The sequence below is a fragment of the Micromonospora acroterricola genome (assembly GCF_003172955.1).
GTDB lineage: Bacteria > Actinomycetota > Actinomycetes > Mycobacteriales > Micromonosporaceae > Micromonospora > Micromonospora acroterricola.
In genome coordinates this window covers 1-56,261 of record NZ_QGKR01000172.1, presented here as the reverse complement: position 1 = coordinate 56,261, position 56,261 = coordinate 1, and the positions used below count along the sequence as shown (strand labels likewise).

Genomic DNA, 56,261 nt, shown 5'->3' with positions numbered 1-56,261 from the left:
TCGTGCACGGCGAGTTCACCCGGGGCGGCGGGCGGGCGGCCACCGAGCAGATCCTCAACGAGCACCCGGAGACGACCGCGATCGTGGCGCTCAACGACGCGATGGCGACCGGGGTGCTGTCGACGCTGCGCTCGCGTCGCATCCCGGTGCCCGGGAGGATGTCGGTCGTCGGCTTCGACGACGTCTCCGTGGCAGCCGACCTGGCGCCCAGCCTCACCACCATCCGGCTGCCGATGACCGAGATGGGTCGGACGGCCCTCACCCTCGCCCTCAAACCGCGCTCGGCGCGGCCCCGGCGCCGCTCCACCGGGCATCTGCTCGTCGTCCGCGACTCGACCGGCCCCGCGCCGGTGGCCTGACCAGACGGCGCGGCCGGTCGGATTCGGCGGCGATCCCGCACGGCTTCTGGCACCGTCGAGGGGTCCGCCCACCCTGTGGCTGAGGAGACGGCATGGCCGAGACAGCTGTGCGCCACCGAACGGTCGACGTCGACGGCATCACGATCTTCTACCGGGAGGCCGGCGCCAGCGACGCGCCGGTGGTGCTGCTGCCGCACGGCTACCCGTCGTCGTCGTTCCAGTTCCGCCACCTGCTGCCCGCCCTGGCCGACCGTTGGCGGGCCGTCGCCCCCGACTATCCCGGCTTCGGCTACAGCGGCCTGCCCGGCCCCGACCGCTTCGCGTACACCTTCGACGCGCACGCCGAGCTGCTCCGGCGGTTCACCGAGGTGCTGGGGCTGACCCGCTACGTGATCTACCTCCAGGACTACGGCAGCCAGTTCGGGTTGCGCCTGGCGATGGCCGCGCCGGAGCGGGTCGCCGGTCTCGTCATCCAGAACGGCGACATCTACCCCGACCAGCACGGGCCGAAGTACGAGCCGCTGAAGCGGTTCTGGCGCGAGCCGACCGACGAGGGCCGGGACCAGTTGGCCGCCGCGATCACCGAGGAGGGCTTCCGGCGCGAGTTCCTCGGCGAGCTGCCGGACCGGCTGGCCGACCGGGTCAGCCCGGACCTGTGGCGGCTCTCCGGGGCGCTGGTCGCCGACCCCCGGCGGCGCGACGCCTGGCTCCGGCTCCTCGCCGACCAGGGCAGCACCGTCGCCTGGTTCCCCCGGCAGCAGGAGTACCTGCGGACCCACCGGCCACCCACGCTGATCGTGTGGGGGCCGCACGACGGCTACATGCCGGCCGGCGCGGCCCGCGCCTACCTGCGGGACCTGCCCGACGCCGACCTGCACCTGCTCGACGGCGGCCACTGGCTGCTGGAGACGCACCTCGACGAGGTGGTACGGCTGGTGCGCGACTTCCTGGCGCGCGTCCAGCCCTGAGCGGCGCCGGGCCGCCGACCCCGGTCAGCCGCGGGACCAGCGCTGGTTGGCCGCCCCGTGACACGTCCAGAGGACCACCCTGGTGGTGTTGCCGGTGGCCGCCCCGGCCACGTCGAGGCAGAGCCCGGACTGCTCGCCCACGATGGTGCCGTCGGCCCGCCACGTCCAGCGCTGGTTGCGCTGCCCGTTGCACGGCCAGATGATCACCTTGGTGCCCGGCGCGGTGCCCTGGTCGTACGCGTCGAGGCAGCGGTCGCCGTAGACCCGCAGCTCGCCGGTGGGGGTGCCGGTCCAGAGCTGGTTGGCCGCGCCCTGGCAGTCGTAGACGATCAGATCCGTGCCGTTGACCCGCGCCGCGCCGTTCACATCCAGGCAGCGGGTGGACCCGGCGCCGACCACCGTCGAGGTGGTCAGGGTGGCCGGCGTGCCGCCACGGACCCGGAAGGCGGCGACGCCGTGCGACGGCACGTCCGCCGAGACCGTCCCGGTGCTGGCGGACTCGCCGCCCGTCCAGAGGTCGCGGACGGTGAACGGGCCCGCGCCGAGCAGACCGACCTCGGCGGTCGTGGTGCTGATGCGGGCCGTGGCGCCGCCCCGGTTGAGCAGGGCGACCGCCACCGAGCCGTCGGCGAGCGCCTTGGCGATCACCTCGGTCGCTCCGTCGTCACGGACCCGCCGCCCGCCGTGCCCGGCCGGATCCTGGTTGACGGCGAGCAGGTCGGCGTTGCGCAGCACCGTGCTGACGTCGGCCGACATCGAGCGGATGTCGTTGCCGGCGATCAGCGGCGCGGCCATCAGCGCCCACAGGGCGAAGTGCGCCCGGTACTCGGTCGGGGTCAGGCCGCCGACGCCGACCTCCAGCATGTCCGGGTCGTTCCAGTGGCCGGGTCCCGCCTGGGCGGCCAGCGGCAGGGTCTCGTCGATGATGTTGACGACCCCCATCGGGTACGAGTTGACGTTGCCGGTGTCCCAGAACGGCTTGATGTCCTCGGTGGTGCGCCACAGGTCGGCGACCGTGCCCCAGTTGTAGGTGGCGCCGGTCGGCGCGTGGTAGCTGTTCGGGTTGATGCTGTAGACGATGTCGCGGCCGGTGCCGCGCAGCGCGTCGCGCATCCGGGTGAACGCGGCGACCTGCTCGTCCCGGCTGCCCTCGGGCGAGCACCAGTCGTACTTCAGGTAGTCGACGCCCCAGGCGGCGAACGTGGCGGCGTCCTGCTGCTCGTGGCCCTGGCTGCCGGTGGAGCCGGGGTAGGCGCCGCCGCGCTGCGCGCACGTCTGGGCGGTGGGCACCTGGTAGAGGCCGAACTTCAGGCCCCTGCCGTGCAGGTAGTCGCCGAGTGCCTTCATGCCGCTCGGGAACCGGTCGGGGTTGGCGCGCAGGTTGCCCTGCCCGTCGCGTTGCGGGTCGAACCAACAGTCGTCGACCACCACGTAGCGGTAGCCGGCGGTCCGCATCCCGGTGGAGACGATCGCGTCGGCCATGCCGCGGATCAGGCTCTCGTCAATCGCGCAGCCGAAGGTGTTCCAGGAGTTCCAGCCCAGCGGCGGGGTGAGCGCGGGGCTGCCGGGCGCGGCCGGCGCGGGTGCCGCCGGCAGGCCGACGGCCAGGGCGGCGGTGGTGGTCAGGACGGTCAGCGCCGACGCGAGCGCGCGTCGGCAACGGGATCGGGGCATGCGCCGTCTCCTCGACAGGCAGCACTCGGACGCCGACACCGGGAGCTGGCAGCAGATGAATGCCCTCGTTCTACCAGCGGCGGACATCGACGGTCAACCATGGGCACCAATGCTCATTCCCCGACCGGGCCACACGGGGGATGATCTCCGGATGACAACGACGAGGGGTACCCGCGCACTGCTCGGAGCTCTGTACCTCACGGTGGCCACGGTCGGGGTGTGGTTGCTCTGGCTGGGCTGGGACACCGAGTACACCGTCGACCCGGAGACCGGCTCGACCAGCGGCCCGTACGCGGCGTGGCAGGTGATCGGCTGCGTGCTCAGTCTCGTGCTGCTCGCCGCCCTCGCCGTCCGGCGGCTCAGCCCGTGGCTCGTGGCGCCGGTGATGACGGTGGCCTTCACCGCGGCCTGGGCGTGGCGGGCCGCGTCGAGCGACGACAGCGGCCTCTGGGCCGTCGGGGCGGTCCTGGTGCTCATCGGGATGGCCATCGGCACCACGGCGGTGAGCCTCGGCGCGCGCCAGGTCGGCCGCCGCCTGGCCAGGCGGCCCGGCTGAACCGAGGCGTCCCGACCGAGCGGCGGCCCGGTCAGCGGAGCGGGCTGATGCTGCTGCCGGTGCTGGTCACGCTGGTCGGGGCCTGACCCGTCGACCGCCCATCGTGGACGGACGGGATCTGTGATCTCATGTGGTCATGATCACTCCGACTCCCCTCATGCGCCTGGTGGCCGGCGTCTGGGGGTTCAAGACCCTCGCGGTCGGCGTCGAACTCGGCCTGTTCACCCGGCTCGCCGACGGCCGGACGATGACCGTCGAGCAGGCGGCCGCCGAGTTCGGGCTGGCCGACCGTCCGGCGGACCTGCTGCTGGCCGCGAGCGCCTCGCTCGGCCTGCTGGAGAAGGCCGGCGACGGCTACCGCAACACCGCGCTGGCCGAGCAGTTCCTGGTCGAGGGCCGGCCGTACTACTTCGGGGCGCAGGTCAGCTACTCCGACCTGCGCACCTATCTGCCCTGGCACCGCATCGGCGAGGCGCTGCGCACCGACCGGCCGCTCACCTGGGACCCGCAGGCGCAGCAGTCGATGTTCGACACGACGGACCCGGAGATGCTGGCGCAGTTCTGGGACGCCATGTACTCCACGTCGAGCTTCACCGCCGCCGCGCTGGCCGACGCGTACGACTTCTCCGCGCACCGCCGGCTGCTCGACGTGGGCGGCGGCGCCGGGGCGTTCCCGATCGAGTTCTGCCGCCGCCTGCCGGAGCTGCGGGCGACAGTCCTGGACCTACCGCACGTCTGCGCACGGGCCGAGGAGCGGATTGCGGCGGCCGGTCTGGCCGAGCGGATCGGCACCGTGGCCGGCGACTTCCTCGCCGACCCGGCGCTGCCGGGCGGGCACGACGTCATCCTGCTCAGCATGATCCTGCACGACTGGGACGAGCCGACCAACCGGGCGCTGCTGGCGCGGTGCCACGACGCGTTGCCACCCGGCGGGGCCGTCGTCGTCTGCGAGCTGCTGCTCAACGACGAGCGCACGGGGCCGCCGGAGGCGGCCCTGATGGGCATGAACATGCTGGTGGAGACCGAGGGGGGCCGGAACTACTCGGGCGCCGAGTACGCGGCCTGGCTCACCGACGCCGGCTTCGTGGACGTCCGCACGGTGCCGTTCGACGCACCCGGCGCCAACGGCGCGGTCGTGGCCCGCCGGGCCTGAGAGCCGACGACACCCGGCCCGTGGAGACCTGGGCCGGGTGTCGTGGGTGTCCTCGTGCCGGTGTCCGATCCGTGCCGCTGCGGGTCAGGCTCGAGCCTTGGCCGGCTGCTTCATGAAGTCCATGATGGCCTTGTTGATGTCGTCGGCGTGCGTCCACGGGATGCCGTGCGGCGCGCCCTTCAGCGTGATGAGCTGGCTGGTCGGCAGCATCGGTGCGAGCCGCTGACCGGTCACCGGGAACGGCAATACGTTGTCCTTATCGCCCTGCATGATGAGGACCGGCACGTCGATCTTCGGCAGGTCACCCCGGAAGTCCTCCAGCCAGGCGTCCACGGAGTCGTGGCTGGCCTTGCCGGAGGCCATCGCGCCGATCTGCCAGTGCGCCCGGTACGCCTCCTCGCCGACCAGCTTGCCCTTGTTCTCGCTGTAGTTGAAGAACGCGTCGCAGAACTGGGTGAGGTAGGCGAAGCGGTCCTTGATGATCGCCTGCTGGAAACCCTGGAAGAGGCTCCTGTCGACCCCCTCCGGGTTGTCGCTGGCCTTGCCCAGGTACGGCTCCAGCGGGCTGAGCAGCACCGCGCGGCTCACCCGTCGGGAGCCGTAGTTGGCCAGGTAGCGAACCACCTCGCCGGTGCCCATGGAGTGACCCACCAGGGTCACGTCGCTCAGATCCAGCTCGGTCATCAGCACGTCGAGGTCCGCGGCGAAGGTGTTGTAGTCGTACCCGAACGCCGGTTGGGCGGAGTTGCCGAAACCGCGCCGGTCGTAGGTGATCGTCCGGTATCCGGCGTTGAGCAGCGCGCTGGTCTCCTTCTCCCAGGTCGCGCCGTTGAACGGGAAGCCGTGGATCAGCACCACCGGCTGACCGGATCCGTGGTCCTCGTAGTAGAGGTCGATGGGCGCGGAGTTCTCCGTCCCCACGGTGATGAAAGGCATGTCGTTTCTCCTGCTCCGGTTCGGGCTGTCGGACGCCAGCGCTTTCCCGCCCGGTAGCCGGATATGCCGGTCGCCCGAGCGCCCCACCGCTCGCGGCGGCCTCGTGAGCCCCACCTGCCCATCGACATTTATCTACCCGCTTGCTAGGGTCGCCGGTAGAAAGTTTCGGGTTTACGGGAGGTGGGCATGCCTCGACCGATCCGCACGGGGGTCGCCGCGTTGGCCGTCGGGGTGGCAACGGCCGCCCTGGGCGCCGCGCCGGCCCACGCCGACCCGGTGGTGCCCCGGCACGCCATCGTGGTCTGCCAGAGCGCCAGCTTCTACGCCAACTACGACTCCGCCGGCGGTCCCACCGGCCTCAAGCGCACGCTCGCCTACGGCAATAGGATCGGCCACACGCCGGGCGCGCACCCGGTCTACAACGGGTGGGCGGCCTCGTTCGACTTCGGTCCCAACGACTGGGGTTACCTCCGGGCCGAGTGCATCGGCGGGTACGACTCATGGTGACCCGATCGGCGGCCCGGGCGACGGCCGGCCTGCTGGCCGGCATCATCGTCGCGACGCTCGCCCCGCCGGCCCCGGCGCAGGCCGCCAACGGCACGATCGGCGAGCGGGAGACGGTGTGCGCGAGCGACCTGTTCGTCCGCACCCAGCCCAACGGCGCCTGGATGGGCACCCTCTACCAGGGTCAGACCTTCCTCGTCGAGGGTCCCCGCAGCGGCGGCTACATCTACGGGTTCGCCTACGGGCACATCAACCGGCGCGGCTGGGTGCAGGACGGCTGGTTCTGCTGACTCGGTCGGCGCGGGCGACACCGACCGGACAGGGGTGCCCCGACCCGGCGTGGCGGCCTAGCCTCGGAGTGTGAGCCTTCCGCCCCGGCTGCGGGCCGTCAGCGACCTGCACATCGGCTATCCGGACAACCGCTCGTTCGTCCGGGAGCTACGCCCGGCCAACGACGCCGACTGGCTGCTCGTCGCCGGTGACGTGGCCGAGCGGTACGCCGACATCGAGTGGGCGCTCACGCTGCTCAGCAGCCGGTTCGCGAAGGTCGTCTGGGCGCCGGGCAACCACGAGCTCTGGACGCCACCCGACGACCCGGTCCAGCTGCGCGGTGAGGAGCGCTACCGCGAGCTCGTCCGACTGTGCCGGCGGTTGGGGGTCGCCACCCCGGAGGATCCGTACCCGGTGTGGGACGGGGACGGCGGTCCGGCCACGATCGCCCCGCTCTTCGTCCTGTACGACTACACGTTCCGGGTGCCCGAGGCGACCACCAAGCAGCAGTCACTGGACCTGGCGTACGAGACCGGGGTGGTCTGCACGGACGAGGCCCTGCTGCACCCCGATCCCCACCCGAGCCGCGAGGCGTGGTGCGCGGCCCGGGTCGCCGAGACCGAACGCCGGCTGGCGCAACGCGACCCGGCCCTGCCGACCGTGCTGGTCAACCACTACCCGCTGGTGCGGGAACCGACCGACATCCTGTGGTATCCGCAGTTCGCCCAGTGGTGCGGCACCGTCCGCACCCGGGACTGGCACCTGCGCTTCGGCGCGACCACCGTGGTCTACGGGCACCTGCACATACCCCGGACGACGTTTCACGACGGCGTCCGTTTCGAGGAGGTGTCCCTCGGCTACCCCCGGGAGTGGCGGCGGCGCGGGCCGGTGCCGGACCCGGTGCGCACCATTCACCCGGCGGACGACATACGCCGGCGCGCGTCCGTCAGCGGGTGAGCCCGACCAGTGTGGCCAGTCGCGCCACGCCGGCCGGCACCTCAACCTTGAGCTCCAGCCATGTCCCGGACGGCGGCTGCCGAACTAGCCCGTGGTGGCGCGGGCGGCGCTGTCGATGAAGTCTGCGACCGGGCCGGGTTGCGACACTGCCACGGCGTGAGACGCGTCGATCTCGATCGTGGTGGAGCCGGCCCGTTGGGCCATGAAGCGTTGCAGGTCCGGCGGAATGCCCAGGTCCCGGGTAGAGACCAGGGTCCATGACGGGATGGTCTTCCAGGCGACCTTGGTCACGGACCCGGTCTGGGCGCTCTCGGTGGGCGGCCGCTGCGTAACCGCCATCACCTCGGCGACGTCGGGGGCGACGTCGGCGGCGAACACTGCCGGAAATTTGTCTTGCTCGATGTACTGCTCCATGCCAGTACTACCGTCGGGCAGACGACAGGGAACCATCTTGATGGAAGTACCAAGCTGGCTCCCGGGATACTTCATGGTCAGGTCGAGCACGCTTTCGCCGACGTCCGGGCTGATGCTGGCGACGTACACCAAAGCCTTCACGTTCGCGGCGCCGTCCGCAGCCTCGGTCATCACTGATCCGCCGTACGAGTGAGCGGCCATCACGACCGGACCGTCCACCGTGTCCAAAACGGAACGGACGTAAGCGGCGTCTTCCTGCACACCGCGCAGCGGGTTGGCAATTGCCATGACCGGATAGCCTCGACGCTTGAGATGAGCGATCACGCCTTTCCAGCTCGACGAGTCGGCGAAAGCCCCGTGCACGAGCACAACAGTCGGCAGCCCTGCCTTCTGTCCAGACGCGTCAGGAGTAGCGTTCATTCAGCATCACCTTCCGGAAAGTCACACTGCCGCTGCACGGTGCGAGCACGACGGTAATCGGCGGAAACGTTCGACGGGGCGTCCGGATGGCTCCGCGTGGTGACCCGGATTCCGGCCTCCCGGTGCGGTACAGCACTAGTATTCAGCAGGGGACGTGACTTCCGTCAGCGATTCAAAAGACGGGCGGATCCTCACAACGGCGACCCGCTCGGTGCGCGAGTGGAGATCCGTCATCCGGAGCAAGCAACCTCTACCGGCCCTCCGGAATGGTGATCCCGTACTCCTTGATCTGAACGGTTTCGAACATCCTGCGCTTCGACGCCGCCACCGTGGTCTACGGGCACCTGCACGTCCCCCGCACCGCGTTCCACAACGGGGTGCGTTTCTAGGAGGTCTCCCTCGGCTAACCCGCGAGTGGCAACATCGGGGCCGGCGCCCTACCCGATCCGCACCATTCACCCCGCGGACGACAGACGCCGGCGCTCGTCCATCAGCGGGTGAGGCCGACGAGCGTCGCCAGTCGCGCCACGCCGGCCGGCGCCGGCCGCGCGCGGGCAACATCAGCGATCACGGTACGCGCCAACGACCGACACCGAACCTCTGCCGGCGCGACGCTGTCCGCGTCCACCAGCGCCCGTGCAGCCCCGCGCAGGTCACCCATCTGGAGGTACGCCCGCGCGAGATCCACCAAGTACGCGCCCCGGTACTCGGCCGGCAACCGCTGCCACCCCTCCCGCCGCACGACGGTCGAGTGCCTCTGTAGCACCTCAACGGCGTCACCCCGTTGCGCCGCCACCAGAACCCGCGCCAACTCCACGGCGATCGGCCCGAAGCTGGTGCGGTGCGGATCGTCGTACCTCCTCAGGCTGGCGGCGACGCCCGCGGCCCGCTCGGTCAGCTCATCGGCGCGGCGGCTTTCGCCGCCGCCGGCGGCGGCCAGGGCGGACTGAAGCAGCAGCGTCCCACCCACGGCCCACTCCCCCGCCGACCGCTGCGGCGCGACCCTGCTCCCGCCCCTGTGATCAAGAAGTTGACGGTCGCTCTGATCTTCGGAAGGCCCGTCAAACTCATGATCACGGGGGTGCGCTGGGGCGGGGGTGATGCGGTTCGCGGCGGTTAGGGCCGTTGTTAGGGCTAGGCGGTCGCGGTTTGACGCGCGGAGCGCCTGGGCTACCGAGATGGCCGCCGTTGCCGCCAGGACCGGATCATCGCCGGCGGCCGACATCGCCCGGTCGGCAGCCAGCCACCCGAGGTCGGCCTCGCCGAGCTTCACCAGCAGCGACGAGGTGATCCTGTACGCCTGCACCAGCAACTCCGCCGACCGCGCGCCCTGGACGGCATCCAGCAGACCCGGCAACACCCGCACCAACTGCCCGTAGTGCGCGTGCTGGTAGCTCAACCAGGCGTACCCGACCTGCCTTCTCACCTCTTCCGACGATGGGGCGGGGTTTCGGGGTGTCGTAACGGGCGAAAGCGGCCCGGATGTCGTCCACCCCCTCCAACGGGCCGGCAGGCGTTGGCCGCTGCTGGCCGAGCAGCACCTCCGGGTCGACCCGCAGCACGTGGGCCAGGTCCTGGATCACCGAGTACGGTCCAGGGCGCGCACACGCCGCTCCACCTTGTCCACCCAACTCTTCGACCTCCGCAACCGGTCCGCGAGCATCTGCTGCGTCATCGACCGCCGCACCCGCCAGCGGGCTGCGACCACTATCGGACCGTTGACCAGCGATGCGAGCCGAACCACGCCGCGTTGCCGATCTCTGGGGGTAAAGGGGTCGTCAGTTCGATTCCGCCCATCTCGCCCGAGTGCCAGGCGGCTATTTGGGATTCTGGCTGGCGATGACCTCAGGCGACGTACGGGAGCTCCATCCTGATCAGAGGTTCAGTTTGGCCTTAGGTAAGCGCCCCCGTATGGGCGGCCGCCGCTCCCCCGGCGGCCGCCCACGCCTCGGTCAGCTGGCGTAGACCTCCAGCGTCGACAGTTGCCCAGCCGGCCAGCCGGTGTTGCCGGTGACGGAGATCCGCACGTAGCGGGTCTGAGCGGCGGTGAAGCTCAACGTCACCTGGTTACCGCTGGCTGGGTCGAAGGTCCGCCCCGCCGATCCGACGAGCGTGCCGAAGCTCCCCCCGTCGGTGCTGCCCTGCACGGACAGTGTCTGCGTCCGAGCGCCCCACGCCGACGACGGCGGCAGCTTCAGCACCACCCGCCCGACCGTGCGCGAGGAACCCAGGTCGACCTGCACCCACTGCGGGAACGCGTTGTTGGCGCTCTCCCAGTAGCTGTTCGCGTCACCGTCCACCACGTTGCCCGACGCGTAGCTCTGGACCTGGCTGCTCGCCGTGGTGGTTCGACCTCGGGCGAGGTCCGCGTTGGCTGCGGCGTCCGTGGTGACGGTGACCGCGGCGGACGCGGCCGAGGTGTTGCCGGCGGCGTCGCGGGCGGTGACGGTGAAGGTGTACGCGGTGGACGGGCTGAGCCCGCTCACCGTCGCCGTGGTGCCCGTGACGGTGGCGACCACCGTGCCGCCCTGGCGTACCTGGTAGCCGGTCACCCCGGTGTCGTCGGTGGAGGCCGTCCACGCCAGGGACACGCTCGTCGAGGTTTTGCCGGTCACGGTGAGGCCGCTCGGCGTGGTCGGCGGGTTGTCCGGGACGGTGCTCCCGGCGTACACCTCGACCTGGGCGAGTTGGGCGGCCGGCCAGCCGGTGTTGCCACCGATGCTGATGCGGACGTAGCGGGCCGTGGTGGTCGTCAGCGTGCGGGTGACGGTGTTGCCGGTTGCCGGGTCGAAGGCGAACGCGGAGGCCCCGGCGATGGTGGCGAAGGAGCTGCCGTCGACGCTGCCCTGCACGGTGATGGTCTGGGTGCGCGCGCCCCAGCCGGCGGGCAGCCGCACCACGAGCTTGTTGACCTGGTGGCTGGCGCCGAGGTCGACCTGCCACCAGTGCGGGAAGGAGCCGCCGCCGCTCTCCCAGTAACTGCTGGCGTTCGAGTCCACCGCGTTCGATGCCGGGAACCCGCCGCCCTGGCTGCTCGCCGAGGTGGGTCGGCCGGCGGCCAGGTTCCCGGTGGCCGGTGGTGGGGTGCCGACCATCGGCGGGGTGGGGCGTACCGCGGTGAGCGCGAGTTGCCCCTTGAGCATCCGGCCGCCGTCGGCGGTGATCCGCAGGTAGTAGTCGGAGGAGCAGGCCACGCCGTCCTCGTCCAGCGCCCGGATGTTCGCTCCGGCCGGGGTGGTGGCCTGGGTCTCGGAGGTCTTGGCGATCTGGTTGCCCTCGTTGTACTCGTCGAACATGGACACGTAGAGGCCCTGCGAGCCGAGCCGGACCATGTTGTAGATGTGCCGCCAGTAGAAGTCGCCGTGCCGACGGTGGCCCCCAGCGAGGTCACCGGGCATCACGCAGGGCTGGTAGTCGATGCCGCGCGCCGCGCAGTCGGCCATGTCGCCGACGTTGACGTTGTTGTAGTACGAGTCGAGCTCCTCCACGGTCCTGGCCCGGTAGACCATCCACGGCGAGATCATGTTGAACGCGTGGTAGACGTCGAGGAAGCCGGGGCGGGAGTCCTCGATCCCCTGGCGCCACCAGGTGGGCACGCCACCGATGACGTAGCAGCCCTGCGCCTTGAACCAGTTGACGACCTCCAGGCAGGGCCCCGGGGTGAAGGGCCGGCTGGGCTCGCTGAAGCCGAAGCCCCAGATGCAGACGACCGGCTTGCCGTTCTGCCGGGCGTACGCGGAGGACGCGGTGTGCGCCGACATTCTCGTCGTCCAGTCGGTCTTGATGTCCGACTGCATCGTCAACCAGTCGGTGACGTCGTACATGATGTAGAACTTGCGGCCGTGACGCTCGGCGGCGGAGCGCACCTTCTGCGTCATCGCGTCGCGGGTCGGGCCCTCGTCGCCCATCGGGTTGAACCGCTGCAACGCGGCGGTGTCACAGCCATACTCCTGCATCCACCGGAAGTGGGTGTCCACCGTCTGCTGGTCGTAGGAGGAGAAGAGGGTGGCCGGTGAGCCGTTGCCGAGGTTGGGGTAGGCGGTGGGATAGCTGTGCGTGTACTCGCGCATGTCGGGCCAGGACACGATCGTGGTGTTGGCGGGCGAGGGCGGCTGGAACCGGTCGCGGCTCCAGTGCCACCAGCCGCCGATGGGCGCGGAGTCGCCGGGGCAGCTGAACCAACCCTGGTAGCCGACCGTCACCTTGCCGACCACGTCCCCGGGGGGACTGGCCGCGTGGGCGGGGCCGCTGAGTGTGGTGAGCAGTTCGGTGGTGGAGGCGGCGGCGAGGGCGGACCCCGCCATCACCGATGTGACGAACCTGCGGCGGGAGACCGCCATGACGACCACTCCTTCGGGACGGAAGGCATTGACGGTCATCGTGGCAGGAGCGATTGCCGCATCGCAAGAGTTCGACTTATCGATGAAATTATTGGTCAGCAGGTGGGAATTTGGCGAGCACCCCGCCCGCCGGCAGCCCGGAGGGCGGGGTGCGACGCCGGCTCAGGCGGAGAAGTTGCGGAACAGCAGGGACGCCAGGCCGAGCGCCAACGCCAGGTTGAACACGGTGGCGCTGGCGAACACCGCGACGGGCCGCCAGCCGGCCTCCCGGAGTGACGCGACCCGGACCTCCAGACCGATGCTGACGAAGGCCAGGATGAGGAACCAGACACGGAGGTCGTTGACGATCGCGATGGTGGCCTTGCCGTCCGCGCCCGCCGCGTCCAGGTACCACGTGGCGATCACCGAGGCGGCGATGAACCCCAGGACGAACTTGGGGAAACGCCTCCACAACTCCCCGAGGCCCGGTCGGGCCGCGCCGGGCAGCCGCTCCACCCGCAGGGTGAAGTACGCCGTGAGGGCGACCGCGACCACGCCCATGAGGGCGTTCTGGGTGACCTTCACGATGCTGGCGATCTGGAGGGCCTCCTCGCCGGCGAGCGCCCCCGCCGCCGTGACCGCGGCCGTGGTGTCGATGTTGCCGCCGATCCAGGCGCCGGCCACCGCGTCGGACAGCCCGAACACGTCGGCCAACCAGGGCAGCACGAAGATGGACGGCAGCGCGAAGACGATGACCAGACTCGCCGTGTAGGCGAGTTGTTCACGACGGGCCCGGACCGCCCCGGCGGCGGCGATCGCGGCGCTGACCCCGCAGATCGACACCGCCGAGGCGAGCAACGCGCGCAGTTTGTCGTCGAGCCCGAACCGGCCGGCCAACCACCAGGTGAAGAAGAACACCCCGCTGATCAGCAGGATCGCCTGGGCGATCGCCGGGCCCGCCGCGCTGGCGATGACGGCCAGGTTGATCGACGCCCCGAGCAGCACCAGACCGGTCTTGATGAAGAACTCGGTCCGGAACGCGGCGGCGATCCGGTCACGCCAGCCGAGCAGCGTCACGGCGACGTTGCCGAGCAGGCCGAGCAGGATCGCGTAGACCGGGTACTCGACGGCCGCCCCGATGTCCTCGACGGCGGTGCCCTCCGCCCACCCGGGGACGTTCTGCTCCAGGTAGCGGGTGAGGGCGGCGAGAACCACCACGACCACCAGGCCGAGTGCCGTCCAGGCCCAGAACGTGCCGCCGCGCGCCGCGCCGGCGGGGTCGACGGTCGACGGGGGTCCGCTGTCCGGTGCGGACTCGACGGAGCCGGCGGGCACGTCGCCCACGCGGGTCTCATGGCTCGTGTCGTCAACCGTGCCGGTCGCGTCGATCGTGCGGGGCTCGTCGCCCGTGCGCGTCACGTCGGTGGCCATCAGGGCACCAGCCCGGCGGGGATGGCACCGAGCAGGACCAGACCGAGCAGGACCAGACCGAGGATGGTCGCCACCCAGTCCTCGTTGAACGCGAGCCGGGAGGCGCCGGCTGTCGGCGGTGTGGATGGTGACGGGTCGGTGCTCATGACATACCTCCGAGGGGGGAAGGACCGATCCGGGCGTGGCGGGATCGGGTGGGGCGAGACGCGGACGCGCGAGGGGCCGCGACGAGCGGGTGGATGGCCCGCGGGCACCGGACGGGCCACGGGCCGGCCCGACGACTCGGCGGCGGCCGGGCAGTGTGCGGGCGGCGACGCGCTCAGGCGGTCGCTGGCGAGCCGGGACAGAGCCCGGAGGCGACCCGCATCAGGTCCACGACCCGACGGGAGGTGAGGAGCGGACCGACCGGCATTCGCCCATTTTCCTATCGGGCCGATAGGAATTCAAGACCGGGGACCATTTCTCCGTCCGGCCGGTCGTCCCAACCCCGAACCGGCGGAGGGCCGGAGCACACCGGCTCCGACCCTCCGTCAGTACGCCCGAGATCCCTACGGAGTCGGGTACTCCGTGACGTAGACCGGCGCGCCGACCTTGGTCATGTCGGCCGCGTTGCCAACGCCGTTGACCACGTGGTCGATCGTGCCGGCGCTGAGGTTGACGGTCATGATGTGGTGCAGTCGCACGCCCGGGGTCACCGGGACCTCGAAGCCGTTCTCGGTGTGGATCGACGGGTTGTTCTGGTTGAAGACGTAGACCCCGCCGCCGTACAGGGTGTGGTGACGCACGCGGTCACCGACCTTGTAGCCGGCCCAGCCCTCGACGCCGCCGTGCATCCAGTCGGCCTGCGTCGGCGGGTCGTACGGCAACTCGTTCTGGTAGAGGATCGTCGTGCCGTGCTCACCGTTCCAGACGGTGTTGTACCGCTGGAAGTGCTCGACGAACAAACCGGTGGCCGTCACGTGGTCGCCGTTGATGACGGCGCCGTAGCGACCCGTGTTGGTCCTCCAGCGGTCCGTGTCGCCGTTGACGCCCTCGGTGAAGCCCTCCACGCCGTGGTCGCCGCGCCACACCCAGGTGTGGTCGATGAGCACGTTGTCGCTGTTGACCTCCAGCGCCGTGTTGGTTCGCCCGATGTGCGGGCCGCCGACGCGGAAGTACACGTCGGACAGCGTGGTCGGGTTGGTCGGGCTGCTGCTGTCGTGCCCGTGCTGCCGGCCCACCCGCAGCAGAACCGGCGACTCGACGCGTCCCGCGTCGATCGTGACGCCGGCGACCACCACGCCGGGAACGCCGGCGACGTCCAGCGGGACGGCGCCGTTCACTGCGGTGAGCGTGGCGTGGCCGATGCCGAGCACCACCGTGTTGGGCCGCCGGACCTCGATGCTACGGGCGATGTCGTACGTGCCGGGGGTGAGCAGCAGGTGCTTGCCGCGCGCGAGCTGGCTGTTGATGACGTGCACCGGGTCGGACGGCCTGGCGATGAAGAAGTCCCGGATCGGGATCGTCCGCCCCGGCGTCATGCCGTCGGCCCAGGAGACGCCGCGGGTGTCGCGCCGCGCGGCGGGCACCCGCACGTTGTAGTTGCCCTTGCCGTCGACGAAGAGGTACGGCTTCTCCCGGCTCAGCGGGGTGGTCTCCAGCGTGGTGTAGGGCGGGTCCGGGAAGGACGCGTCGTCCGGTGCGCCCTCGACCCCGGCGAAGACCTGGTTCCACACGGCGTTGGACCAGCTGGCGACCTCGCTGTTGCGGGTCAGCCACTGCTGCTGGGAACCGTTGGTGGTGGCCGGCAGCCGCGAGTCGGCGATGAAGCCTCCGCTGGCGTACTGCGGACCCGCGGTGCAGTAGTCCATCAGCGACAGCCCGCCGCCACTGATGTTCAGGCGGCGCATGGACACCGCCTGGGACACCGCCCAGAAGTTCGCCGACGACCGGCAGCCGTCCTGGCCCGCGCCGTTGATGGTGAGCGAGAGGTTGGACAGGGTGCGCCAGAAGTTGACCAGCGCGAGGCAGTTGCCGGTGCCGCCGTCCGCCAGGCAGCGGTTGTACACCTCGATCTTGCCGTTGACGTTGACGTCGGTGGGCGAGGCGCCCAGGCCGGAGACCTCCGTGTAGTAGCCGACCTTGGCCTGCAACGGCTGCTCGGCCGTGCCGTACGTGCCCGGCTTGAACAGGTAGGCGTGCCGCGCGGTGCCCATCTCGTTGTCGACCTGGCGGGCGTGCGCGGCGTCCAGCGTCTGCTGGATCTCGCTGACCGGCATGCTCGGGTCGAAGATCGTGACGTTGGGCCCGAAGTCCGGAGCGCCGTACGCCGGGCGGCCGGCGGTGGCGGCGGTGCTGCTCGCCGTGACGGCGGCGGTCAGCACCAGGGCGACGAGGAGGGTGCGGCCGGTTCGCCGGCGTACCCGTCGGGGCTGGATTGTCATGTGGTTCGTCCTCTCCGCTGGCCGGAGACTGCACCGGCACAGCTGGGGCGGTGAGAGCGCTCTCTGATCCCTCCGGCCAGAGGTCAGGCCGGAACGAAGGGGTCGGCATGTTTCTACCCGGTAAATCGGCCGGACGCTATTCCTGGGCGTCCCGAACTTCGGTCCGGGCCCTCTGACGAGGCGTCCGGAGTCGCCGCTGCTGGCGAGCTGACCGTCGTTCCGCTACGCCTCGTCCAGGAACTCGTCGATCATCGGGGCCAGCCAGTCGGCGCGCTGCGGCACAGAGGTGTGGGTCGTGCCGGGCAGGACGGCCAGCCGGCACGCCGGCAGGCCGGTGAGGTCGCCGGGCACCGCGCCGCCGAGCAGCCGGAACATCCGCACCGCGTGCTCGGGCTGGACGATGTCCGCGTCGGCCAGCACGATCATGGTGGGCGCGGCGAGGGCCTGGATCTGCTCCGGGGTCCACCGCGGCAGGTTCGCGTCCAGCACCTTCATCTTGGTCACCAGGCTGGCCCAGCCGGCCGGGTCCGGCGCGGTCCGCAGGTACTCCTCGTGGAACTCCGAGCCGTGCAGGTGCTCCGGTCGCAGATCCTGGATCCCGTCGAGCAGCCCGGGGTGCAGGCCCGCGTCGTCGAAGCTCACCGAGGCGAGCACCAGCCGGCCGACCCGGTCGGCGTGGTCGGTGCCCAGGCGCAACGCCACCGCCGCGCCCATGCTCCAGCCGTACACGTCCGCCCGCGCGACGCCGAGCCGGTCGAGCAGCTCGACAACGTCGTCAGCGAAATGCTCCACGGTCAGCGGACGGTCGACGTCCGGGGTGTGGCCGTGTGCCTGCAGCTCGACGGCGATCACGCGCCGGGTCTTCGCCAGAAGCGGCAGGATCGTGCCGAACGAGGTGTCGATGCCGGATAGCGCGCCGTGTACCAGCACCAGCGGGCGGCCCTCGCCGCTGCCGTGCTCTTCGTGGTGGATGTCCATGACCACACGGTGCGCCGGGGCGCTTACGGTCCGCCTCAGGTCCCCTTACGGCTCTAGGATGACGGCCGTGCAGTTCGGGGTACTCGGGCCGCTCGCCGTCACCACGGACGTCGGCGAGCCGGTGGTGGTGCCCGGCACCAAGGTACGGGCCCTGCTGGCCGACCTGCTGACCAACCGCAACCGGGTGGTCTCCGCGGACCGCCTCATCGACGACCTGTGGGGCGACGACGCGCCTGCCAACCCCGCCGGCGCCCTCCAGGTGCGGGTGTCCCAGTTGCGCAGGGCGCTCAACGACGCCGAGCCGGGCGCCCGCGATCTGGTCGAGTCGCGGCCGCCCGGGTACCTGCTGCGGGCCGGCGCGGTCGACGCCGACCGGTTCGCCGAGCTGGCCCGCAGCACCGACGTCGAGCGGCTGACCGAGGCCCTCGGGTTGTGGCGTGGCGACGCGTACGCCGACGCGGCCGACGCGGAGTTCGTCCGCGCCGAGGCGACCCGGCTCACCGAGCAGCGCCTCACCGTGCAGGAGCGGCTGGCGGAGGCCCGGCTGGCGCGGGGTGAGCACGACCTGGTCGCCGCCGACCTGGCGGAGCTGGTCGCCCGGCACCCGCTGCGCGAGAGCCTGCGGGCGGTGCAGCTTCGCGCGCTGTACGCGGCCGGCCGCCAGTCCGAGGCGCTCGACAGCTACGCCGAGCTGCGCGACCGGCTCGCCGACGAGCTGGGCCTCGACCCGGGGCCGGAGCTGGTGGCCCTGCACCGCCGGATCCTCGAACAGGACGCGGGCCTGAGCGCGCCGCCGAAAGCCGCGATCATCCGCAACAGCCTGCCGGCCCAGCTCGACGAGCTGGTCGGGCGGGCCGAGGCGCTGACCGAGCTGCGCGCCCTGCTGCCACGGCAGCGGCTGGTCACGCTCGTCGGGCCGGGCGGCGTCGGCAAGACCCGGCTGGCCACCGAGGCGGCCCGCGCGCAGTCCCTTCCCGACGGTGTCCACCTGGTCGAGCTGGCCCCGCTGCCGGCCGGCGACCCGCGCGTCGCCGAACAGGTGCTCGGCGTCCTGGACGCCCGCGAGACCGCCGGCGCGAGCCTGTCCGCCGCCGACCGGGTCGTCGCCGCGCTGCGGCACCGGCACCTGCTGCTCGTGCTGGACAACTGCGAGCACGTGATCGAGCCGGTCGCCGAGCTGGTGGCCCGGCTGCTGCGGGCCGCGCCCGGGGTGAGCGTGCTGGCGACCAGCCGGGAGGCGCTCGGCCTGACCGGGGAACTGCTCTGGGAGGTACCCCCGCTGTCCCTGCCGGAGGACGACGACCTGGACGCGGTCCGGCGCTCGGCGGCGGCCCGGCTGTTCGCCGCCCGCGCCTCCGCGCAGCAGCGCGCTTTCCGCCTCGACGGCCGGACCGCGCCCGCGGTGGCCCAGCTCTGCCGCCGCCTCGACGGCCTGCCGCTGGCGCTGGAGCTGGCCGCGACCCGGGTGCGCGCGCTGGGCCTGCGGGGCGTGGTGGACCGGCTGGACGACCGGTTTCGGCTACTCACCACCCAGCAGCGCGACGTGCCGCCGCGGCAGCGGACGCTGACCGCGGTCATCGGCTGGAGCTGGGACCTGCTCGACGAGGCCGACCAGGCGGTGCTCGCCCGGCTGGCGGTGTTCAGCGACGGGTGCACCCCGGACGCCGCCGAGCGGGTCTGCCGGACCGACCTGGACGCGCTGGCCCGGCTGGTGGACCGGTCGCTGGTGGTGCTGGACGACTCCGGCGTGGTCCCGCGCTACCGCCTGCTCGAATCGGTCGCCGCGTTCTGCCTGGACCGCCTGACCGACGCCGACGAGGTACGCGCGCGGCACGCCGCGTACTACACCGAGCTGGCCGAACGCGCCGACCCGCGGCTGCGCGGCCCGGACCAGCAGCGGTGGTTGGCGCTGCTCGACGCGGAGACGGCGAACCTGCGGTCGGCGCTGGTCCACGGTGGCGGGCTGCGGCTGGCCGTCGCGCTGAGCTGGTACTGGTACCTGCGCGGCCGGCTCACCGAGGCACGGCGGGCGCTGGCGGTGCCCGGCGACCCGGCGCAGGAGTCGCGCGCGGCGGCCTGGCGGGTCGGCTTCACGCTGTTGCAGGGCGACCCGGTCGCGGCGGCCGACATCCGCGCCGCCGTGGCCGACGCGCCCGACGGCCGGGCCGCCTGGTTCGCGGCGAACGCCGTGATCGACCACAGCGACCTGGCCCTGGCGGCGGAGCTGCTGCCCACCACCTTCGCCGACCCGTGGACCGAGGCCGCCGTGCTCACCTCGCGAGCCTGGATCGCCCATGCCACGGCCGACCAGGCCACGCTGGAGTGCGCCGCGAACCGCAGCGCCGCGCTGTTCGCCGCCGTCGGCGACCGGTGGGGCCGGCTCCAGGCGACCGAGTGGATGGGTGGGCTGGCTGACATGCGCGGCGACCACGAGCGGGCCGCCGCCCTGCACCGGGAGGGGCTGCGCTGGGCCGAGGAGCTGGCGCTGTGGCCGCAGGTCGGCAGCAAGCTGTCGTGGCTGGCCTGGCTCGCGGTGCAGACCCGCGACTACGCGCAGGGGCGGGAGCTGGCCGAACGCGCGTACCAGCTGGCGGTGGAGCAGGGCTCGCCCGGCGCGATCGTCTTCGCGGAGATGAGCCTCGGGATGGCCGCCCGCCGCGACGGCAAGCTCGACGTGGCCGTCACCCACCTCACCCGCCTCGCCGAGCAGGGGCGCGGCGAGACCCAGCCGGCGCTGTACCTGCCGATGGTGCTGGTCGAGCTGGGCTACGCGCTCGAGCGGGGCGGCGACCCGGATGCCGCTCTGGCGCTGCACGTCGAGGCGTTCGAGGCCGCCGAGGCGATGGCGCTGCCACGCGACGCGCTCAACCCCCTGGAGGGCATGGCCTCGGCGGTACGCTCGCCGGAGGTCGCCGCCCGGCTGCTGGGCGCGGCGGCCGCCGCCCGGCTGGCCGCACAGGCTCCCGCCGCTCCCGCCGAGCGCGACGATACCGACCGGGTGGCCGAACGGGTCCTGGCCGCCCTGGGGCGGGAACGCTTCGACGCGCTGGTCGCCGAGGGCGCGAAGCTGAGCCCGGGCGAGGCCCGGGCCCAGCTCTGACCAGTGGTTCAGGCGGCCGTCCTCGGCCGGTACGAGGCGATGATGACGCCGCTCTTGTGTACCCGGGTGCCGATCAGATCGAACGACGTCTGGACGTCCGCCAGCGGCGTGGTGAGGCTGTCGCCGCCCTGCAGCACGGGGTGGATCCAGAACCGGACCTCGTCCACCAGGCCGGCCCGGACCAGTTGCGCGGTGACCGAGCCGTAGCCGTACTGGATGATGTTCCGGCCCTCCTGGGCCTTGAGCCTGGTGACCGCCTCGACCAGGTCGCCCTGGAGCACCTCCGTGTTGTTCCAGGTCGGGTTGGTGAGGGTGGTCGAGGCGACGTACTTCCTGACGTTGTTGAAGTACGCGGCGCCGGTGCTCGGGTCGCTCTCGTCCATGCTCGGCCAGGCGACGGACATGCCGTCGTAGGTGGCCCGGCCCATCAGCATCGCGTCCGCTCCGTCGGTCTGCTCGCCGGCGAAGCTGGCGGCCTCCTCGTCGAAGTACGGCGAGGTCCACATGGGGTTCTCGATGACGCCGTCGAGGGTGATGTAGGTCGAGTTGATGAGCTTGCGCATCGGGGATCTCCTGGCTGTCGGTCGTGCTCTCCGGTGACACCCAGAACTCTGCCGACTCCCGCTTACGATTCGCTTCAGGTGCCCTTGGCGGCGTCCGTAACCGGGGCGCTCAGGCCGGCGGCTCCGGGTCGGGCAGCGGAATCGGCAGCGCCTCGGTGGCCGCCGTGCCGCTTCCGACGGAGTGCGCCGGGGCGGGGCGGTCGCCGGTGCGGCTGTGCAGCCGCCCGCGCCCCGCCGGCCCGGCCCGGCGGGTCACCTCGCAGGTCACCATCCGCACCGGCGGTGGCGGCACGGTGAAACGGCCGACGCCCCAGCGCACCCAGATCGGGATGCGACCCGCGTCCGCCTCGGCCCGGAGCTTCTGCACCGTCCGGGCGCGGTCGGTGTGGTCGACCTCCACCACCACCGGCGGGCCGTCGGGGCGGGCGCACGCCACGTCGAGGACCGAGTGCCGCTGCTCCAGCGGCGGCGGCAACGGCAGGACACTGGGCGCCCGCCGGTAGACCCGCCAGCCCCGGGCCTCCGCCCACCGCACCACCGACTCGATCACCCGGGCGGTCACCTCGTCGGTGTCGAGGTCGACGAAGGTCAGGTCATCCAGCCAACGACCCAGGTCGGCGGCCAGCCGCTCGCCCTCCGCCGTGACCTCCACCGGCGCAGGATAACGCCTCGACCGGGGGTGGCCACGTGCCGGGACAGCCCGACAGGGTCTGGTCACGCTGGCACCTCCCGGGCAGAATCGAGCGGCATGATCGAGGCGATTGTCGAGGGTGCGGCATGAGGGACCTGACCGGGGCCCTCCGGATCGTGCCCGCCAACGAGGCGTCGTGGGACGACCTCCAGGACGTCCTCGGCACGGCCGACGCGGGCCGCTGTCAGTGCCAGTGGTTCAAGCTCGCCGGCTGGTTGTGGCGAGCCTCCACGCAGGAGGAACGGGTCGCGAGGTTCCGGGAACAGACCGGCTGCGGCGAGCCGGACGCCCCGACCACCAGCGGACTGGTCGCGTACCTCGATGACCAGCCGGTGGGCTGGGTCGCGGTCGAGCCGCGGACGGCGTACCCGAAACTGCGCAACCAACGGGTCCCCTGGATCGGCCGCGACGAGGACAAGGACGACGGTGCCGTCTGGGCGGTGACCTGCCTGGTGGTGCGCAAGGGCTACCGCGGCCGCGGTCTCACCTATCCCCTCGCCCGCGCCGCGATCGACTTCGCTCGGGAGCGCGGCGCGCGGTCGCTGGAGGCGTACCCGATGCTCGCCGAGGCCGGCAAGCAGATCCCCTGGGGCGAGGCGCACGTCGGGGTCCGGCAGATCTTCGAGGACGCGGGATTCAGTGAGGTCAGCCACCCCACGCTGCGGCGGGTGGTCATGCGGATCGACTTCGCCGACGAGGCACCTCGTCTGCCGGACGATCGACACGAGATCAGGGAGATTGGGCCGTCCCGCCGGCCTGGACACCCCGACATCAGTGATCCCGCTTCGATCATGGTGGAGTAGCGAGGTTCGGCGGCGGGCCGTGCGGGCCCAGCCGAACCGGCAGGACGATCAACCGGGTCACTTTCCGGGTTACCGCTAAGACGCACGCCGCTTGCAGTGAGGCCTCCCGCTGGCAGCCGACCGGGCAGCCGAGCATCCCCGACGAGTCCGATCACGGGACCGATCGGTGGGTGACGCGGATTCTTACCGAGACGAGACTGATCAGGCGAACCTCCCATCGCCGTCAATGGCTGCGCCGGTGTCGCTTGAACGACGTCTCCGTGCCGACGTTGCGGAAAGGCATGCAGTGTTCCGCTATTTCGAGTGGCTGAAGGATCATCACAAGGTCGCAGTAGGCTCCCTCGTGGTCGCAGCAGTCGGCGCGCTGGTCACGATACTTGCCCTCGGGAGGGACGTGACCGGCCTCGAGTTTTCCAGGAATGACGAGCCACGTTCGGTGATGTCGCCTGCCTCGGATCCGCCGGGCGTCGTCCTCCCCACGCCGACACCAATTCCGAGCTACATGCCGGAAACGCCGTCCGAGACTCCGTCGAAGACCCCTTCCACCGCGCCCGAAACACCGACCAACCCCCCCGAGACCAGTTCGGAGCCGTCTCCGGGGGTGCGTTACCTCGACGAACTCGACGCAGACGATCGAAACGGCGGCTACGTACGCGAGCCGGTGAACATGGCGGGCAAGCGGTACCTGCGGAGCGTCCAACTCAGCTGCAACAGCACCCGGACCTACTTCGTGTACCCGGTGGCGGGAATGAAGACTCTCGACCTCTGGCTGGGCATCGACGATCAGACGACCGGCGCCTCCGGTCGCGTCGCCGACCTCACCTTCTATTCGGATGCCGGTCGACAGATTGGCAGCACGAAGACGGCAAAGCTCGGTCCTGCCGCGAAGGTGCAGATCCCACTCGACGAAGTTACCCAACTGACAATCCGATGTGTCGGGAGGGAGCTCAAGTCGGGCGACCAGGAAAATGTCGCGCACGTGGCATTCGGAGACGCGATTCTCTCCGCTCAGCCGTAGCGACAACTCACCGCCGCGCAGGCTCGGGCCCAGATCCGTTCGGAGCTGGGCCCGAGTGTCGTCACGAGCTGCGACGTGTCCGGGTCACCTCATGTTGGCGACCACGAACGGCGCGTGGCCGTGCAGGTAGTTGTTCCATCCGCCGGTGACCGGCGCGCCGGGGCTGAGCAGGTTGGTGGTGTCGGTGCCGACGTCGAGCTTCCAGGCGGTCCAGGAGATGCCGTTCGCCTTCATCCAGTCGACCCAGGCCTGCGCCTCGGGCAGGCAGGCCCGGCCGTCGAGGCCGCCGTCGGCGTTGCTCGCACCCCACTCGGTGACGAACAGCGCCAGGCCCGCCCGGATCGCCGTGTCGCCCTTCGCGCGCAGCGACGCGCCGTGGGTGCACGAGTAGAAGTGCAGCGTGTACATCAGGTTGGTGCCGGCGACCGGGCTGGCCGCCGCCGCGTCCACGTCCTGCGACCACGTCGGGGTGCCGAGCACGACGATGTTGTCCGGGTCGGCGGCACGGATCGCGGACACCACCGCCTGGTGGTACGGCTTGATGACGCCCGTCCAGCTCACCTGGAGCGGTTCGTTCCAGGGCTCCCAGATCACGTTGGGCAGGTTGCCGTAGCGTCGCGCCAGGTCGCCGAAGAACGCCACCGCCTCGGCCTGGTTGTGCTGCGCCTCGTGCGCGTGCCAGTCCACGATCACGTACACGCCGGCGGTGACCGCGTTGTTGATGATGGTCTCCACCTGCGTACGCGCCTTGACCGGGTCACTCAGGTACGCGCCGGCCGGCTCCACACCCATCGCCGCGCGGATCACCTGGAGGTTCCAGTTGTCGCGCATCCAGGTGAGCGCGGAGAGGTTCTCGGCGTAGGGGGCGGTCTCCCAGTTGAGCCACATGCTGCTGATGCCGCGCAGCTGCACCCGCGCGCCGTTCCTGTCACACATCGCGGTGCCGCAGACCCGCAGTTGCCCGTACCACTCGACGGGCGTGCCGGAGGCCGGCGGCGGGTTGGTCGGGGTGGGCGTCGGAGTGGTGGGTGTGGGCGTGGGAGGCGGCCCGCCGGTGCAGGACGTGCCGTTGACCGTGCAGTTCGCCGGCGTGCCGGAGCCGGCGACGAGGAAGCCGAACGACGTCGAGGCGCCGGCGGCGAGGGTCCCGTTCCAGGACAGGTTGGTGAAGGTGTAGCGGCTGCCGGAGGTCGCCTGCTGCGCGTTCCACGACTGGCTGACGCTCGACCCGGACGGCAGGTCGAACTCGACCCGCCAGCTGGTGATCTGTGCGGTGGTGTTGTTGGTGACGGTGACCTGGCCCTGATAGCCGCTTCCCCAGTTGTTGGTCACGGAGAAGACGGCTGTCGCCGCGCTGGCCGGCGTGGCGGCGACGGCCACCGCACCGGCGAGCAGGCCGGCGACGGCCAGGGACGTGACAAGTCTCAGTGTGCGCATGCGGAACCCGCTTCGGTCGATCGACAGTGATGGCCTGAGGCGGGGCGGCGCCTTCGCGCACAATATCGATGGCCGCCTATCGCTGGCAAGGCCGGGGCGCGGATTCCCGCTGGTCGGGAGGTCAGCGCCGCCGCCACCCCCAGCGACGCGAGCCGGTCTGGCCACCCGTCGCCGCTCGCTCCCGGGCCACCATCTCGGCCGCCACGCGCAGGTTCAGTGCGGGCTGGGCGCCGGCCGGCCCCAGCAGCTTCACCAGTCGGTTGCCGAGCTCCAGCACCATCCCGGCCCGGTCGAAGTCCCGGATCAGCGCCAGGCACTGCGCGTACACCCCGTAGGTGTTGGCCATCTCCCACAGGCTCAGCGGTTGCAGCGGGTCGAGCAGCCCCTGGCGCAGCTCGCAGGCCCGGGAGCCGGCCAGCGCCGCTTGCTGCGCGGTGTCGTTCGCGGCGGGTCGCGTGACGGCCCGGTGCAGCAACGCGGCGGCCTGGTTGTGATAGGCCGTGCCCATCGCCTCCCGGGTCCGGCGCCCGGCGGACGGCGGAGACGGGACGGTGAGCAGCCCCACGGCCACGGCCCGTTCCACCAGCTCCAGCCGGGTGGCGGGCTGACCGGCGGCGAACGCGACCTCCGCCAGGTCCACCAGCGCGGTGATCAACTCTGCGAGCGCCTCGTCCCGGCCCGGACCGGTCACGTCGCCGCCCTCGGCCGCCACCGCGTCGTGCACCCGCTCGAAGATGGCCACCGCCTCACCGCCGGGCGCCATCCCCTCGGCGGCCCTGCCGCGCGCGGAGAGCAGCATGCTGCGCCGCCACAGCGCCCGGGCCAACTGCTGCTGGTCCCGGCGGTTCGCCCGGCCGGATCCCCGCGCGGCGTCCCGGTAGGCGTCGATCACCCGCACCCACAGCCGGTCCGCCTCGGCCCAGGTCTTTCGCTGCGTCGAGTGCTCCCGTGCCCGCTCGAACAACCGTTCCCGCTCGTCAGGTCCCATCTTCCGCACCGCCCTCCGCGCCAGCCACCCGACACCACCGACAACAACAGCAGCGAACATCATCGATTCTATGGCGGTGGGCGCGGAGCCGGCGGCGGCCCGGGGCCGGCGAGCCGGGGCCGGCCCCGTGATGTGGTCAGGCCGCGGCGCGTACGCGGTAGGCCAGGTGGGTGACCCCGTCGCCCTCGACGACGCTTATCGGCCCGTCCAGCTGGAGCGGCGCGATCTTCAGGTCGGCGAAGAGCGGGATGCCGTCTCCGAGCAGGACCGGAACGAGGTCGACGTGCACCTCGTCGAGCAGACCGGCCTGGATCACCTGGGCAGCGATCGTGCCGCCGTTGACGCCGACCTCCTTGTCGCCGGCCAGCGCCTTCGCCCGGTCGATGGCGCGCTCGATACCGTCGGTGACGAACACGAACGAGTCGTTCTCCGGTTCCCAACCGTCCGGCACGCGGTGCGTGACCACCACGACGGGCACATCCATCGGATGCCGGCCGCCCCACCCGTTGGTCATGTCGAAGAGCCGCCGGCCGACGACCAGCGCGCCGGTCCGCTCGTTGAGGTCGCGCAGGTGCCGGGCACTCGCGGCGGAGGTGCGCAGGGTCATCCCGGGATCCGCCGTCGGCGTCTCGACGTCGCCGTTGGCGTACCACTGGAAGAGGTACTCGAAGCCACCGTGGGACGCGTCCGCGATGTAGCCATCCAACGACATCGTCGCCCCGGTCGTCACCTTCGTCATCGATCCGCTCCCTTGGTTTCTGTCACCCCGTCGGTGGAACCGGTATGCCCGGCCCTCACCCCATGGTCGAAGCCGGCAGCACCGTCCTCGACGCATCCGCCAAACATTTTTTCCGCGAGCACCGGCAGGCGATCAGCCTTTGCCGACTCAGCGGATGTGCGCGGCGACGGCGGCAGCGGCAGCGGCCGCCCCGGCGTCGTTGAGGTGCAGGTGGTCCCGGTGGTCGTACGCGGGACGCAGGGCGTCCGGGTCGGCCGGATCGGCGAGGATCCGGTCGAGGTCGACGACGGCGTCGTACTCGCCGCCGGTCCGGATCCAGCGGTTCAGCTCGTCCCGGACCGCCTCCTTCTCCGGCGTGTCATAGCCCATCGGCCTCGGGTGAGCCCGGGGCCATGAGCTGCCACGCGCTCGCCGGACGTAGCGTGGGGCGCATGCGAACCACCACGCTGGGCAGTGCGGGTCCCGAGGTCGGCGTCATCGGTCTCGGGTGCATGGGCATGAGCCACGGATACGACATCACCGGCCCCCGCGACGACGACACCTCGATCTCCGTCATTCATGAGGCGCTCGACCTGGGGGCCACTCTGATCGACACGTCGGACGTGTACGGGCCGTACACCAACGAGGAGCTGGTCGGCCGGGCGCTGGCCGGCGACCACCGGGAGCGGGCCGTCCTGGCGACCAAGGTCGGGCTGGTGGTCACCTCTCCGACCGGCGGCCCCGGCAACTCGCCGACCATCGGCAACAACGGCCGCCCGGAGCACATCCGCGCCGCGATCGACGACAGCCTGCGGCGGCTCGGCACCGACCACGTCGACCTCTACCAGTTGCACCGGGTCGACCCGGAGGTGCCCATCGAGGAGTCCTGGGGCGCGATGGCGGAGGTCGTGGCGGCGGGCAAGGCGCGGCAGCTCGGTCTGTCCGAGGTGACGGTGGCCCAGATCGCGCGGGCCCAGGCGGTGCACCCGGTGGCGTCGGTGCAGTCGGAGTTGTCCCTGTGGACCCGTGACCCGCTGGCCGAGGTGCTGCCGTACTGCGCCGAGCAGGGCATCGCCTTCCTGCCGTTCTCCCCGCTGGGCCGAGGTTTCCTCGCCGGCCGGTTCACCTCGTTCGACGATCTGCCCACCGACGACTTCCGGCGTGGCCTGCCGCGATTCCAGCAGGACGCGCTGCGCGCCAACCTCGCCATCGTCGGCCGGGTCCGCGAGATCGCCGACCGGGCCGGCGTCAGCCCCGCTCAGGTCGCGCTGGCCTGGGTGGTCGCCCAGGGCCGCTACGTCGTCCCCATCCCCGGCACCAAGACCCCCCGGTACCTGGTGGACAACTGCGCGGCGGGCGACGTGCGGCTCGACGCCGAGGACCTGGCCGACCTCGACGCCCTGCCCGCGCCGCAGGGCGGCCGCTACTGACGCCGACGCGCCGTCAGCGCCCGGCCCGGCGAGACCGGTCGGTCAGCCGGGCCGGCGCAGGGCGACCGGCGGGCCGAACCGGACCGCGACGCCGGGCGAGTACAGCACGCTGACCGGCGGTCCGGTCGGCGCCGGCAGCCCCGCGGCGGCGACCAGTTCGTCGTCCAGGTGCAGCAGCTCGGCACGGTGCAGAGGCCAGCGCGGGTGCCAGTTCGGCAGGTGCAGGGTCCGCCCGTACGCGCGGGTGTGCAGCCCCCAGCGGGCAGTGACGAAGTGCTCCAGCGGGGTCGGGTCGCGGATCCGCTCCCCCACCCGCACCACCATCCGGCTCGTCGTGCCGGCCGGACCCGGCCACCGACGCCGGCACCGGTAGGTGAGCCGGTCGCCGTCGCGGTCCAACCGCATCGACGACCAGAGGTACGGCAGCCGCAGCGTCGCACGGGCGACCAGCACCGGCACCAGCCGGGACGCGTCGAGCGACCGGAACACCACCGCGCGCCGGCCGGTCTCGTCGACCGAGTAGAGCCGGACGTTGGTCTCCCAGAACGTGCCGAAGTACGGCACCCCCGGGCCACGGCCGAGGCCCAGCCCGACCATCCGGAAGCCGATCAACCCGACGTGACTGACCCCGTCGAGGGTGTCCGGGCGGGTCCCGGCGGGCAGCAGCGGCGCGACGAGGTCCGGTGCGACGGGCCAGTGCAGGAAGGTGAGATCCTGCCAGCGCTGCCGCAGCGTCGCCCACGGGAACGCCTGCTGGGGCGCGGAGTCGACCGGCTCGATGTCCACGCCCCCATCCTGCCCCGGCTCAGGCGTGCGGGCCGACCTCCACCGGGCCGACGGTCAGAGAGGGCTTCCCCTCCAGCACCTGACCGACCCGCTCGACCTGCTCCTCCAACGCCCGCCGCCGGCCGGCGCCGAGCGTCCGCAACGGCTCGACCGTCACGTGCACCGTGCGGCCGGAGCGCCGGTGGTGCCACACCCCGGCTACCGTCCCGTCGACCAGCAGCACCGGGTAGTTGCCGGCCTGTCCACGGGCCAGCGCCCGGTCGGCGGCCGCCCCCGGGAAGAGCAGCTCACGAGGGTGACAGCCGACGGCGTACGCGTCGAAGTAGGGCAGCAGGCGGACCCCCGACGGCCGGTCGTCCGGGAAGTCGGTGTCTGCTCGGTCTGCGCCGGGGTCAGGAGGTCACGGCCCTGCTCGTACGGCGGGACCGGCATCGCGGACAGCGCACCGGTCCACATCGGCAGGTCGGCGGCGGCGAGCAGGTGCACGGTCCCGCGCGGCCCGCGGCTCTTGACCAGGGTCCGGTCCGTCCACAGCGCCTGGCGCACCAGCGCACGGGTGGCGCCCGGGACCCGGAGCCCGACCGACAGTTCGGCGGCGGAGGCGACCTGGGCGTGCGCGCCGCACATGGTGGACACCACGGCAGGGACCGTGTCGGCCCCCGGCTCCGGTCCCGTCGCGGCCGACGCGGAGAGCCGGTGCCGGTCCAGGCGCCGGGCGCACACCTGGGCCCACCTCAGGCGGGTCACCGTAGGCCGCCGAAGAAGGCGCGGATGTCCGCCGCGTGCGCCAGCGGCTCGTCCATCGCGACGAAGTGGCTGCCCGGGTTGCCCTCGGGCCAGTGGACGATCGTGTTGTGCTGCTCGGCGAGGCGCCGCATCAGCGCGGACCCGCCGCCGTACACGCCGGACGGCACCCGCCGCTGCCCCTTCGGCCAGGCGAACCCGCCGTCGTCGGCGACCGTGAGGCGCTCGTACATGGGCCACGAGGACGATCCCGAGGTGCCGGTGAACCAGTAGAGGCTCACGTTGGTGAGCAGCTGGTCCCGGTCGATGGCCTGCTCCGGCGTCGGCACCGTCATGGTGAACTCCTTGAACTTCTGCATCATCCAGGCCAGCAGCCCGACGGGCGAGTCGTTCCAGGCGTACGAGAAGGTCATCGGCGCGGCCCGCAGCAGTGCGTGATGGTCCACGCCGCCACTCATCCACTGCCGCATCTGCTCCCACTCGGCACGTTCCGCCTCGGTCATGCCCGGTACGTCTGCCGCGGTCGGAAAGCCGAACCCTCCGTCGATGTGCACCCCGACCACCTGCTCCGGCGCCACGGTCGCCACCGCCGGCGCGATGTACGCACCGAGGTCTCCGCCCTGGGTGCCGTACCGGTGGTAGCCGAGGCGGCGCATCAGCTCGGCCCACATCCGGGCGACCCGGTCGATCGTGAACCCGGCCGGCGGCGCCTGCGAGAAGCCGTAGCCGGGCACCGACGGCACCACCACGTGGAACGCGTGCGCGGGGTCCCCGCCGTGGGCGCGCGGGTCGGTCAGTGGGCCGATCAGCTCCGTGAACTCGACCATCGAGTTCGGCCAGCCGTGCGTCAGCAGCAACGGCAGCGCGTCCGGCTCCGGTGAGCGGACGTGCAGCACGTGCACGTCGAGCCCGTCGATCCGCGTGACGACCTGGGGGAACTCGTTCAGCCGCGCCTCGTGCTTCCGCCAGTCGTAACCGGTCGCCCAGTGCTCGGCCAGGTCGCGCAGGTAGTCCACCGGCACCCCGCGGCTCCAGTCGGCGCCGGGCAACGAGCGGGGCCACCGGGTCCGGGAGAGCCGGTCGCGCAGGTCGTCGAGCTCCGATTGCGGAATGGCGATGCGGAATGGCGTCATGCCGGCCACGCTACGACCCATGTAGGTCAGCATCTGGCACACATCGCTGGCATTCTGGGAGCCATGTCCGACACTCCCGCCCGGCTGCTGGGCCTGCTGTCGCTGCTGCAGACGCCGCGCGAGTGGCCGGGCAGCGAGCTGGCCAGCCGGCTCGGCGTCAGCCTGCGCACCGTCCGCCGCGACGTGGAACGGCTGCGCGACCTCGGCTATCCGGTGCGGGCGACGATGGGCTCGATCGGCGGGTACCGCCTCGTCGCCGGCAAGGCGATGCCGCCGCTGCTGCTGGACGACGAGGAGGCGGTGGCGATCGCCGTCGGCCTGCGTACCGCCGCCGGTCATGCGGTGGCCGGGATCGAGGAGGCCTCGGTACGCGCGCTGGCCAAGCTCGAACAGGTGCTGCCGTCCCGGCTGCGTCACCGGGTCGGCGCGCTGGGCGCCGCCACCGAACCACTGCTCACCTGGGGCCGGCCGACCGTCGATCCCGAGCACCTGACCGCGCTGGCCGCCGCCGTCACCAACCGGGAGCACCTGCGGTTCACCTACCGGCGGCGCGACGGCGTGGACGGTGAGCGGCTGGTCGAGCCGTACAAGCTGGTGTCGGCGGGCCGCCGCTGGTATCTGGTGGGCTACGACAACGACCGCGCCGACTGGCGCATCTTCCGGGTGGACCGGATCAGCGACCAGCGATCCACCGGGACCCGTGTCGCACCCCGTCCGCTGCCGGCCCGCGACGCCGCGGCGTTCGTGACGGAGAAACTGCTCGAACTGACGCCGACCTACCGGGCCGTGGTGACCCTGCACGCGCCGGTCGAGCGCATGGCCGGCCCCCTCGGCGGGGCCTCGGTCGACCTGGAGCCGATCGATGCGCGCTCCTGCCGGCTGCGCAGTCACGCCGACACCCTGGAGTGGCTGGCGTGGCGCCTGCTGACTCTCGGCTGCGAGTTCGAGGTGCACGAGCCGCCGGAGCTGGTCGCGTACCTCCGGGAGATCGGCGCCCGGGCCACGCGGGCGGCCGGGACCCTGTAGGCCGGCCCGGGGCGCTGGCGCCCGTCCGCCGTAGGCTGGTGGGGACGGTGCCGGAGGCTGAACCGGTCGGAACGTCACAGACCGGACGAGCCGCGGCCTTCGGGGGGAAACAAGCGTGGCGCATGGTGACGCGGAGCTGGTCCTGCTCGCGCAGGCGGGAGACGCGGCGGCGCTCGGTGTGCTGCTGGCCCGGCACGAGGCCGAGATGCGGGCGGTCGCGCTGAGCCTGCTCGGCTACGGTCCGGACGCGGAGGACGCGGTGCAGGACGCGATGGTGGTGGCGTTGCGCCGCATCGGCGACCTCCGCGACCCGACCGCCGTCGGCCCCTGGCTGCGGGCCATCGTCCGCAACAACAGCCGGATGACGCTGCGCGGGCCCCGGCCCGTCCCGGTCGCCGACCCGGAGTGGTTCGCCGCGCCCGCCGCCACCCCCACCCCGGAGGAGGCACTGGACCGGGGCGCGCTGCGCGACTGGGTCTGGCACGCCATCGGGGAGTTGTCCGAGCCCGACCGGCTGGTCACGCTGCTGCGCTACTTCAGCGACGCCTCGTCGTACGAGCAGATCGCGGCCGTGTGCGGCGTGCCGGTCGGCACCGTCCGCAGCCGGCTCAGCCATGCCCGCCGCGTGCTCGCCGGCGGCCTGCGGGCCTCGGCGAGCGCGGCACACGGCGACCTCACGGCATCCAGCGACGCCCGGTGGCGCGAGGGCCGCGACATGATCGCCACCGCGATGCGGGGCGACTTCGACCGGGTGGTGCGCGAGAGCTGGTGGCCGGACGCCGAGATGCTCGCCCCGGGTGGCCTGCGCGGCGGCACCGACCTGGCCGTCCAGGGCATGACGAAGGACCTCACCGACGGGGTACGGCAGCGGCTGCGCAACGTCGTGGCCAGCGGGGACGTGCTGATCTGGGAGACCGACCTGATCAGCCCGCCCGACGACCCGGAGCACTGCCCGCCCGGGGCGCTGTGGATGCAACTGCTGCGCGAGGGACGCGTGCGTCACCTGACGCTCTTCCATCCCACCCCGGCGCGGGACGACCGCCAGCCGGCCGGAGTCTGAAAAACCTTCCCCACCGAGCGAACTTTCCTCTCGACCCACGCATCTGGTCCGCGTCAGTCACCAGTTGCCGTGCCGGCACACGCCGCACGGGTCAGTGATCGGGAGAAAGTCAATGAGTTCCACCAGCCACGACGCCGGCGTCCGCGCACCGGTCGCCCACGAGATCACCGTCGATGGCGTTCGGCAGGTCTACCACGTCGCCGGCACCGGCCCGGTGTGCGTGGCGCACTCCGGCGGCCCCGGCATCGAGTGGGCCTACCTGCGGACGCCGAGCCTCGAGGAGCACTTCACGATGGTGTACGTCGAGCCGGTCGGCACGGGCGCCTCGGGGCGGCTCGACGACTCGGGCGACTACCGTCTCGACACGTACGTCCGGTTCCTCGACGCCGTCGTCGACCACCTGGGCGTACCCCGGGTGTACTTCCTCGGGCACTCGCACGGCGGCTTCGTCGTCCAGCGGTACGCGCTGGACCACCCGGACCGGGTCGCCGGTCTCGCCCTGTACGACACCTCGCCCGTCACCGGCGCCGAGTTCTGGGCCGAGGCGATGGCCGGCCTCACCGCGTACCCGCTGCGGCACCCCGACCGGCCGGAGGCGGCGGCGGTCCCGGCCGCCTTCCAGCAGGCCGTCACCGCCACCGACGACGAGGCGCTGAGCGCCGGCCTGCGGGCGGCCCTGCCGGTCTACTTCGCGGACTTCTGGGCCCGGCAGGCCGAGTTCGCCCCGTTCCAGGCGGCCGTTCGGGCCTGGTCCGCCCCGGCGGGCGCGCAGGACCCGACGCCGTTCGACGTCCGGAACGACCTCGGTGAGATCACCGTGCCCGCCGTGGTGATCGTGGGCGCGCACGACTTCATCTGCGGCCCTCGCTGGGCGGAGCAACTGCGCGAGGGCATCAAGGACGCGCGGCTGGTGCTGCTGGAGCGCAGCGGGCACTTCGGGCACATCGAGCAGCCGGCGGAGTTCACGGCGGCCGTGGCGGAGCTGCTCCAGCGCTGATCCACTCCACGCCGTACCCCGAGGGCCCGCCCCGTCACACCGGGCGGCCCTCGGGGTGCAGCTCCGGCGGCCGGTCCTAGGCTGGCCCCGTCCCTGCACGACGACCGAAGGGAGACCGCCGTGAGCCAGACGGAGCGGATGGATTCCGCCGAGGAGTGGAACGTGGCCGAGGACGACGGGGTGCTGGACGCCTCCGACACCCTGGACGACGACCGCGTCGGCGACCCCCTCGACACCGGCATCATCGCCGGGGACCACTGGACGGCCGCCAACCGGTTCGGCACCACACCCGCCGAGGAGCGGGCGGGCGAGTCGCTGGAGCAGTACCTCGCCCAGGAGGAGCCGGACGTTGATCCGTACGCCGAGGGCGGCGACGACGAGGACGAGCTGACCCGGCGGGGGTACGAGCGCGAGGCACGCGCGGGCCGCCTGGTCGCCCCCGACGAGGGCCTCGGCGAGGACGAGGAGGCCGAGTCGGTGGCGTGGGACGCCGGAGTCGACGCCGGCGCCGCCAGCGCGGAGGAAGCCGCGATCCACGTGGTGGACGACCCCGACGGGGCCGGCGACGGTCCCCTGCGCTGAACGGGACGCCGCCGCGCTCGACGCCGTGGAGGGCACCGAGCGCGGCGGCGGGTGACTCAGTGGATGACGACGGGCGCCTTGACCTGCTCGCCCTGCTGGTCGTCGAGCGGCTGTGCCAGCTGGCGCCGGCGCGGCAGCAGGGCGGCCGGGACGAAGGTGAGCAGCACCAGCGCGAACGCGACCCAGAACGTGGTGGCGAACGACGTGGCGGCGAAGTCGAGCCCGCGCTCGATGATCGACGGGTCCACCGGCATCTGCTGGAGCAGCTCCGGCTGCTGCTGGGAGGCGATGGCCAGCCCGGCCTCGGTGACCGGCTTGCCGCTCGGGTCCGTCAGGCCGGGGATCGGCCGGGAGCCGTTCAGCTCGTTGGTGAGGATCACCGACATGACCGCGGCGCCGATCGACCCGCCGATCTGCTGGAGGATGTTGACCAGCGTCGAGCCGCGAGCCACGTCGTGAGCCTGCAGCGTCCGCAGCGCTGACGTCATGATCGGCATCATCGTGCCGCCCATGCCCAGACCCATCACGAACAGCGAGCCGCCGAGCAGCCAGTACGAGGTCTGCGGGTCGACCTGGGTGAAGCTGAAGAACCCGGCGACGATGAGCGCCAGCGCGAACGGGACGGTACGACCGATCGGCACCCGGTCGGCCAGCATGCCGGCGATCGGCATGGTCAGCATGGCGCCGATGCCCTGCGGGGCCATGAGCAGACCCGCGGTCAGCGTGGTCTCGCCGCGCACCTGGAGGAAGTAGCTCGGGAACAGCAGCCCGGCGCCCATGAACGCGATGATGAAGACGAACAGCGTCACCGAGGCGATGGTCAGGTTGCGGTTGCTGAACAGCCGCAGGTCGAGGAGCGGGTGCCGGGGTTTGAACGAGTAGAGCACGAACGCCACCACCAGCGCGGCGCCGACCAGCATGGGGCCCCACACCTTGGCCTCGGCGAAGGTGCCCGCCTCCGGCAGCGACGACACGCCGTAGAGGAACAGGGCGAGCCCCGGGGAGAGCATCAGCATGCCGACGAAATCGAACGACTCGGACGGCTCGGGTGCGTCCTTCGGCAGCGCCAGCTGCGCGTAGACCAGCGCGACGACGCCGATCGGCAGGTTGATCAGGAAGATCCAGTGCCAGCTCGCGGTGTCGATCAGCCAGCCACCGAGGATCGGGCCGCCGATCGGCCCGAGCAGCATCGGGATGCCGAGCACGGCCATCAACCGGCCGATCCGGTGCGGCCCGGCCGCCCGGGTCATGATGGTCATGCCCAGCGGCATCAGCATGCCGCCGCCGAGACCCTGCAGGACGCGGTAGCCGATCAGCTCGCCGATCGTGTCGGCGGTGGCGCAGAGCCCCGACCCGATGGTGAACAGGGCCAGCGCCACCATGTAGAGGCGTTTGGTGCCGAACCGGTCCGCCGCCCACCCGCTCAGCGGAATCACCGTGGCCAGCGCGAGGGTGTAGGCGGTCATCGTCCACGCGACGCGGGCGTACGACGCGTCGAACTCGTTCTGGAACGTCGGGATGGCGACGCTGACCACCGTGACGTCGAGGATCGACATGATCGCGCCAAGGACGACGACGCCCGCCACCTTGAGCACCGCGGCGTCGAGTTTGTCCGATGTCGCGACAGATTGCTGGGTCACAAACTCTCCTGAAGTCGGTTGAGCCGTCGTTTGGTGGCGGTGGCGGCGGTGCCGCGCCGACCAGGCGCGGGACGCGGCGTACCGGGGCGACGACGCGCGCAGAGAGACTAACCGGGGGCTCCGACGGTTCGCCGCCGGATTACCGGCCGCCCACGGCGGCGCGACCGATCGGCCGTCGGACTGGAACCGGACGTCGGGGTGTCGCTCACCGAGCGGCCCGGTCGACCACCTCATCGTCGGACGTGGCGGTGGGCGGGACAGCTCCGGCGGGTCGGCGCGGCGGCCTCAGACGGTGACCACCGGCACGGCGGCGGTCAGCGCCCAGTCGTGCCCGATGTCGGCGGCGGCGCGCAGCAGCCTCGGCAGGTGGTCGTCGAGCAGCGTCTCCAGCGACGTCTCGGCGGCGTGCACCGTCACGTTGATCGCGGCGATGACCCGGCCGTCGCCGTCGCGTACGCCGGTGGCGACGGACCGGACACCCGGGGCGAGGTCCTGGTCGGCCAGCGCCCAGCCCTTGGCGCGCACCTCGCGCAGCACGGCGTCCAGCTCGGTGGGCGACGGCTGCCAGCGGGGCGTGATCCCCGAGCGGCTCGGCTCGGCGAGCACGGCGGCCAGCGCCTCCGGCGGCAGCCCGGCGAGCAGCACCTTGCCCATGGACGTCGCGGGGGCCGGGAAGCGGGTGCCGATGGTCACGGCCAGCGTGACGATCTTCGGGACGGCGACGCGGGCCACGTAGACGATGTCGCTGCCGTCGAGCTGGGCCATCGAGGTCGACTCGTTGGTCTGCGCGACGAGCTTCACCATGTGCGGGCGGGCCACGTCCCACATGTTCAGCGCGTTGACGTACGCCATCCCGAGTTCGAGGACGCGCGGGGTGAGGGCGTGGCCACGGCCCACCGTGCGGACGTAGCCCAGCGACTCGAGCGTGATGAGGATGCGCCGGACGGTGGGCCGGGCCAGACCGGTGGCGGCGGCGATCTCACTGAGCGTCATCGACGGGCAGGCCGGACGGAAGGAGCGCAGGACGTCGAGACCGCGGGCGAGAGCCTCGATGAAGTCGGGTCCGGCGCCCCTTCCGTTGTCACTCATGTCCTAATGCTTCCATTGCGCCGAGCCGGCGTCCCACTCGGTGTACTGGTACGGATTCTCCAGGATCGCGGTCTCGGGGATGTCCGGGTTCATGCCCCGCTGCCACGCCTCCTCCCCCATGGTCTCGCGGAGGTGGTCGATCGTGGCGGCGACCCGGGCCCGGGCGGCGGCGAGGTCGACGTCGACGAGGCGGCCGTCCCGCTTGACGATCCGCCCGCCCACCAGCACCGTGTGCACGTCGCCGCGCTGGGCCTGGAAGACGACGTGACCGTGCGGGTTGAGGATCGGGAACATCACCGGCGAGGCGTCGTTCTTGATCAGGACGACGTCGGCCTGCCGACCGGGGGTGAGGGCGCCGATCGTGGAGTCCATGCCGAGGGCGCGGGCGCCGCCTCGGGTGGCCCACTCGACGACCTGCTCGGCGCGCAGGTGGCAGTGGGTGATGGTGTCCTGCTTGACGTGCGCCTCCAGGTGCTCCCGCGAGCGGTCCGCGCCGAGCGTGGCCCGCATCGCCGAGAACAGGTCGCCGCTCCACCAGACGCTGGTGTCCATGGACAGCGACACGGGGATGTCGTGGTGGCGCAGCTGCCAGGTGGGCGGGTAGCCCTGCCCGGCGCTCTGCTCGCTCTCCGTCGAGACGGAGACGGAGCCGCCGGTGGCGGCGATGCGGTTGTACGAGTCGTGGGTGAGCGTCGCCGCGTGCACGTACACGGTGGAAGGGGTCATGAAGCCGTGCTCGTGCATCAGCCGGATGCCGTCGTCGTTGGTGGCGCCCCACACGCCGGCGTGGGTGGTGACCGCGGCGCCCAGATCCCGGGCCACCTCGAAGGCGGCCTGCTCGGGGAAGGCGGGGTCACCGGTGACGTCGAACGCCATCTGGAAGCCGGCCAGCCGGCCGCCGTCGATGCGGCGGCGGTGGAAGTCACGGAACTCCGGCGAGGTCGCCCACTCCCACGGGCCCTGCTGGATGTTGCCGTAGGCGAGCACGAACCGTCCGTCGACCGCCTCGAGGGCGTCGACGGCCGCGTCGGCGTGATCGGGCGTCTGGAGGCCGTGCGACCAGTCGACGGTGGTGGTGACGCCCGCGTCGACGGCCTCGATCGCGGCGAGCAGGTTGCCTGCGTACACGTCCTCCGGCCGGAACAGCTTGCCGGATTCGAGGTAGTACCAGACGAAGTACTGCGTGAGGGTCCAGTCGGCGCCGTAGCCCCGCATGGCGGTCTGCCACATGTGCCGGTGGGTGTCGACCATTCCCGGCATGACGATGCCGCCGGCGGCGTCGATCTCCAGGGCGTCGTCGGGGGCGCTGAGGCCGACCCCGACCTCCGCGATCCGGCCGCCGACGACCAGCACGTCGGCGCCGGGCAGCACCGTGTGTGCGTCGTCCATGGTGAGAACCAGGCCGTTGCGGAAGACCACCGGCCGGTCGGTTGCGCTCATCGCCACCCATTCCTTCCCAGGTACGAGGGGTTCGGACTGCTGTCCGCTGTGCGGGCAGCCCGAGTGGCGCAAGTGTGGTCTCGGTCACGAGTCGTGTCAATAGGGCCTTTTCGGCTGATCAACTCGCCGTTGACAGGGCCCTGCGGGTGGCGCAAGCTGTCTCGGCGGACAGGCGTCCGCAGGACGGGCGGAAACATGGTGCAGCATTCGACGGGGCCACTGGCCGGCCTGCTCGTCGCGGACTTCTCCCGGATCCTCGCCGGGCCGTACGCCACGATGCTCCTGGCGGACCTGGGCGCTCAGGTGATCAAGGTGGAGAGCCCCGGGGGCGACGACACGCGCACCTGGATGCCGCCCACCCGCGACGGCGTCTCGACGTACTACCTGGGCATCAACCGCAACAAGCGATCGATCGCCCTCGACCTGAAGAACCCGGACGACCTGACGGCCGCGCAGGAGCTGGCCCGGCGCGCCGACGTGCTGATCGAGAACTTCCGACCCGGTGGCCTCGCCCGGTTCGGCCTGGACTACGACACGGTCACCGCCGGCAACGAGAAGGTCGTGTACGCGAGCATCAGCGGTTTCGGCACCGGCGCCGGAGCCGACTTCCCCGGCTACGACCTGATGGTGCAGGCGATCTCGGGCCTGATGAGCCTCACCGGGGCCCCGGACGGCCCTCCGTACCGGGCCGGGATCTCCGTGTTCGACGTGATGGCCGGCCTGCACGCGAGTATCGGCATCCTCGCCGCCCTGCACCACCGCACGACGACCGGGCGGGGTCAGCACGTCGAGGTCAACCTGCTCAGCTCCGCGCTGTCCGGCCTGGTCAACCACTCCAGCGGCTACGTCGCCGGCGGCACCGTGCCGTTCCGGATGGGCAACGCGCACCCCAGCCTCTTCCCGTACGAGCCGCTGCCCACCGCGGACGGCGAGCTTATCGTCATCGCCGGCAACGACGGGCAGTTCCGCAAGCTGTGCCAGGTGCTCGACCTGCCCGGCCTGCCCGACGACCCACGGTTCGGGCGCAACCAGGACCGCACCGCCAACCGCGAGCAGCTGCGGCCGTTGCTCGTCGAGCGGCTCGCCAAACGCACCAAGGACGAGTGGTTCCGGGACCTGCTGGCCGCCGGCGTCCCCTGCGCGCCGATCAACACCATCGACGGCGGCGTGGCGCTCGCCCAGGAGCTGGGGCTCGACCCGGTCGTCGCCGTCGGCGACGTGCCCGGCGTCCGCAACCCCATCACCTTCTCCGACACCCCCGCCCGGTACGAGCTGCCGCCGCCCGGGCTCGACGAGCACGGCGAGGAGATCCGCGCGTGGCTGAAGAGCTGAGCTTCCCGACCGGGATCGGCACGTCCGACCCGACCACGATCTCGCTGCTCGGGCAGGACCTGGCCGCCGACCTGATGGGCAGTGTCGGCTTCGGTGAGCTGGCGTACTGGCTGGTCGCCGGCCGCCGGCCCACCCCGGGCGAGGTACGGGTCTTCGAGGCGGTGCTCGTGGCGCTCGCCGACCACGGGTTCACGCCCACGGCGATCGCCGCCCGGCTCACCTACCTCTCCGCGCCCGAGTCACTCCAGGGCGCGCTCGCCGCCGGCCTGCTCGGCGGTGGCTCCCGCTTCCTCGGCGTCACCGAGGACTGTGGACGCTTCCTCGCCGACACGCTCGCGCAGGCCGGCGAGGTCACCGACTACGACGCGGTGGCACTCGACGCGGTCACCCGGGCACGGCAGGAGCGCCGGCTGGTCCCCGGGCTCGGGCACCCCGTCCACAAGGAGCAGGACCCCCGCACTCCCGTCCTGATCCAGATCGCCACCGAGGAGGGCCTGCACGGCCCCCACCTGCGGCTGTTCGAGGCGATCGGACGCGTGCACCCGCAGGTGCTCGGCCGAAGCCTGCCGCTCAACGGCGCCGGGGTCTGCGGCGCGGCCCTCGCCGACCTCGGGCTCCCCGTCGAGATGCTGCGCGGCTTCGCCCTGCTCGCCCGGGCGGCCGGGTTGCTCGGGCACCTCGCCGAGGAGCGGCGCCGCCCGCTCGGCATGGAGATCTACCGCACCGTGGACCGCAACGCCGTCTACGAACCCTGAGCCCCCTCTCAGCGAAAGGAGTGGCATGGCCACCGTCGTCGCGGTCATCGCCTCCACCCACCACCCGTTCTACTACCGGGCCAGCACGGCGACCGGCGAGGACCGGCCACCGTTCGCGGACGAGTGGACCAGCAAGATCCTGGCCTTCCGGGAGACGTTGACCCGGGCCAGGCCCGACGTGCTGGTGATGGTGGGCTCGGACCACTTCCACCAGCTCTGGCTGGACAACATGCCGCAGTTCCTGGTCGGCAAGGCGCCCAGCTACGACGCCAACTGGTACAACGAGGAGCGCGAGTTCGGCCTGCCCCGGATGCTGCTCAAGGGCCAGGAGGACCTGTCCGGGCACATCCTGCGGGCTGGCCTCGACGCCGGCTTCGACCTCGCGTTCAGCAACGAACTGCGGATCGACCACAGCATCACCTGCCCGATCATCACGCTGCGGCCCGAGGCCGACCTGCCGATCGTCCCGATCTACACGAACATCTTCGCGCCGCCCCTGCCGCAGCCGAAGCGCTTCGTCCAGCTCGGCGAGGCGATCCGGGAGATCGTCGAGTCGTGGCCCTCGCACCTGCGGGTGGCCGTCATCGGCACCGGCCACCTCTCGTTGGAGCTGGGCGGGCCCCGGCAGTTCGGGCCGCACGGCCCGGACCCGGAGTTCGACCAGCGGGCCGTCGAGTGGATCGCCAACGGCGACCTCGACGGGTGCCTGCGCGAGGTCACGCTGGACAGCCTGCACGCACCCGGCAACGCCACCCACGGCTTCATGGACTTCATGCTCATGATGGGCGTGGCCGGCGCCGGCGCGAAGGCCGACCACGTCGACACCCTCGACCTGTTCCACACCATGGAGGCGTACTTCACTTGGTACCCGAACGGAGCGCCGACGGCATGAGCAGGTACCTGCTGAACAAGTTCCTCTACACGGTCGACCGGGACCCGGAGCTGGTCGAGCGGTACCGCCACGAGCCGCGTGAGCTGGTCGCCTGGTGGGAGGCCGAACGCGCCAACGCCGTCCTCAACTGCCACACCGGCGAGTCGACCACCTGGCTGCGCTTCGACGACGTCGAGCGCGAGGCGCTGGCGACCCACGACCACGTGAAGCTCTTCGAGCTGGGCGCGCACCCGTTTCTGACCCTGACCCTGTTCATCGCCCTCTTCGAGCGGGACAACACCGAGCCGCTGGAGTACCAGAAGTCCTACGGTCTGCGGCTGGCGCACTTCGCGTTGCCCTACCCGGACATCGCCACGTGATACGCGCGGCCCTGCTCACCGCGTGCGGCACGCCGCCGACGATCGTCGAGCGGCCGGCGCCCGTGCCGGAAGACGGCGAGGTCACGGTCACCGTCGAGGCTGTGCCGATCACCCCGCTCGACGTGCTCTGCGCCACCGGCACCAGCTACTTCGGCCGGCCGACGACGCCGTACGTGCCGGGCGTGCAGGGTGTCGGCCGGCTCGCCGACGGGAACGCCGTGTGGTTCGGCACGTCGGCCGGGATGCGGCCCGGAGTCGACGGCAGCATGGCGACCACGGTCGCGGTTCCCTCCGCCGACGTGGTGGCGCTGCCTCCCGACGTACCCCTGACCCTGCTCGCCGCCCTCGGCCTCTCCGCGGTCGCCGCGCACGCCGCCCTGACCCACGCCGGCGACCTGGCGGCCGGTGAGCAGGTCGTCGTGCTCGGCGCCGGCGGTGTGGTCGGCCAGGCGGCCGTCCAGCTGGCCCTGCTCGGCGGGGCGCGCCGGGTGATCGCCGTGGCCCGCTCCGCCTCGGCGCGGGCCCGGGCCGAGGCGCTCGGCGCTGCGGTCTCCGTCCCGCTGTTCCCCGACGACGACGTCGCGTCGATGGCCGACCGGCTGCGCGACGCCGCCGACGGCCCGGTCGACCTCGTCCTCGATCCGGTCTTCGGCGTCCCGGCCGCGGCGGCGCTGCGGGTGCTGCGCCCGGGTGGCCGCCTCGTCAACCTGGGCAGCGCCGCGGGTGCGACCGCGCCCATCGAGTCCGCGGTGCTGCGCAGCGGGTCGCTGCGGATGATCGGCTACACCAACAACGGCCTGTCGACCGCGCAGCGGGCGGCGGCGCTGGCCGTCGTGGCCGGGCACGCCGCAGCCGGCCGCCTCACCGTCGACCACGAGATCGTGCCGTTCGCCTCGGTCGGGGACGCCTGGTCGCGTCAGGACGCCGGCGCGACGTCCGGCCGTATCGTCCTGGCGCTCTGACCGGGCCCGGCCGCAGCCAGGGATCGCCAAGCCCTGGACAAGGCGCACCTGGTTGGGGTTCCGCGCCGGTGCCACGGTCGGTCCATGACACCTTCCACCTACACCGTCACCGGCCACTGGATCGGCGGCGAGACCGTCGCCGGCTCGGCCGGCACCCTTCCCGTCGTTAACCCGGCGACCGGCGACGTGGTCGCCGAGACCCCGGCCGGCACGGCCGCCGACGTCGACCGGGCGGTCACCGCCGCTCGGGCCGCCTTCCCTGCCTGGGCGGCGACCACGCCCCACCAGCGGGCGGACGTGCTGCACCGCCTCGCCGCCGGCCTCGCCGCCCGCCAGGAGGAGATCGCCACCGCGATCACCAGCGAGATGGGCTCCCCGATCGGGATGTCCCGGACCGCCCAGGTGGGCTTCCCGGCCGCGGTGATCGAGTCCGTCGCCGGCCTGGCCGACGACTTCGCCTGGACCGAGGAGGTCGGCAACTCGCTGATCGTCCGTGAGCCGATCGGCGTGGTCGGCGCGATCACGCCGTGGAACTTCCCGTTGCAGCAGGTCGTCTCCAAGCTGGCCCCGGCGCTGCTCGCGGGGAACACGATGGTCCTCAAGCCGTCCGAGAACGCCCCGTTGACCGCGCGCATCCTCGCCGAGGTCGCCGCCGAGGCGGGCGTGCCGGCGGGCGTGTTCAACGTCGTGTACGGCACGGGAGCGGTCGTCGGCGAGGCACTCTCCGCCCATCCGGACATCGACATGATCTCCTTCACCGGCTCCACCCGGGCCGGGCAGCGGATCGGTGCGGTGGCCGCGGCGAGCGTCAAGCGGGTCGCGCTGGAGCTGGGCGGCAAGGGCGCGAACATCATCCTCGACGACGCCGACCTGCCCGAGGCGGTCAACCGGGGCCTGATGATGGCGTTCACCAACGGCGGGCAGGTCTGCGGCGCCTGGCCGCGGATGCTGGTGCCCGCCTCCCGTCAGGACGAGGTCGTGGCGTTGGCCGTCGAGGCGGCGAGGCAGTACACGGTCGGCGACCCGACCGACGAGGCGACCCGGATCGGCCCGATGGCGTCCGAGGCACACCGGCGGAAGGTTGTCGGGTACATCGAGCGGGGCATCGCCGACGGCGCCCGGCTGGTCCTCGGCGGCCCGGACCGGCCCGATGGCCTGGCGAAGGGCGCCTACGTCCAGCCGACGATCTTCGCCGACGTCGATCCGACCTCCGCGATCGCACAGGAGGAGATCTTCGGCCCGGTGCTGACGATCATCCCCTACGCCGACGAGGAGGAGGCCGTCGCCATCGCCAACGGCACCCTGTACGGCCTGACCAGTGGCGTCTTCGGCGAGCCGGAGCACGCGCTCGCGGTCGCGAAGCGGCTGCGCGTGGGCCAGGTGGACGTGAACGCCGGCCACTGGAACCCGCTGGCCCCGTTCGGCGGCTACAAGCAGTCCGGCAACGGCCGCGAGTTCGGTCGCTTCGGCCTGGAGGAGTTCCTGGAGACGAAGTCCATCCAGCGCTGACCGGGCCGGCCGCCCCCGGCCCGCGCCGTCGGGCCGGGGCCGGCCGGTCCCGCCCTTTGGGTCCTCTGCTCTGCGCCGGAGCGGAACAGCCCGGCCGTGCCCGCCTGTTGCACCCCACGTGTCGGTCGAACCGCCGGCACCCACCGAAGGAGAGTCACCGTGGACCGCGCCCAACTCGCCAGCTTCCTGCGCACCCGACGGGAAGCCCTCCAGCCGGAGGACGTGGGGCTGCCCCGGGGCCAGCGCCGGCGTACCGGTGGGCTGCGGCGCGAGGAAGTGGCCGCTTTGAGCGGAATGTCCGCCGACTACTACAGCCGGCTGGAGCAGCAGCGGGGCCCGCACCCCTCCGAGCAGATGCTCGCCGCGCTGGCCCGTGGCCTGCGACTCTCCCTCGCCGAGCGGGACCACCTGTTCCAGCTCGCCGGTCACGCCGTCCCCCACCGCGCGGTCCGGGCCGACCACGTCAACACGGGCATGATGCGGATCCTCGACCGGCTGCAGGACACCCCCGCCCAGGTGGTGAACCACCTCGGCGAGACCCTGGCGCAGACCGCGCCGGCGATCGCGCTGCTCGGCGACGAGACCCGGCACACCGGGCTGGCGCGCAGCCTGCACCACCGATGGTTCACCGACCCACGGACACGGCGGTTGCACCGGGCCGAGGACCACGCCACGCAGAGCCGACTCCTCGTGGCGCACCTGCACGCGGCGTACACCCGCGACGGCCGGGGATCGCGGGCGGCGGCGATCGTCGACGCCCTGCTCGCCGCGAGCCCGGAGTTCGCCGAGCTGTGGCGGGAGCACCCGGTGCCGGGCGGCTACTGCCCGCCGAAGCACTTCGTCCACCCGGAGGTCGGGTCGCTGGAGCTGCACTGCCAGACCCTGGTCGACCCTGACCAGTCCCAGACGCTGCTGGTCTTCACCGCCGTGCCCGGCTCGGAGAGCGACGAGAAGCTGCGGCTGCTCTCGGTCATCGGCGCCCAGCGCGTCTGACCCCGATCAGCTCTTCAGGAACGCGAGGAGATCCTTGTTGACCTGGTCCTGCATCGTCGACGTGATGCCATGCGGGGCGCCCGGGTAGTAGATCTCCTCGGCGTTCGCGACGAGCTGCGCGGTCTTGTGCGCCGAGTCCTTCACCGGGACGATCTGGTCGTCCTCGCCGTGCATCACCAACGTCGGGATGTCGAACTTCGCCAGGTCGTCCCGGAAGTCCGTCTCGGAGAACGCCTTGATGCTCTCGTACGCGTTCCACAGACCGGACTGCATGCTCCACAGCCAGAACTGGTCGAGGATGCCCTTCGACACCTTCGCGCCCTGCCGGTTGGCGCCGTAGAACATCTGCGCCAGGTCCTGGTAGAACTGCGACCGGTCGGCGAAGAGCTGGGTCCGCAGGTCGTCGAAGACGCTGATCGGAAGCCCCTCCGGGTTGTCCGCGCTCTGCACCATGATCGGCGGTACGGCGGAGATGAGCACGGCCTTGGCGACGCGCTCCGTCCCGTGCCGGCCGATGTAGCGGGCCACCTCTCCCCCGCCGGTGGAGTGACCGACCAGGGTGACGTCCCGCAGGTCCAGTGCCTCGATGACGGCGGCGAGGTCGTCGGCGTACCCGTTCATGTCGTTGCCGTTGCGGGCCTGGCTCGACCGGCCGTGCCCGCGACGGTCGTGCGCGACCACCCGGAACCCGTTCTGGACGAGGAAGAGCATCTGCCCGTCCCAGGCGTCGGCGCTCAACGGCCAGCCGTGGGAGAAGGTGACGACCGGCCCCTCGCCCCAGTCCTTGTAGTAGAGCTTGGTGCCGTCCTTTGCCTTGACGTAGCTCATGCCGATGCCTCCTGGTCGCGGGTCGGGAATCGGACGTACGGGCTACGGCGGGCACCCCGTGCCGGCGCCGTACCTGCGGACACCATCGAACGGGTCCTGGACGGTCCTTCCCCGATGCTAGGTGCGGCCGGCGGGCGGGACGGCTGCTTCGCCCGAATGCGGTCCATGCCAGCAACGCCTGAACGTCACCGCCTTTCTGGTCAGCGGCCTCGCGAACGCCGAGTCGGAGTTGCTCGGCGAGGAGTACCAGCGCGGCGGAGACATTGATATCGATGTGCATGACTGTAATGATTAACAGACTTTACAGTTGTATCCGCCGCACGGAAGGACCAGACATGGCGCGACGAATGGATGGGGTCACCACCACCCCCCGCCGGCCCCGCACCCGGTTGGTCGCCGCGCTCGTCGCGGCCCTGCTCGCCGTACCGACAACCTTGGCGGTCACCGCCACCGCCGCGTCCGCGGCCGCGACGGGCCCCATCACCGGGTACGGCGGCAAGTGCGTCGACGTGGCCGGCGAAAACCCGGCCAACAACACCCAGGTCCAGCTCTACACCTGCAACGGCTCCGGCGCCCAGCAGTGGACGGTGGCCGACGACGGCACGATCAGGGCGCTCGGCAAGTGCCTCGACATCGCCGCCGGCAGCACCGCCAACGGCGCCCGGGCGCAGATCTACGACTGCAACGGCACCGGGGCGCAGCAGTGGTCGTCCAACGCCGGGCAACTGGTCAACCCGACGTCCGGCAAGTGCCTCGACGCGACCGGCCCCAGCTCCGCCGACGGCACCCCGCTGCAGATCTGGAGCTGCACCGGCACCGCCAACCAGACCTGGACGTTGCCAACCGGCGGAGGCACGCCGCCGCCGTCGGGCGGCTTCACCCACCCCGGGGTGCTGGTCAGCCGGGGCCAGCTCGACTTCGTCCGCGGCCGGGTCCAGGCGGGCGCGCAGCCGTGGGCGTCGGCGTACAACCAGATGATGAGCAGCCGGTACGCCTCCCTGTCGCGCACCCCGGCTCCCCGCCCGGTCGTCGAGTGCGGCTCGTACTCCAACCCCAACAACGGCTGCACCGACGAGCGTGAGGACGCGATCGCCGCGTACACCGACGCGCTCGCCTGGTACCTCACCGGAGACGCCCGGTATGCCCAGAAGTCGATCCAGATCATGGATGCGTGGTCCGCCACGATCACCGCGCACACCGGCAGCAACGCGCCGCTGCAGACCGGCTGGGCCGCCTCGGTCTGGCCCCGGGCCGCCGAAATCATCAAGTACACGTACACGAGCTGGCCCAACGCCAACCGTTTCGCCACCATGCTGCGCACCGTCTACCTGCCGGTCGTGCGCAACGGGTCGAACAGCAACGGCAACTGGGAGCTGACCATGATGGAGGCCGCCGTCGGCATCGCCGTCTTCCTGGAGGACCGTGCCGCCTACGACGCGGCGGTCACCCGTTTCCTCAACCGCACCCGGGCCTTCGTCTACCTGCCCAGCGACGGCGCGCTGCCCTACACGGTTCCCGGCAGCGGTCTGGACACCAGTGCCGAGATCATCGGCTACTGGCAGGGCCAGTCGACGTTCGTCGCCGGCCTCGCGCAGGAGACCTGCCGGGACTTCGTCCACACCGGGTACGGGATCTCCGCCATCTCGCACGTCGCGGAGACCTCCCGGATACAGGGACGGGACCTGTATCCGCAGGTCGGTGAGCGGTTGCGGCAGGCGCTCGGCTTCCACTCGCGCTACCAGCTCGGGGAGGCGCCGCCCTCCTGGCTCTGCGGGGGCAGCCTCACCCGCGGCCTCGGCCCCGTCACCGAGGTCGGCTTCAACGCGATGGGCAACCGCCTGGGCAACGTCATGACGAACACCCAGACCCTCACGCTGCAACAGCGACCCGCCGGCAGCAACAACCTCTTCGTCGCCTGGGAGACGCTGACCCACGCCAACAACCCCAACTGACCATCCGCCGTGGGCCGGCGCCGAGACCTCGGCGCCGACCCACCCGGCGACGCTCAGCCGTCGATGCCCAGCGCCGTCACCGGGCTGAGTCGTTGTTCCTCCAGTGGCTGCGATGGGACGGGTGGTCGTGGTGACGACCTTCGACCCCGGCTCTTCATCGCCGTCGGCACGGTCAAGACCCACCTGGCCAGCGTGCAGATAAAGCTCCAGGCCCGCAACCGGGTGGGGATCGCCGCCTGGGCCTGGGAACGCCGCCTCGTCGGCTAGGTCGGGGAAGTCGGGGTTGACCGGGACCGGAACCGCGGCCAGACCGGCCCGCAGGCGGGAGGCGCCGGGCGGTCCCTGGTGGACAGCCGCGGTGGTTCCTTCATAGGCGGGATGGGGAGGTTGGGGGTTGTGCCTTTGGAGCTGATGTCGTGGACGATTCAGGCGCACTGGCTGGTGCTCGCCGTCCGCTGAGCCGCGGTGACGACATCATGGAGACGGCGCTGCCGTTCTCCGTCAAGTCGGTGATGTCGCAAACGATTCAGCTCCAAAGGCGGCGACCGGCACCCCCCAGCGACGCGGCCGACCGCCAGCTGCCCTCACCCGACGGCGACGCGTCGGCCGGGGCGGAGGAGTCCGGCGACCCTCCACCCCGGCCGGTGTGGCGTCAGCCCGCGGCGCAGGTCGGGGCCAGGCTGGCGGCGGTGCCGCTGCCCTGGAACCCGAACTCGGTCGACTGACCGGCGCCGACCTGGCCGTTGTAGGCCACGTTCGTCCAGCGCGTGGCCCCGCTGTCACCGCTGCGGTTGGCGTTCCAGGCGTTGGTGACCGTCGCGCCCGACGGCAACGTGAGCGTCACCGTCCAGGAGCCGATGGCCGACGAGCCGGCCGTCACCCGCACCGTCGCCACGAAACCACCCGTCCACGCGCGACGTGAACGGCCGGCCCACCGCCATCGTGACCGGCCGGCGCCACCACGCCAGCCCAGCGCGCCGAGGCCGCCGCGCGGGCGACATCAATCCGACAGCACCGGTCACACACCGTCCGGGAGTTCGTCGCGCGTTCGTCTCGTGGCCGCATGGGCGCCGGCAGGGGCGACTAGCGTCGGCCGTCGTCACCGGGCCCGGGCAGCCGGGCGACGCTCGGCACCGGGAACACCGGCCGAGCCAACCCGGCACCGGCCGGCGCCCGGGACGCCCCACTCCCCCAGCGCCAGGAGGCCGCCGCGCATGACGTCGTCACCCACCCGCCGCAGCACCGCCGAGGTCGCCGCCGTCCGCCGGATCGGCGACAGCGCGCCACACAGCGCGTTCACCGACCTGGTTCGGTACGCCGGGAGCTGGTTCTGCGCCTTCCGCGAGGCACGGACCCACCTCTCCGACGACGGCGTGCTCCGCGTGCTGACTTCGGTCGACGGGCGATCCTGGACCTCCGCGGCGGTCGTCCGCCTGGCCGGTGCCGACCTCCGCGATCCGCGCTTCGTGCCACGGCCCGACGGGCGGCTGCAACTGCTGGCGGCGGCGGCCACCGGAGAGACCGCCAAGACGTTCGAGACGGTAACCTGGCTCTCCGCGGATGGGCACGCCTGGGGCGACCCGCTCCCCGTGGGCGAACCGGGCGTCTGGGTGTGGCGGGCGGCCTGGCACGACGGCGCGATGTACGGCGTCGGCTACGCCACCCGTGAGCCACGGTTCGCCCGCCTCTACCGCAGCACCGACGGCATCGACCTCCAGCCGTGGGTGCCGACGCTGTTCGAGGGCGGCTACCCCAACGAGTCGGGGCTGGTCGTCGACCCGGACGGCAGCGCCATCTGCCTGCTGCGCCGCGACGGTGACGCCGCCACCGCGCAGCTCGGCCGGGCCCGCCCGCCGTACCGGGACTGGAGCTGGGTCGACCTGGGGGTCCAGATCGGCGGGCCGACGCTGCTCCGGCTGCCCGACGGGCGGCTGCTGGCCGGGGTACGCCTGCTCGACGGCGAGGTGCGCACCGCGGTCTGTGCCGTGGACCCGGAGCGGGGCGAGCTGACCGAACTGGTCGCGCTGCCCTCCGGCGGCGACACCAGCTACCCCGGCATGGTCTGGCACGACGACCTGCTGTGGGTCAGCTACTACTCCTCCCACGAGGAGCGGACCTGCGTCTACCTGGCCGAGGTCAGCCTGACCGGCTGAGCGACCGGGCTGTCGCCCGCCGGCGCCACGGGCCGAGCGTGGTCAACCCGGCGGCGCTGGGGCCAGGGCGGGGGTGGGAGTCTCGGCGTGGATGTGGAAGCGCAGTGAGCGGGCGTCGGTGAAGCACTCCCGCATCGGGCGCACCAGGTCCCGGTGCTCGGGGCTGCGTTCCCAGCTCTCGAAGTCGGCCAGGCTCGCCCACTCGCTGGTGATCAGCCACTGCTCCGGGTCCGTCGACGAGCGACAGACCTGGTCGACCAGGTGTCCCGGCACGCCGCCGGCGACCAGGTGCCGGACCGCCTCGTACGCGGCCAGGAACCGCTCGGTGCGCGGCGCCGGCACCCGCACCAGGAAGACCACACGGGCCCGCTGCTCGCTCATGACGTCTCTCCCCTCACCGGCGCGGCCCCGCGCAGGACCAGCGCGCTGTTGAACCCGTCGAAGCCCCGCGCGCACACCAGCGCGAGCCGGCTGCGCGGCCGGCGGTGCTCGCGGAGAAAGTCCAGCTCACACCCGTCGGCCACCTCGTCCGGGCCGGCGGACGCGGGCAGCGTGTCGTGTGCGAAGGCGAGCAGCGCGGTGGCGACGTCCAGTGCCGAGCCACCCTGGTGCGCCCGCCCGGTCAGCGGCTTCTGTGTGGTCACCGGGGGCGGCCGGTCGGCGAACACGGCCCGCAACGCCTCGGCCTCGCTGCGGTCGTAGCGGGCCACGCCGAGGGCGTCGGGCAGCACCACGTCGATCCCGGCCGCCGCGACGCCGGCCCGGTCCAGGGCCAGCCGCATCGCCCGGGCGTACTGGGCCGGGTCACCCGCGCTGTCCGCCGTGGTGTGCGCGGCGTCATGGGTGGCGCCCCAGCCGCTCACCTCCCCGTATATCCGGGCACCCCGCGCCAACGCGTGCCCCAGCTCCTCCACCACGAACACCGCACCCCCCTCCGCCGGCAGATAGCCGCTGGCCGCGGCGTCGAACGGCCGGTACGCCCGCTCCGGGTCGGCCACGTCGCTGAGCAGCCCGGAGCGCAGCTGGCAGGCCAGCGCGTACGGGCTCAGCGGGCACTCGGTGGCCCCGGCGATCACCACCGGCGTGCCCCGGCGCACCGCGCGGGCGGCGTGCGCCAGGCTGTCCAGCCCGCCGGCCGTCTCCGCCACCAGCACACCGCTCGGGCCCTTGAACTGGTGGTGAATGGAGAGCTGCCCGACGCTGGCCGCGTAGAACCACGCGATCGACTGGTACGCCCCGACGGTGCGCGACGCGCCACCCCAGAGCCGTTGCAGCTCCCGCTGCCCGAACAGGTTGCCCCCCGACGAGCTGGCCAGGGTCACCGCGTAGCCGTACGGGTCGGGAGCCCGGTCGGGCAGCCCGGCGTCGGCCAGCGCCAGCCGGGTGGCGGCGAAGCCGAGGTGCGTCCACCGGTCGGTCTGCACCAACTGCCGACTGTCGGCGTAGGAGTCGGCGGTGAAGTCGGGCACCTCCCCGCCGAAGCGGGTCGGGTAGCCGGCCGGGTCGAACAACGTGATCGGCCCGGTCCGCCGGGTGCCGGCCAGCACGGCACGCCAGTGCGCGTCGGCGCCGACGCCGGTCGGCGCGACCACGCCGATGCCGGTCACCACCGCGCGGGCGCTCACCGGACCACCGCCGCAGAAGCGGCGCCGGCCCGGCCCCCGTAGCCGCTCACGCCGCCACCACCCCGGGCAGCCGGCGGAACACCATGGCCGACTGGAATCCGCCGAACCCGCTGCCCACCGAGAGGGCCACGTCCACCGGGACCTCCCGCGCCTCGTTCGGCACGTAGTCCAGGTCGCACTCCGGGTCCCGGGTGCTCCAGTTGGCCGTCGGCGGCACCACGCCGAACTCGATGGCCATCGCGCACGCGGCCATCTCGATCGACCCGATCGCGCCGAGCGAGTGCCCGACCATCGACTTGATCGAGCTGATGGGTATCCGGTACGCGGCCTGGCCCAGCGCCCGCTTGAACGCCGCCGTCTCGTGCCGGTCGTTCTGCCGGGTGCCCGAGCCGTGCGCGCTGATGTAGGAGACCTGCTCCGGCGCGATCCGTCCCTGCTTGAGCGCGTCGGAGACGGCCAGCCCCATCTCCAGCCCGTCCGGACGCAGGCCGGTCATGTGGTAGCCGTTGCTGCGGCTGGCGTACCCGGCGACCTCGCAGTAGACGTGCGCGCCGCGCCGCCGCGCGTGGCCCGCCTCCTCCAGCACCAGCACCGCCGCGCCCTCGGCCAGCACGAACCCGTGCCGGTCGGCGTCGAACGGGCGGGAGGCGTGCGCCGGGTCGTCGTTGTCCGGGCTGGTCGCCTTGATCGCGTCGAAGGAGGCGACGGTGACCGGCGAGATCGGCGAGTCGGCGGCGCCGGCCAGCACCACGTCCGCCTCACCGTCCACGATCAACTGGTGGGCGTAGCCGATGGCGTCGATGCCGGAGGTGCAGCCGGTGGACACCACCTGCGCCGGGCCGTGCAGCCCGTGCCGGCAGGCCACGTCGGCGGCCAGGCTGCTGGGCACCAGGGCCTGGTAGAGGTACGGGCCGCCGCGTGCCGCGTCGACCAGCCAGCGCCGGCCGTTCTCGCTGACCGTCACGTACTCCTGCTCCAGGGCCATCGTGCCGCCCACGGCGGTGCCGAGCACCACTCCGGCGCGGTCCCGCTCCGCGTCGGTCAGCACCAGGCCGGCGTCGGCGACCGCCTCGGCGGAGCAGGCCAGCGCGAACTGGACGTACCGGTCGGCCCGGCGTCGCTCGGCCTCGGTGAGGCCGGCGGCGACCGGATCGAAGTCGCACTCGGCGGCGATCTGCGAGCGGAACGCCGACGGGTCGAAGAAGCTGATCCGCCGGGTGGCGGTACGCCCCTCGGTGATCGTCTTCCAGAAGCGGTCCCGGCTGGCGCCGCCGGGGGCGACCACCCCGACGCCGGTCACCACCGTGCGGCGCCTAATCACGACGTCACCTTTGTTCGCGACTGCGGGGCTCGCAAACCCGGCTCACTCCTCGCGCTCACGATCCACCCCGCTGTTCGACGAGTTCGGTGTCGACGTGTCCCAGCTCCGGGCGCGGGGCCAGCGGTCCCAGGTGGAAGACCACCTCGGCCGGTTCCACGCCGGTGTTGCGCAGCCGGTGCCGCACGTTCACCGGCACGAACAGCGCCTCGCCGGCGGCCAGCAGCGTGGGCTGGTCGTCCAGGTCCACCGTGATCGCACCGCGCGCCACGTACAGGAACTCCTCGCTGTACGGGTGGTAGTGCTCGGCGATCCGCTCCCCCGGCGCGAGGGTGGCCACCCCGAGGAAGCCGGAGGTGCTGCCGACGGTCCGGGGGCCGAGCAGCACGCGCAGCTCGCCACCGCGCCGCCGGTCGGCGGGTACGTCCCGGGCGGCGACCGGCCGGGTGCTCAGGTCACTCATCGCCGGCCTCCGTCGGCTCGTCGCCGGCCGCCGGGCGGCCCTGCCCGTCGCGCTGCCGCGCGATCCGTTCCAGCCGGTCCTTGATGACCGCGAGCTGGATGGCGCTGTTGGTGTTGATCCGCTCGGTCATCGCGGCGTTGTCGACCGGCGCGGTCGGCTTCATGGCGAAGTCCTGCGTCCAGGTCATGCGGGTGCCGCCGAGCTCCTCGGTGTAGCGCCAGTGGATCCGCATGTACTCGAACGGTCCGGTCTCCACCCGGTGCGCCCGGACCTGCCGGCTGACCGGGTCGGCGGTGCGTTCACTGACCCAGCTCCACGACACCCCGTTCTCGTCGGGGTGCATGGTGAGCCGGAACCGCACGGTGTGCCCGTCGCGGTGCAGGATCTCCACCACGGCGTACTCGGTGAACAGCTCGGTCCAGTTCGCCACGTCGTTGGTGATCTCCCAGACCAGTGCCAGCGGCGCGTCGATGAACACGCCGTTCTCGGTGTGCCCGGGTGGGTCGGAGCGGCGCGCGACCAGGTCGGCCACCGCGGGGATGCTGAGCTGCCCGGACTGCTCCGGGATGCTCACCTGCCACCGGTCGGCGACGACCGCGGAGAGCTCCAGCAGGGCGAGCGAGTCCATGCCCAGCTCCTCCAGCGACGCGGCGGGCGCCCGGGCCGCGGCGTCGGCGTCCAGCCCGCAGTGCGCCACCAGGATGTCGGTGATCTCGGCGGTCAGCGGGTGACCATGGGTGACGGTCATCGGTTCCTCCTGTGGGTTACGTCGGGCTTCGCGGCGGGCGCGGGGCGCGGTGCGGGGGTCGGGCCGGGAGCGGCGAGCAGGCGGTCGACCAGGCCGGTGGTGTAGCGGCCCTTGCGGAACGCGGCGTCGTCGAGCACCCGCCGGACGAAGGGGATGGTGGTTCGCACGCCCGGCCCGGCGATGTCGAACTCCTCCAGGGCGCGCTCCAGGCGGTTGAGCGCCAGCTCCCGGTCCGGCGCCCAGACCACCACCTTGGCGAGCAGGGAGTCGTACCAGGGGCCGACCACGTAGCCGGCGCGGGCGTGGGTGTCGACGCGGGTGAACGGGCCGCCGGGCGGGGTGAACCGCTCCAGCCGGCCGGGGGTCGGGGCGAAGCCGCGCTCCGGGTCCTCGGTGTTGACCCGGCACTCCACCGCGACGCCGTGCAGGCGGATCTCCTCCTGCCGCCAGCGCAGCGGCACCCCGGCGGCGATGTGCAGCTGCTCGTGCACCAGGTCCACCCCGGTGACCATCTCGGTGACCGGATGCTCCACCTGGATCCGGCAGTTGATCTCCAGGAAGTGGAAGTGTTCCTCGGCGTCGACCAGGAACTCCAGCGTGCCGGCGCCCACGAAGCCGACCTCCAGCGCGCCCCGCAACGCGGTCTCCGCGATGGTGTCGAGCGTGCTGGTGGACAGCGCCGGCGCCGGCGCCTCCTCGACCAGCTTCTGGTGCCGGCGCTGCACCGAACAGTCGCGGGTGCCCAGGTGCACGCCGTTGCCGTGCCCGTCGCAGAGCACCTGCACCTCGACGTGCCGGGCCTCGGTGAGGTACCGCTCGACGTACACCCGGTCGTCGCCGAAGGCGGCCTGCGCGGCGGCCCGGGTGCGGGTGTACGCCCGGGCCAGCTCGCCCGGTGCGCGCACCACGGTCATCCCCCGGCCGCCACCGCCGGCGGCGGCCTTCACGATCACCGGGTAGCCGATGGCGTCGGCCACCTCGGCCGCCGCGGCGGCGGTCGGCACCGGTTGGACGCTGCCCGCCGGCAGCGGCAGGCCCGCACGGCTCATCAGGGCCCGCGCCGAGGACTTGTCGGCCAGCGCCGCCATCACCGCCGGCGGCGGGCCGATGAAGGTCAGCCCGTTGTCCGCGCAGATCTCGGCGAAGTCGGCGTCCTCGGAGAGGAAGCCGTAGCCGGGGTGCACGGCCTGCGCGCCCACCTGCCGGGCCGCCTCCACGATCGCGGCGGCGTTGAGGTAGCTGCGTCGACTCGACGCCGGTCCGATCCGGACGGCCTGGTCGGCGAGACGGACCGCGGCCGAGTCGGCGTCCGCGGCGGAGTACACCACCGCCGTCCGGACGCCGAGTTCCCGGCAGGCCCGGAGCACCCGCAGCGCGATCTCGCCCCGATTGGCGATCAGCACGGTCTCGAACATGGATCATCCCACCCCGCCATCAGACCGGATCCAGCTCGACCAGCGGCTGGTCGTACTCCACTGGCTGGCCGTCCTCGACGAGGATCGCGGCCACGCGGCCGGCGCGGTCCGCGCTCACCTCGTTCATCAACTTCATCGCCTCGACGATGGCGACCGGCTGACCTGGACGGACGAGGTCGCCCACCGCGACGAACGGCGCCGCGCCGGGCTCCGGCGCCCGGTAGAAGGTGCCGACGATCGGCGCGCGGACCGTGGCGCGGCCGGGCACCGGTGGCCGGATCAGCGCCGCCGGCGGGTCGGACGCGGGCGCGGCCGGCGGCACGGTCACGGCGGCCTCCGGCGGGGGGCCC

Annotated in this window: 53 protein-coding genes and 2 pseudogenes (1 of these 55 running past the window's edge); 25 read left to right on the top strand and 30 right to left on the bottom strand. The window is 72.2% G+C overall.

The features are described from left to right. Together DKT68_RS11110 and DKT68_RS11105 are read left to right on the top strand one after the other, a co-directional pair. A protein-coding gene (locus tag DKT68_RS11110; RefSeq protein WP_109817329.1) for a LacI family DNA-binding transcriptional regulator crosses the window boundary here: on the top strand, window positions 1–359 show its 3' end. It extends 676 nt beyond the left edge of the window; 359 of the gene's 1,035 nt are visible here — the last part of the coding sequence; its start codon lies off the left edge, out of view; it ends in the stop codon at window positions 357–359. Between the two features lie 92 nt (window positions 360–451). After that, the gene (locus DKT68_RS11105) at window positions 452–1,327 is read left to right on the top strand and encodes an alpha/beta fold hydrolase (protein WP_109817328.1); all 876 of its coding nucleotides are present in this window, start codon (window positions 452–454) and stop codon (window positions 1,325–1,327) included. A 24-nt stretch (window positions 1,328–1,351) separates the two neighbouring features. Here the strand turns inward: DKT68_RS11105 and DKT68_RS11100 are convergent, their stop codons facing one another. Next, entirely contained in the window at window positions 1,352–3,001 is a 1,650-nt protein-coding gene (locus tag DKT68_RS11100; protein WP_109817327.1) for a glycoside hydrolase family 27 protein, read from the bottom strand. Window positions 3,002–3,152: 151 nt separating this feature from the next. Between DKT68_RS11100 and DKT68_RS11095 the strand changes: the two genes are divergently transcribed. Both DKT68_RS11095 and DKT68_RS11090 read left to right on the top strand, forming a co-directional pair. Next, a complete protein-coding gene (locus DKT68_RS11095) occupies window positions 3,153–3,557 on the top strand; it encodes a hypothetical protein (protein WP_109817326.1) in 405 nt (134 codons plus the stop codon). 136 nt (window positions 3,558–3,693) lie between these two features. Then, window positions 3,694–4,710, top strand: a complete 1,017-nt coding sequence (locus DKT68_RS11090) for a methyltransferase (RefSeq protein WP_109817348.1) — start codon at window positions 3,694–3,696, stop codon at window positions 4,708–4,710. 84 nt (window positions 4,711–4,794) lie between these two features. Here DKT68_RS11090 and DKT68_RS11085 read toward each other — a convergent pair whose 3' ends face one another. Continuing rightward, window positions 4,795–5,646, bottom strand: a complete 852-nt coding sequence (locus tag DKT68_RS11085) for an alpha/beta fold hydrolase (protein ID WP_109817325.1) — start codon at window positions 5,644–5,646, stop codon at window positions 4,795–4,797. A gap of 186 nt (window positions 5,647–5,832) precedes the next feature. Between DKT68_RS11085 and DKT68_RS11080 the strand changes: the two genes are divergently transcribed. From DKT68_RS11080 to DKT68_RS11070, 3 genes are all read left to right on the top strand, one after another. Further along, the gene (locus DKT68_RS11080) at window positions 5,833–6,153 is read left to right on the top strand and encodes a hypothetical protein (RefSeq protein ID WP_109817324.1); all 321 of its coding nucleotides are present in this window, start codon (window positions 5,833–5,835) and stop codon (window positions 6,151–6,153) included. Beyond that, entirely contained in the window at window positions 6,147–6,440 is a 294-nt protein-coding gene (locus DKT68_RS11075) for a hypothetical protein (RefSeq protein ID WP_109817323.1), read from the top strand. Before DKT68_RS11080 ends, DKT68_RS11075 begins: the two co-directional genes overlap by 7 nt. Window positions 6,441–6,510: 70 nt before the next feature. After that, window positions 6,511–7,377: a metallophosphoesterase family protein gene (locus tag DKT68_RS11070; protein ID WP_109817322.1), complete on the top strand. Its 867-nt coding sequence runs from the start codon at window positions 6,511–6,513 to the stop codon at window positions 7,375–7,377. A gap of 84 nt (window positions 7,378–7,461) precedes the next feature. On the opposite strand, the gene DKT68_RS11065 is transcribed toward DKT68_RS11070, so the two are convergent. The 7 genes from DKT68_RS11065 to DKT68_RS11040 all read right to left on the bottom strand — a co-directional run bounded on the left by DKT68_RS11065 (window position 7,462) and on the right by DKT68_RS11040 (window position 17,362). Further along, window positions 7,462–8,211 (bottom strand): alpha/beta fold hydrolase, encoded by a 750-nt coding sequence (locus DKT68_RS11065; protein WP_109817321.1) that lies wholly within the window; start codon window positions 8,209–8,211, stop codon window positions 7,462–7,464. A 490-nt stretch (window positions 8,212–8,701) separates the two neighbouring features. Further along, a complete protein-coding gene (locus DKT68_RS11060; RefSeq protein ID WP_236646834.1) occupies window positions 8,702–9,610 on the bottom strand; it encodes an XRE family transcriptional regulator in 909 nt (302 codons plus the stop codon). 553 nt (window positions 9,611–10,163) lie between these two features. Further along, window positions 10,164–12,551 carry a galactose-binding domain-containing protein gene (locus tag DKT68_RS11055; RefSeq protein ID WP_109817347.1) on the bottom strand — a complete coding sequence of 796 codons (2,388 nt, stop codon included), beginning with the start codon at window positions 12,549–12,551 and terminating at the stop codon, window positions 10,164–10,166. A gap of 162 nt (window positions 12,552–12,713) precedes the next feature. Continuing rightward, a complete protein-coding gene (locus DKT68_RS11050) occupies window positions 12,714–13,961 on the bottom strand; it encodes a YeiH family protein (protein ID WP_109817320.1) in 1,248 nt (415 codons plus the stop codon). Further along, window positions 13,961–14,107, bottom strand: a complete 147-nt coding sequence (locus tag DKT68_RS31415) for a hypothetical protein (RefSeq protein WP_201748991.1) — start codon at window positions 14,105–14,107, stop codon at window positions 13,961–13,963. Before DKT68_RS31415 ends, DKT68_RS11050 begins: the two co-directional genes overlap by 1 nt. 402 nt (window positions 14,108–14,509) lie before the next feature. After that, entirely contained in the window at window positions 14,510–16,384 is a 1,875-nt protein-coding gene (locus DKT68_RS11045; protein WP_109817319.1) for an adenylyl cyclase, read from the bottom strand. A gap of 222 nt (window positions 16,385–16,606) precedes the next feature. Beyond that, the gene (locus DKT68_RS11040; protein WP_109817318.1) at window positions 16,607–17,362 is read right to left on the bottom strand and encodes an alpha/beta fold hydrolase; all 756 of its coding nucleotides are present in this window, start codon (window positions 17,360–17,362) and stop codon (window positions 16,607–16,609) included. A 67-nt stretch (window positions 17,363–17,429) separates the two neighbouring features. Between DKT68_RS11040 and DKT68_RS11035 the strand changes: the two genes are divergently transcribed. After that, a complete protein-coding gene (locus DKT68_RS11035; RefSeq protein WP_109817346.1) occupies window positions 17,430–20,462 on the top strand; it encodes a BTAD domain-containing putative transcriptional regulator in 3,033 nt (1,010 codons plus the stop codon). An 8-nt stretch (window positions 20,463–20,470) separates the two neighbouring features. Here DKT68_RS11035 and DKT68_RS11030 read toward each other — a convergent pair whose 3' ends face one another. Together DKT68_RS11030 and DKT68_RS11025 are read right to left on the bottom strand one after the other, a co-directional pair. Continuing rightward, a complete protein-coding gene (locus tag DKT68_RS11030; RefSeq protein WP_109817317.1) occupies window positions 20,471–21,025 on the bottom strand; it encodes a dihydrofolate reductase family protein in 555 nt (184 codons plus the stop codon). 109 nt (window positions 21,026–21,134) lie between these two features. Next, window positions 21,135–21,677 (bottom strand): hypothetical protein, encoded by a 543-nt coding sequence (locus DKT68_RS11025; RefSeq protein WP_109817316.1) that lies wholly within the window; start codon window positions 21,675–21,677, stop codon window positions 21,135–21,137. Between the two features lie 125 nt (window positions 21,678–21,802). On the opposite strand from DKT68_RS11025, the gene DKT68_RS11020 reads away from it, so the two are divergent. After that, window positions 21,803–22,519, top strand: coding sequence for a GNAT family N-acetyltransferase (locus tag DKT68_RS11020; protein WP_109817315.1), 717 nt, complete (start codon window positions 21,803–21,805; stop codon window positions 22,517–22,519). A 226-nt stretch (window positions 22,520–22,745) separates the two neighbouring features. Beyond that, window positions 22,746–23,537, top strand: a complete 792-nt coding sequence (locus DKT68_RS11015) for an NPCBM/NEW2 domain-containing protein (protein WP_146218338.1) — start codon at window positions 22,746–22,748, stop codon at window positions 23,535–23,537. An 84-nt stretch (window positions 23,538–23,621) separates the two neighbouring features. Here DKT68_RS11015 and DKT68_RS11010 read toward each other — a convergent pair whose 3' ends face one another. From DKT68_RS11010 to DKT68_RS10995, 4 genes are all read right to left on the bottom strand, one after another. Then, the gene (locus tag DKT68_RS11010) at window positions 23,622–24,974 is read right to left on the bottom strand and encodes a cellulase family glycosylhydrolase (protein ID WP_109817313.1); all 1,353 of its coding nucleotides are present in this window, start codon (window positions 24,972–24,974) and stop codon (window positions 23,622–23,624) included. A gap of 121 nt (window positions 24,975–25,095) precedes the next feature. Then, window positions 25,096–25,962 (bottom strand): hypothetical protein, encoded by an 867-nt coding sequence (locus DKT68_RS11005; protein WP_146218337.1) that lies wholly within the window; start codon window positions 25,960–25,962, stop codon window positions 25,096–25,098. Window positions 25,963–26,098: 136 nt separating this feature from the next. Beyond that, window positions 26,099–26,701, bottom strand: coding sequence for a dihydrofolate reductase family protein (locus DKT68_RS11000; protein WP_109817311.1), 603 nt, complete (start codon window positions 26,699–26,701; stop codon window positions 26,099–26,101). A gap of 147 nt (window positions 26,702–26,848) precedes the next feature. Then, on the bottom strand, window positions 26,849–27,070 hold the full coding sequence (locus DKT68_RS10995) for an SGNH/GDSL hydrolase family protein (protein ID WP_236646832.1): 222 nt from the start codon (window positions 27,068–27,070) through the stop codon (window positions 26,849–26,851). Window positions 27,071–27,132: 62 nt separating this feature from the next. Between DKT68_RS10995 and DKT68_RS10990 the strand changes: the two genes are divergently transcribed. Continuing rightward, complete coding sequence (locus tag DKT68_RS10990) at window positions 27,133–28,110, top strand: aldo/keto reductase (RefSeq protein WP_109817310.1); 978 nt, start codon at window positions 27,133–27,135, stop codon at window positions 28,108–28,110. A 42-nt stretch (window positions 28,111–28,152) separates the two neighbouring features. On the opposite strand, the gene DKT68_RS10985 is transcribed toward DKT68_RS10990, so the two are convergent. The 3 genes from DKT68_RS10985 to DKT68_RS10975 all read right to left on the bottom strand — a co-directional run bounded on the left by DKT68_RS10985 (window position 28,153) and on the right by DKT68_RS10975 (window position 30,773). After that, on the bottom strand, window positions 28,153–28,896 hold the full coding sequence (locus DKT68_RS10985) for a YqjF family protein (RefSeq protein WP_109817309.1): 744 nt from the start codon (window positions 28,894–28,896) through the stop codon (window positions 28,153–28,155). Between the two features lie 19 nt (window positions 28,897–28,915). Then, window positions 28,916–29,227: a DNA glycosylase AlkZ-like family protein gene (locus tag DKT68_RS31410; protein WP_236646837.1), complete on the bottom strand. Its 312-nt coding sequence runs from the start codon at window positions 29,225–29,227 to the stop codon at window positions 28,916–28,918. Window positions 29,228–29,639: 412 nt separating this feature from the next. After that, entirely contained in the window at window positions 29,640–30,773 is a 1,134-nt protein-coding gene (locus DKT68_RS10975; protein WP_109817345.1) for an epoxide hydrolase family protein, read from the bottom strand. 63 nt (window positions 30,774–30,836) lie between these two features. On the opposite strand from DKT68_RS10975, the gene DKT68_RS10970 reads away from it, so the two are divergent. The 4 genes from DKT68_RS10970 (at window position 30,837) to DKT68_RS10955 (ending at window position 34,438) form a co-directional block, all read left to right on the top strand. Next, window positions 30,837–31,799, top strand: coding sequence for a helix-turn-helix transcriptional regulator (locus DKT68_RS10970; RefSeq protein ID WP_109817308.1), 963 nt, complete (start codon window positions 30,837–30,839; stop codon window positions 31,797–31,799). Window positions 31,800–31,914: 115 nt separating this feature from the next. After that, on the top strand, window positions 31,915–32,859 hold the full coding sequence (locus tag DKT68_RS10965; protein ID WP_109817307.1) for an RNA polymerase sigma factor: 945 nt from the start codon (window positions 31,915–31,917) through the stop codon (window positions 32,857–32,859). 112 nt (window positions 32,860–32,971) lie between these two features. Further along, on the top strand, window positions 32,972–33,856 hold the full coding sequence (locus DKT68_RS10960) for an alpha/beta fold hydrolase (RefSeq protein ID WP_109817306.1): 885 nt from the start codon (window positions 32,972–32,974) through the stop codon (window positions 33,854–33,856). 120 nt (window positions 33,857–33,976) lie between these two features. After that, a complete protein-coding gene (locus DKT68_RS10955) occupies window positions 33,977–34,438 on the top strand; it encodes a DUF5709 domain-containing protein (RefSeq protein WP_201748990.1) in 462 nt (153 codons plus the stop codon). A gap of 56 nt (window positions 34,439–34,494) precedes the next feature. On the opposite strand, the gene DKT68_RS10950 is transcribed toward DKT68_RS10955, so the two are convergent. The 3 genes from DKT68_RS10950 to DKT68_RS10940 form a co-directional block, all read right to left on the bottom strand. Continuing rightward, on the bottom strand, window positions 34,495–36,078 hold the full coding sequence (locus DKT68_RS10950) for a DHA2 family efflux MFS transporter permease subunit (RefSeq protein ID WP_109817305.1): 1,584 nt from the start codon (window positions 36,076–36,078) through the stop codon (window positions 34,495–34,497). A 285-nt stretch (window positions 36,079–36,363) separates the two neighbouring features. Continuing rightward, window positions 36,364–37,167: an IclR family transcriptional regulator domain-containing protein gene (locus tag DKT68_RS10945; RefSeq protein ID WP_109817304.1), complete on the bottom strand. Its 804-nt coding sequence runs from the start codon at window positions 37,165–37,167 to the stop codon at window positions 36,364–36,366. A 3-nt stretch (window positions 37,168–37,170) separates the two neighbouring features. Further along, entirely contained in the window at window positions 37,171–38,607 is a 1,437-nt protein-coding gene (locus DKT68_RS10940; RefSeq protein ID WP_109817303.1) for an amidohydrolase family protein, read from the bottom strand. A gap of 195 nt (window positions 38,608–38,802) precedes the next feature. Between DKT68_RS10940 and DKT68_RS10935 the strand changes: the two genes are divergently transcribed. The 7 genes from DKT68_RS10935 to DKT68_RS10905 all read left to right on the top strand — a co-directional run bounded on the left by DKT68_RS10935 (window position 38,803) and on the right by DKT68_RS10905 (window position 45,409). Further along, a complete protein-coding gene (locus DKT68_RS10935) occupies window positions 38,803–39,939 on the top strand; it encodes a CaiB/BaiF CoA transferase family protein (RefSeq protein WP_109817302.1) in 1,137 nt (378 codons plus the stop codon). Then, complete coding sequence (locus DKT68_RS10930; protein ID WP_109817301.1) at window positions 39,924–40,694, top strand: citryl-CoA lyase; 771 nt, start codon at window positions 39,924–39,926, stop codon at window positions 40,692–40,694. Before DKT68_RS10935 ends, DKT68_RS10930 begins: the two co-directional genes overlap by 16 nt. Window positions 40,695–40,719: 25 nt before the next feature. Next, a complete protein-coding gene (locus DKT68_RS10925; RefSeq protein WP_109817300.1) occupies window positions 40,720–41,586 on the top strand; it encodes a DODA-type extradiol aromatic ring-opening family dioxygenase in 867 nt (288 codons plus the stop codon). After that, window positions 41,583–41,945, top strand: coding sequence for a hypothetical protein (locus DKT68_RS10920; protein WP_109817299.1), 363 nt, complete (start codon window positions 41,583–41,585; stop codon window positions 41,943–41,945). The genes DKT68_RS10925 and DKT68_RS10920 overlap by 4 nt, the downstream gene beginning before the upstream one ends. Continuing rightward, window positions 41,942–42,907, top strand: a complete 966-nt coding sequence (locus tag DKT68_RS10915; protein ID WP_109817298.1) for a quinone oxidoreductase family protein — start codon at window positions 41,942–41,944, stop codon at window positions 42,905–42,907. The genes DKT68_RS10920 and DKT68_RS10915 overlap by 4 nt, the downstream gene beginning before the upstream one ends. Window positions 42,908–42,991: 84 nt before the next feature. After that, window positions 42,992–44,416 carry an aldehyde dehydrogenase family protein gene (locus tag DKT68_RS10910; RefSeq protein ID WP_109817297.1) on the top strand — a complete coding sequence of 475 codons (1,425 nt, stop codon included), beginning with the start codon at window positions 42,992–42,994 and terminating at the stop codon, window positions 44,414–44,416. Window positions 44,417–44,575: 159 nt separating this feature from the next. Beyond that, on the top strand, window positions 44,576–45,409 hold the full coding sequence (locus DKT68_RS10905; protein ID WP_109817296.1) for a helix-turn-helix transcriptional regulator: 834 nt from the start codon (window positions 44,576–44,578) through the stop codon (window positions 45,407–45,409). Between the two features lie 6 nt (window positions 45,410–45,415). Here DKT68_RS10905 and DKT68_RS10900 read toward each other — a convergent pair whose 3' ends face one another. Continuing rightward, a complete protein-coding gene (locus DKT68_RS10900) occupies window positions 45,416–46,237 on the bottom strand; it encodes an alpha/beta fold hydrolase (RefSeq protein ID WP_109817295.1) in 822 nt (273 codons plus the stop codon). A 335-nt stretch (window positions 46,238–46,572) separates the two neighbouring features. Here DKT68_RS10900 and DKT68_RS10895 point away from each other — a divergent pair, with 335 nt between their 5' ends. Then, the gene (locus DKT68_RS10895) at window positions 46,573–48,189 is read left to right on the top strand and encodes a ricin-type beta-trefoil lectin domain protein (RefSeq protein WP_236646831.1); all 1,617 of its coding nucleotides are present in this window, start codon (window positions 46,573–46,575) and stop codon (window positions 48,187–48,189) included. A 147-nt stretch (window positions 48,190–48,336) separates the two neighbouring features. Then, window positions 48,337–48,456 (top strand): annotated as a pseudogene (locus tag DKT68_RS10890) (LuxR C-terminal-related transcriptional regulator); the annotation flags it as partial. Window positions 48,457–48,841: 385 nt separating this feature from the next. On the opposite strand, the pseudogene DKT68_RS10885 reads toward DKT68_RS10890, so the two are convergent. After that, a pseudogene (locus tag DKT68_RS10885) lies at window positions 48,842–49,102 on the bottom strand (cellulose binding domain-containing protein); the annotation flags it as partial. 301 nt (window positions 49,103–49,403) lie between these two features. Here DKT68_RS10885 and DKT68_RS10880 point away from each other — a divergent pair. Beyond that, window positions 49,404–50,342 (top strand): hypothetical protein, encoded by a 939-nt coding sequence (locus DKT68_RS10880; protein WP_109817292.1) that lies wholly within the window; start codon window positions 49,404–49,406, stop codon window positions 50,340–50,342. Window positions 50,343–50,384: 42 nt separating this feature from the next. Here DKT68_RS10880 and DKT68_RS10875 read toward each other — a convergent pair whose 3' ends face one another. The 7 genes from DKT68_RS10875 to accB form a co-directional block, all read right to left on the bottom strand. Further along, window positions 50,385–50,723, bottom strand: coding sequence for an antibiotic biosynthesis monooxygenase family protein (locus DKT68_RS10875; RefSeq protein WP_109817291.1), 339 nt, complete (start codon window positions 50,721–50,723; stop codon window positions 50,385–50,387). Then, window positions 50,720–51,967, bottom strand: coding sequence for a beta-ketoacyl synthase N-terminal-like domain-containing protein (locus tag DKT68_RS10870; protein WP_109817290.1), 1,248 nt, complete (start codon window positions 51,965–51,967; stop codon window positions 50,720–50,722). The genes DKT68_RS10875 and DKT68_RS10870 overlap by 4 nt, the downstream gene beginning before the upstream one ends. A 46-nt stretch (window positions 51,968–52,013) precedes the next feature. Continuing rightward, entirely contained in the window at window positions 52,014–53,288 is a 1,275-nt protein-coding gene (locus DKT68_RS10865) for a beta-ketoacyl-[acyl-carrier-protein] synthase family protein (RefSeq protein ID WP_109817289.1), read from the bottom strand. 55 nt (window positions 53,289–53,343) lie between these two features. After that, window positions 53,344–53,748, bottom strand: coding sequence for a cupin domain-containing protein (locus DKT68_RS10860; protein ID WP_109817288.1), 405 nt, complete (start codon window positions 53,746–53,748; stop codon window positions 53,344–53,346). Then, window positions 53,741–54,496, bottom strand: a complete 756-nt coding sequence (locus DKT68_RS10855) for an SRPBCC family protein (RefSeq protein WP_109817287.1) — start codon at window positions 54,494–54,496, stop codon at window positions 53,741–53,743. Before DKT68_RS10855 ends, DKT68_RS10860 begins: the two co-directional genes overlap by 8 nt. Next, complete coding sequence (locus DKT68_RS10850) at window positions 54,493–55,911, bottom strand: acetyl-CoA carboxylase biotin carboxylase subunit (RefSeq protein ID WP_109817286.1); 1,419 nt, start codon at window positions 55,909–55,911, stop codon at window positions 54,493–54,495. The genes DKT68_RS10855 and DKT68_RS10850 overlap by 4 nt, the downstream gene beginning before the upstream one ends. Window positions 55,912–55,930: 19 nt before the next feature. Continuing rightward, window positions 55,931–56,261: acetyl-CoA carboxylase biotin carboxyl carrier protein (gene accB / locus DKT68_RS10845; protein ID WP_109817285.1), on the bottom strand; the 331-nt coding region annotated here is incomplete at its 5' end.

Bases quoted from the DNA above. Each gene is read 5' to 3' on its own strand.
- DKT68_RS11105 (WP_109817328.1), top strand. From the start codon at position 452: ATGGCCGAGACAGCTGTGCGCCACCGAACGGTCGACGTCGACGGCATC.
- DKT68_RS11100 (WP_109817327.1), bottom strand. From the start codon at position 3,001: ATGCCCCGATCCCGTTGCCGACGCGCGCTCGCGTCGGCGCTGACCGTC.
- DKT68_RS11095 (WP_109817326.1), top strand. From the start codon at position 3,153: ATGACAACGACGAGGGGTACCCGCGCACTGCTCGGAGCTCTGTACCTC.
- DKT68_RS11090 (WP_109817348.1), top strand. From the start codon at position 3,694: ATGATCACTCCGACTCCCCTCATGCGCCTGGTGGCCGGCGTCTGGGGG.
- DKT68_RS11085 (WP_109817325.1), bottom strand. From the start codon at position 5,646: ATGCCTTTCATCACCGTGGGGACGGAGAACTCCGCGCCCATCGACCTC.
- DKT68_RS11080 (WP_109817324.1), top strand. From the start codon at position 5,833: ATGCCTCGACCGATCCGCACGGGGGTCGCCGCGTTGGCCGTCGGGGTG.
- DKT68_RS11075 (WP_109817323.1), top strand. From the start codon at position 6,147: ATGGTGACCCGATCGGCGGCCCGGGCGACGGCCGGCCTGCTGGCCGGC.
- DKT68_RS11065 (WP_109817321.1), bottom strand. From the start codon at position 8,211: ATGAACGCTACTCCTGACGCGTCTGGACAGAAGGCAGGGCTGCCGACT.
- DKT68_RS11055 (WP_109817347.1), bottom strand. From the start codon at position 12,551: ATGGCGGTCTCCCGCCGCAGGTTCGTCACATCGGTGATGGCGGGGTCC.
- DKT68_RS11050 (WP_109817320.1), bottom strand. From the start codon at position 13,961: ATGGCCACCGACGTGACGCGCACGGGCGACGAGCCCCGCACGATCGAC.
- DKT68_RS31415 (WP_201748991.1), bottom strand. From the start codon at position 14,107: ATGAGCACCGACCCGTCACCATCCACACCGCCGACAGCCGGCGCCTCC.
- DKT68_RS11045 (WP_109817319.1), bottom strand. From the start codon at position 16,384: ATGACAATCCAGCCCCGACGGGTACGCCGGCGAACCGGCCGCACCCTC.
- DKT68_RS11040 (WP_109817318.1), bottom strand. From the start codon at position 17,362: ATGGACATCCACCACGAAGAGCACGGCAGCGGCGAGGGCCGCCCGCTG.
- DKT68_RS11030 (WP_109817317.1), bottom strand. From the start codon at position 21,025: ATGCGCAAGCTCATCAACTCGACCTACATCACCCTCGACGGCGTCATC.
- DKT68_RS11020 (WP_109817315.1), top strand. From the start codon at position 21,803: ATGAGGGACCTGACCGGGGCCCTCCGGATCGTGCCCGCCAACGAGGCG.
- DKT68_RS11015 (WP_146218338.1), top strand. From the start codon at position 22,746: ATGGCTGCGCCGGTGTCGCTTGAACGACGTCTCCGTGCCGACGTTGCG.
- DKT68_RS11010 (WP_109817313.1), bottom strand. From the start codon at position 24,974: ATGCGCACACTGAGACTTGTCACGTCCCTGGCCGTCGCCGGCCTGCTC.
- DKT68_RS11005 (WP_146218337.1), bottom strand. From the start codon at position 25,962: ATGGGACCTGACGAGCGGGAACGGTTGTTCGAGCGGGCACGGGAGCAC.
- DKT68_RS11000 (WP_109817311.1), bottom strand. From the start codon at position 26,701: ATGACGAAGGTGACGACCGGGGCGACGATGTCGTTGGATGGCTACATC.
- DKT68_RS10995 (WP_236646832.1), bottom strand. From the start codon at position 27,070: ATGGGCTATGACACGCCGGAGAAGGAGGCGGTCCGGGACGAGCTGAAC.
- DKT68_RS10990 (WP_109817310.1), top strand. From the start codon at position 27,133: ATGCGAACCACCACGCTGGGCAGTGCGGGTCCCGAGGTCGGCGTCATC.
- DKT68_RS10975 (WP_109817345.1), bottom strand. From the start codon at position 30,773: ATGACGCCATTCCGCATCGCCATTCCGCAATCGGAGCTCGACGACCTG.
- DKT68_RS10970 (WP_109817308.1), top strand. From the start codon at position 30,837: ATGTCCGACACTCCCGCCCGGCTGCTGGGCCTGCTGTCGCTGCTGCAG.
- DKT68_RS10960 (WP_109817306.1), top strand. From the start codon at position 32,972: ATGAGTTCCACCAGCCACGACGCCGGCGTCCGCGCACCGGTCGCCCAC.
- DKT68_RS10945 (WP_109817304.1), bottom strand. From the start codon at position 37,167: ATGAGTGACAACGGAAGGGGCGCCGGACCCGACTTCATCGAGGCTCTC.
- DKT68_RS10940 (WP_109817303.1), bottom strand. From the start codon at position 38,607: ATGAGCGCAACCGACCGGCCGGTGGTCTTCCGCAACGGCCTGGTTCTC.
- DKT68_RS10935 (WP_109817302.1), top strand. From the start codon at position 38,803: ATGGTGCAGCATTCGACGGGGCCACTGGCCGGCCTGCTCGTCGCGGAC.
- DKT68_RS10925 (WP_109817300.1), top strand. From the start codon at position 40,720: ATGGCCACCGTCGTCGCGGTCATCGCCTCCACCCACCACCCGTTCTAC.
- DKT68_RS10920 (WP_109817299.1), top strand. From the start codon at position 41,583: ATGAGCAGGTACCTGCTGAACAAGTTCCTCTACACGGTCGACCGGGAC.
- DKT68_RS10910 (WP_109817297.1), top strand. From the start codon at position 42,992: ATGACACCTTCCACCTACACCGTCACCGGCCACTGGATCGGCGGCGAG.
- DKT68_RS10900 (WP_109817295.1), bottom strand. From the start codon at position 46,237: ATGAGCTACGTCAAGGCAAAGGACGGCACCAAGCTCTACTACAAGGAC.
- DKT68_RS10895 (WP_236646831.1), top strand. From the start codon at position 46,573: ATGGCGCGACGAATGGATGGGGTCACCACCACCCCCCGCCGGCCCCGC.
- DKT68_RS10880 (WP_109817292.1), top strand. From the start codon at position 49,404: ATGACGTCGTCACCCACCCGCCGCAGCACCGCCGAGGTCGCCGCCGTC.
- DKT68_RS10875 (WP_109817291.1), bottom strand. From the start codon at position 50,723: ATGAGCGAGCAGCGGGCCCGTGTGGTCTTCCTGGTGCGGGTGCCGGCG.
- DKT68_RS10860 (WP_109817288.1), bottom strand. From the start codon at position 53,748: ATGAGTGACCTGAGCACCCGGCCGGTCGCCGCCCGGGACGTACCCGCC.
- DKT68_RS10855 (WP_109817287.1), bottom strand. From the start codon at position 54,496: ATGACCGTCACCCATGGTCACCCGCTGACCGCCGAGATCACCGACATC.
- DKT68_RS10850 (WP_109817286.1), bottom strand. From the start codon at position 55,911: ATGTTCGAGACCGTGCTGATCGCCAATCGGGGCGAGATCGCGCTGCGG.